We start from the raw sequence: 57,671 nt of genomic DNA, 5'->3' as shown, positions 1-57,671 counted from the left end.
TCATAGCGAGTGGGACAGAAACGTCTTTCGACAACCGCTTTCGCGCCGAGGTGAGAGAGGTGATCTATCTCGGCGACCACCTGCGCACGCGGGTCAGTGTATGCGGTAACGAAGAGTTCATTCTCAAGACGCCCAATGCAAAGAGCTATGCCTCGCTGAGGCCGGGGCAGTCGGTCGATATCGGCTGGTCCAGCGGCGACTGTCGGGCGCTGGATGCCTGACCTACGTCGAACCCATGGCAGTTCAACAAGAAGAAAGAGGAAGGTGGACGATGAAACGTAACACTCAACAAGCAGGGAAACCGGTACTCAAGCTGATGGTATGTGCCGTGGCCGGCGCCTCGGTCATGGGGCTGGCGAGCGTTGCCCAGGCTCAGCAGACGCTCAACATCGTCTCCTGGGGCGGGGCCTACAGCATGAGCCAGGAGCGGGCCTATCACGAGCCCTGGATGGAGAAGACCGGCGACAATATCGTCAACATCGACCGCAGCGCCAACGCCCTGGCCGGCCTGCGCGCCCAGTCCCAGGCGGGCAACGTCACCTGGGATCTGGTCGACATGCTGCCGGCGGATGCCATGATCGCCTGTGCCGAGGGTTTGATCGAGCCGCTCGATCACGATGAACTGCTGGCGCCGGCACCCGACGGGACGCCTGCCAGTGAAGACTTCGTCGATGGCGCGCTGGGCGAATGCTTCGTGGCATCGATCGTCTACTCCAACATCGTTGCCTTCAATAGCTCGATGTTCCCCGAGGACCAGCAACCGAGCACCATCGAGGACGTGTTCGACCTGGAGAACTATCCCGGCCAGCGTGCTCTGATGCGGCGGCCGATCAACAACATGGAGTGGGCCCTGATCGCCGACGGCGTCGACCGCGATGACGTCTACGACATGCTCGAGACGGAAGAGGGCATTCAGCGTGCCTTCGCCAAGCTCGACACCATCAAGGACCACGTCATCTGGTGGGAGGAGGGCTCGCAGCCACCGCAGCTTCTGGCAGACCGTGAGGTCGCCTTCGCCTCGGCCTACAACGGTCGTATCTTCGATGCCATGGTGAGCGAGAACCAGCCCTTCGAGATCATCTGGGACGCCCAGGTCTTCGAGCTGGATGGCTGGGTGGTACCGACCGGCAAGCTCGACAAGGTGCGCGACTATCTCCACTTCGCCACCGACACCCAGCGGCTGGCCGACCAGGCTCAGTACATCTCCTATGGCCCGGCCCGCTACTCCTCTTCGGATAAGGTCTCCGTGCATGCGGAAACGGGTATCGACATGATGCCGCACATGCCGACATTCCCGCCCAACTTCGCCACCGCGCTCCAGAAGGACGATGAGTTCTGGGCCGACTACAGCGACGAGCTGAATCAGCGTTTCGACGCCTGGCTGGCTCAGTAAGGTGTGATCGCCGCCCGGCTGCTGGCCGGGCGGCGCTATCCGCCGCCTTCGTTGTCATGTTGCCTTCCGGAGGGCCAGAGTGTCCGATTCTCCTGCATCCCCATTGACCACTGCCGATGGCGTGCCGCTCAAGGTCAGCCTGCGCCGCGCCGTGAGGCGCTCGAAGATCAAGGCTTTCCTGCTGGTATCGCCGCTGCTGCTGTTTCTCGTCGTTGCCTTCGTCATGCCCATCTTCGAAATGCTGTGGCGCAGCGTCGACAATCCCGAAGTGTCGACCCACCTGTCGCGCACCGTCGAGGCCCTGGAGGGCTGGGACAGAGAGTCATTGCCCGCGGAGGAGGTATTCGCGGCGCTGGCCGAGGATCTGCGCGAAGGACAGCAGGCACGCAACCTGGGGCTGCTGTCGAGCCGCCTGAACTACGAGAAGTCGGGCATGCGCTCGGCCATTACCCGTACCGCCCGCGGCCTTGGCACGATCGAACCGCCCTACCGTGAAGGGCTGATCGAGCTCAATGCCAACTGGGGCGAGATCGATACCTGGAAGCTGATACAGCGTGAGGCCTCACCGCTGACGATCAGCTACTACCTGGCGGCGGTGGACCGTCAGCTCACTCCCGATGGCGAAATCGTCCGCGCACCCGAATCCCAGCGCCTGCACGTCACGCTGTTCTGGCGCACGCTGTGGATGAGCCTGGTCATCACCGGCATGACGCTGCTGCTCGGCTATCCGGTGGCCTTCCTGCTGGCCAGCCTGCCGCTGCGCTATTCCAATCTGCTGATGATCCTGGTGCTGCTGCCGTTCTGGACGTCGCTGCTGGTACGCACGACGACCTGGATCGCCATTCTGCAGTCGCAGGGGGTATTCAACGACTTGATGGTGGCCATCGGGGTGATCGCCGACGATGCACGCTGGCAGATGATCCACAACAAGACCGGCACCATCATTGCCATGACCCACATCCTGCTGCCGTTCATGATCCTGCCGCTGTACTCGGTGATGAAGACCATCCCACCGAGCTACATGCGTGCGGCGCGTTCCCTGGGCGGCCGACCATTCCTGTGCTTCCGGCGCGTCTACTTCCCGCTCACCATTCCGGGCATTGCTGCCGGGGGGATCCTGGTGTTCATCCTTTCGATCGGCTACTACATCACCCCGGCACTGGTCGGTGGCCAGTCGGGACGCTTCATCACCAACTATATCGCCTACCACATGCAGACCTCTCTCAACTGGGGTCTGGCTGCAGCAATCGCTTCGATCCTGCTGTTCGTGGTGGTGGTGTTCTACCTGGTATTCAATCGCCTGATCGGCGTCGACAAGGTCAAGCTGGGGTAAACGATGGCCATACCTTCCTATGCCACCCGCGGCGAGCGCATCTGGCACTACGTATTCCTCGGAATCTGCGCGCTCATTTTCCTGTTCCTGGTGGGGCCGCTGCTGATCATCATCCCGCTGTCCTTCAATGCGCAACCTTACTTCACCTTCTCCCAGGAGATGCTCTCCCTCGACCCAGCGGGCTATTCGCTGCGCTGGTACCAGGATTTCTTCACCTCACGAGCCTGGCTGCACGCGATCAAGAACAGCTTCATCATCGGCATCGCCTCGACGATCCTGGCCACCATTCTGGGCACCGTCGCGGCACTGGGGCTTTCGAGCCGCCACATGCCGGCTCGCAGTGTCATCATGGCGCTGCTGATCTCGCCGATGATCGTACCGCTGATCATCTCCGCTGCCGCCATGTTCTTCTTCTTCTCCAAGGTCAATTTGGCCCAGACCTATCTCGGCGTGATTCTGGCGCATACCGCGCTCGGGATACCCTTCGTCGTGATCACCGTGACGGCAACGCTGTCGAGCTTCGATACGACCTTGATCAAGGCAGCCCATAGCCTGGGTGCCAACCCGACGCGAACCTTCTTCAAGGTCGTGCTGCCGCTGGTCACCCCCGGGGTCGTATCCGGCGCTCTATTCGCCTTCATCACCTCCTTCGATGAGGTGGTGGTGGTGCTGTTCATTTCCGGTCCCGAGCAGCGCACCATGCCGATACAGATGTGGTCCGGCATCCGCGAGCAGATCAGCCCGACCATTCTTGCCGTCGCCACGCTGCTGGTACTGCTCTCCATGCTGCTGCTGACGACGCTGGAGCTGCTGCGTCGGCGTAGTGAGCGACTGCGGGGTGTCACACCGGAATAAATCCCACCCTCTCGCTTCGGCAAGAAAAAGGGTATACGGATTTAATGGTTGATGGGGCACCTTCACCCTCCAACTCGTGACGCCTCCGCCACGGCCAAAAACTTACTGATTAATGAGGCTTCTGCCCGGTCCTTGAGACAGATGACGTGCGCGTGTGTATAGAGCTCCAACCCTGCCACGGGTAAGGCCACCAATCGCTTACTGGGCGTAAAAGCCGTTTGCGCGACGACGCCCAACCCCAAGCCCTGAGCCACAGCTTCGCGAACGGCTTCCCGGCTGCCCATCTCCACGGATGTGCGCACTCTCACCCCCGCGGCGGCCAGGCCGAGCTCGAACACGGTGCGCGTGCGTGAACCATCTTCGCGCATCACAAATTCCTGATCCTGCAGGTCATGCAGAGTCAATGAACTTTTACGGGCCAGCGGATGGCCCACGGCGGCGAACACGACCAACAGTTGCCGCTTGAACGGCATACACCACACATTGGGGTCATCCACGTGATGCAACACCACACCCACATCATCTTCCTGATCCAGGACGCGTCGGGTGATCAGGCGCGAATCGCCCATGCAGACAGACACTCGCACCTGCGGGTACTGCTCGCGGAATCGTTTGATCATCGGCGTCACGTTGTAGGGCCCTATGGCCCCGACTTTCAAATGGCCCTGATACTGGCAACGGGCACTGAGCAGTAGCAACATGGCTTGCTGTTCGGTCTGATAAAGGCGGCTGGTGGTTTCGTGCAGCAGTTTGCCAAAGTCCGTCAGCTCGGCACCGCGCGGCGTGCGGTGCAATAACTCCACACCGTAGCGGGTTTCCAGGCGGCTCAAGTGGGCGGAAACCGTAGGCTGGCGCAATCCCAAAAAGCGGGCGGCGGCGGACAGGCTGCCACAGCGGGCAACCGCTTCGAAGGCTCGAAGTTCGGCGCTGGATGAATTTGTCATTACTCACTCCGCGAGACTATAGACTCCACCTATACCCTAAGCGGTAAATATGTCGATTTAATTAATAGGCACGTCATCAAGGCTCGGCATACTGTCGGCTCCAACCCCTGGAGAGGAGCCAAGATTATGTCGAGCACCAACACCGAGGCCGCCGCCCGGGATACTGCATCCCCGAGCCAACCGGCACAACTTCAAACCGAACAATTGAGTGTGACCTACAGCAACGGTCATCAAGCGTTACAGCCCAACTCCCTGGCCTTTGCGCAAGGCGAGTTTGTGGTTCTATTGGGCGCTTCCGGTGCCGGTAAGTCCACGTTGCTGCGTTGTTTGAACGGGCTCGTAAAGCCTTCACAAGGCAAAGTCCTGTCTTCGGCTTGTGGGGATATCGCTACGGCCGAAGCACGGCGAGCCCACCGCCGCCAAACGGGCATGATTTTTCAGCAACATCACCTGATTGGGCGGCTGTCCGTTTTGGACAATGTGTTGCTTGGGCGTATTGGCTACCACAACAGCTGGCGCACCCTGTTGCCCTGGTCCAAAGATGAGAAGCGCATGGCGCTGGCGGCCATTGATCGTGTGGGTCTGTTGGACTATGCCCTGCAGCGGGCCGACCAATTGTCCGGCGGGCAACAGCAGCGTGTTGGTGTGGCCCGGGCGCTGATTCAGCAGCCTTCCATTTTGCTGGCCGACGAACCTGTGGCCAGTCTCGACCCCGCCACGGCGGAGCAACTGCTGACCCTGATTCACAGCATCTGTAAGAGCGATGGACTGACCGCTATCGTCAGTTTGCACCAAGTGAATTTCGCCCGGCGTTTTGCCGACCGCATTGTCGGTCTGCGTAGCGGTGCCGTGGTATTCGACGGCCTGCCCGGCGCGCTCACCGAGGCCGCCGCCCATGGACTTTATCAACGACCGGACAAAGCCAAATCCACGCAAGAACAACCTCAACAGGCCTTGCGGAATGAGCCATTCCGCGATGCTCCACTTCCTTCAGCCCTGTAAATTACTCTCGGAGATTATTATGAAACTGCATTGGCTATTTGTTGCCTGCTTAAGCTTATTGACCCTGGTTTGCACACCGGCATTTGCCGAAGGGAAAGACCCTTCTCGCCTGCGTGTCGCCCTGCTTCCCGATGAAAACGCCTCCACTCTGATTCAAAACGCTCAGCCACTAAAACAATATTTGGAAAAAACCCTGGGCAAACGCATCGAAATTGTGGTCACCACGGATTACTCCTCCATGATTGAAGCCATGCGTTTCGGCCGTATTGAAGTGGCTTACTTTGGCCCCTTGTCCTATGTGTTAGCCAAGTCCCTCGCGCCCGGTCTGGAGCCGTTCGCTGTAGGCGTTGAAGACGGTACTCCCACCTACCACTCCGTCATCATCGCCAACGCCGCCGGCCCGGTGAAATCTTTGGCGGATGTACGCGGTCAGTCTTTTGGTTATGGTGACCAAGCGTCCACTTCCAGTCATTTGGTTCCGAGAGCACACCTGTTCAACCAAGTCGGACTGGATGGCGATAAAGACTATCGACCGGTACACCTGGGGACTCACGATGCGGTAGCCCGGGCGGTTCAGGCGGGGCAGATTCCGGCCGGCGCTCTGTCCAAACCCATCTACGATATGTTGGTGGCTCGCGGTACGGTGGACGCCAGCAAATTGGTAGAGCTGGAGCTAACTGCACCGATTCCCAACTATCCCATTGTCATGCAGGGCGACTTGGCTCCGGCGCTGAAGCAGTCCATTCGCGATGCGTTTTTGAACATGTCGAGCCCCGAAGTACTGGCGGCGTTTCGGGTTGAAGGCTTTGCCGCCACCGACGATTCGGCCTATGACGTGCTGCGTGATACCGCCCGCATTCTGAACATAAACCTGGGAGAAATGTAATGAGCTCGGTGGCAACACCATCCTACGACCACCTCCTGGGCCAAGCCCGGACCCAAGCGGTGCGCAAGGCACGTTTGGTGGCCGTGATTTTGGCGGTATGTCTGGCGGCTCTCGCAATCACCGGCTTTTTTGACCCGGCGCGCTTCATTGAGGGCGGCCCGGCCATCGCACAGCTGGCTTCGGAAATGGTGCCACCCAACTTTAGCCGTTGGCAGCACTGGCTTAAACCGCTATTGGATACTTTAGCCATGTCCATTGCGGGCACGGTGCTGGCGGTGCTGTTGTCACTGCCACTGGCATTGCTGGCGGCGGCGAACACCTCGCCCAACCCCTGGGTGTACCACAGTGCACGAACGCTGTTGGCGGCGCTGCGCTCCGTACCCGAAATCATATTGGGCATACTGTTCGTGGCTGCGGTGGGTTTTGGCGCATTGCCCGGTGTGCTGGCTCTGGCGCTGCACTCGGTGGGCATGGTGGGCAAGTTCTACGCCGAAGCCATAGAGCATGTAGACCCCAAACCCCTGGAGGCGGCCAGTGCCGCCGGGGCTAGCCGCATGCAGGTGATTACCCACTCGGTAATGCCCCAAGTGCTACCGCAATTGGCGGACATCACCATCTACCGCTGGGAATATCACTTCCGTGCCTCGGCGGTGTTGGGCATCGTCGGTGCCGGTGGTATCGGTTTTGAATTAATGGCCGCTCTGCGCCTGATTAACTACGCCGAAGTATCGGCCATATTGCTGGCAATTCTGGCCTGCGTTGTTGTGGTAGACGGCATAGGTGCCGCTTTGCGAAAAAGGCTTCGATAACTATGACAGACAAGATTTTGATCACCCACCCGGTACACGAGGATGTATACCACCGATTGGCTGCCGTAGCCGAGGTGGACATGAACCCCGATCTGGAACCCTGGCCCTACGCTGAAGTGTGCCGCCGCGCCGCCGACGCTACCGCCATCATGGGTTTTATGACGGACCGAGTGGACACCGAATTACTGACCAACGCACCGCGGTTAAAAATCATCGCCTGCGCGCTGAAAGGCTACGACAACTACGATGCCGAGGCCTGCGCCCAAGCCGGGGTGTGGCTCAGCATTGTGCCGGACCTGCTCACCGCCCCCACGGCTGAACTGGCCGTGGCGCTGGCGCTGGGTCTCGCCCGTCATGTGCGCGCAGGTGATGCCTTTGTCCGGCAAGGCAATTACCGTGGTTGGCGTCCGCACTTTTACGGCTACGGATTGCACAATTCCACCGTCGCCGTACTGGGGCTTGGCCGTTTGGGCAGCGCCCTGGTGGAGCGCTTGCAGGGGTTTGGGTGCGCCCGAATACTGGGTGTGGACACTCACGCCAGCTTACCGGGGGTGGTGAATTGCTCGCTTCAGGACGCGCTGGCGCAAGCGGACTTTGTGTTTTCTTTGTTGCCGTTGTCCGAAGAAACCTGGCACCTTCTGGATGCCGCGCACTTGCGTGCCTGTAAGCCGGGCCAACTGCTGATCAATGTGGGACGCGGCTCTGTGGTGGATGAATTGGCGGTAGCCGACGTGCTAGCGGAAGGCCGCCTGGGGGGCTACGCCGCCGACGTGTTCAGTTGCGAAGATTGGGCTTATCTGGAGCGTTTGCGAAAAATTCCGGACGCTTTGTTGCTGGCCGAAAACACCCTGTTCACTCCCCATTTGGGTTCGGCTGTACACAGTGCCCGACGCGCCATAGAACACCGGGCTGCGGACAACATTCTGGCCGTGCTCGCCGGACGCGCGCCCGAAGACGCGGTCGCCGAGGCTGAGATACGCCTAGCCGTCTGCCCATAACACCATCGTCAGCCGGGGAGGCGGGGCCAGGCCCAGTCTCCCAGCTTACCTCTCGCCCCAACCTGCTGATTTGGGGAGATCAACCAGCTATTCCGGATACCCAAGAAAAACAGGGAGACGTCGCGACGTCTCCCTGTTTGTCGTGGTCAGCCGGGTTTGGGCTGTGGCAAAGCTGCCCATGTGTCAGTTTGAGCCACCTTTCTTGCCGATTTTAGATCACCTCATTTCGCCGAATCTCTCTATAAGTAATTGTTTTTTATATATTATAAGAAATATCAGGAAGAGTGGCACGACCTGTGCTGCTATCAGGAAGAGAATGAATCAATCAGGGAGAGGAACCCAGATGAGCCATAGAACGCGTGCAAGCAAACCTGCCAGGCAGATGACCGCCTTGGCCTCGGCAGTGGCTCTGGCGCTAGGAACGCTGTCTCTTGCTGGTTGCGGCAATGACGATGACGTGCCGCCTGTCGAGGAAGAGCGTCCGGTCACGGAAGAGCAGACTTCCCCGATGCAGGACACCACGGCCGATCCGGGCATCGATCAGACCGATACGGCTGCTGGCGACGGTTCGGCAGAGCCGATCACAGGGGCCGAGGACAGCCCTGAAGGTATGGGTGACGCAGCTCCCGAGCAGGAGCCGCTGCCTGAAGCCGAGCAAGAGCCGGTCCCCGATGAGGACGAGCTCGATGGTCAGCAGGACGCTATGGACCAAGGACAGGCCGACGATCCCTTGGTTGAAGAGGAAGAAGAGCAAGGTGGTAACTGATCTCTCGATCTGACCCCTTTCGCTTCGTGCCGCCATCCGGACGATGGCGGCTCAGGGCAGGACGCCCATCACATTTCGCGCAAGGCGATACCGCAGGAGGTGGAATCATGATGTCCAAGGAATTTCTGAAGAAGCTAGGCATCGTTGGTGTGACCATGGGGCTGACTGCCAGCCCGTTCGCACTGGCCCAGCAGACCCAGACTCAGCAGGACGAGTTCCAGACTCAAGAACAAGCCCAGGATCCGGCTGAAGCCGTGCAAGGCGCTCCGGGTGCAGAGCCCACGCCGGGCACTGACGCCGCGCCGGGCATTGGCGCCGACCCTGCTCCGATGGAGGATGGCGTGGCCCCGGGTGAAGCCGACCCGGCCTTCCCGGATACCGGTACCGACACCGCACCGGGCACCACTGCTCCGGGCACCACTGCTCCGGGCGCCGACCCGGGCATGCAGACCGATCCGGGGGCTGAGACCATGCCTGGTGCCGCTGACGGCGCACCTGGCGCCGAGCCCACTCCGGGCACTGATGCAGCGCCCGGCGGCCCTGGTGCCGACCCCGCTCCGATGGAGGATGGCGTAGCACCGGGTGCTGATCCGGCCGCTCCGGGTATGCAGCAGGAAGGTGAGGCTGGCTTCGGTGAAGGCACCGAGCCGATGCCGGGCAACGACGGTTACGATGCGACCTCTCCGGAAGAGGAGATCGGCCCGGGTGCCGCTGGCACCACCGGCAACCAGTAACCGAGCAGACCATGGCAGCGAACGAACAGGGAAGTAACCGGGTTCGCTGCCGAGGATGGAGGAGGCAACGCAGGGATGCCGAGCCTCTTCCCCTCAGAGCATGACGCGCCGCAATTGGCTGACGGCCCGCCACCCTCCCCCCTTGCACCGTCAGCGAGTTGCATGGCGTACTTCGCCCCCGCGCTCCCACGGGGGCTTTTTTACGTTTCCTGTCCCTATGTCCTGTCGCTATGTCAGTTGCGTTCGGGTCGTAACGTCTGAATAGTCGTCAATCCTCCTCCAGCCGCCGGTAGAGCGTGCGTCTGGCGATGCCGAGAATGTCCGCCGTGCGCCGCTTGTTGCCTCCGGTGGCCTCCAGCACCTTCTGGATATAGCGCTTCTCGACTTCCTCGAGACTCGGCCAGCTCTGCTGGCTGCGAGCGACGAGGGCACTGCCGGCTTCGATCTGACGTACCACGCCACGCTGCTCCTGGCCATGCTGACGAATGCGTTCCGGCAGGTCGGCGTGGCTGAGCAGCCCTTCCTCGGCCAGGGTCACCGCCCGCATGATGGCGTTCTCGAGCTCCCGCACATTGCCGGGGTAGGGGTAGTCGAGCAGGGTCTGGAGCGCCATGGGTTCTACACTTTCGATGCGCTTGCCCTGGGCCGTGGCGTGCTTCTCGATCAGTGCCGACACTAGGCGTTCGATGTCGCCCTGGCGTTCGCGCAGCGGCGGAATGCGCAGGGAGAAGGTTTCCAGCCTATAGAACAGGTCGCTGCGGAAATTGCCGCTCTCGATCTCCTGCTCGAGGTCGCGGTGAGTGGCGGCGATGATTCGCACGTCCACCGACTCTTCCTTCTCGGCACCCACGGCCTTGACCATCTTCTCCTGCAGGGCGCGCAGCAGTTTGGCCTGCAGCCCGGGCGACATCTCGCCGATCTCATCAAGGAACAGGCTGCCGCCGTTGGCGGCCTGAAACAGGCCCTGGCGTGAATCGCTGGCTCCGGTGAAGGCCCCCTTCACGTGGCCGAAGAACTCGCTCTCCATCAACTCTGAAGGGATGCTGGCGCAATTGACGGCAATAAAGGGTTCGGTGGCGCGGGGGCTTTCGGCATGAATGGCACGCGCCAACAACTCCTTGCCGGTGCCGCTCTCGCCGAGGATCAGAATCGGCGCGTCGCTCTTGGCCAAGCGTGCCGCATCGTGGAACAGCGCCTGCATCGTTTCGCTCTCCCCAACGATGCCATGGAAATGACCGGGCGACTCTCCCTGCTGGAAGCGTTCGGCCAGACGCCGGTTCTCCAGCACGCGGTAGACCGCTTCGCCCACGCTTTCCAGATCGAGCGGTTTGGTCAGAAAGTCGTCGGCTCCGATCTTCAGCGCCTCGACGGCCTGATCGATGGTGCCGAAGGCGGTGATCACGATGAAACCTACCCGGCTACCCTCCTGGCGAAGCTGTTCGAGCAGCTGCATGCCGCTCATGCCGGGCAAACGCACGTCACTGATGATCATGGCCACTTCGCTGTGGCTCAAGGTGAGCATGGCTTCCTCGGCGCTGCTGACACCGAGCGTCTTGTAGCCGGCTTCCTGGAGCTCTTCCTCGAGCAGCTCCAGGATGGCGGCGTCATCCTCGACGACCAGTATCGGCAGATCGGATTGGGTGTGGCTTCCTGTCACGTGGCAGTCCCTCCTTCATCGCTATCGTTCAGTGGCAGCCCGATCTCGAAGCCGGCTCCCCCCAGCTCGCTGTCGTAAACACCGACAGTGCCGCCATGATCGTTAATGATTCGATGTACCATGGATAATCCCAGACCGCTGCCCTGACCCACGGGCTTGGTGGTGAAGAACGGGTCGAAGACTTTCGGTTTGTCCTGGTCGGAGATTCCCGGGCCATCGTCCTCTATCCACAGAGTCAACCAGCCCTCCTTGTCCTGTGCGCGGATGCGCACGCGTTCGACGCCCTTGGCCTGTGCCGCGTTGCGTAGCAGGTTGGTCAGTACCTGTATCAGCTGTTGGCCGTTGGCCAGCAGCGGCGGTGTCGTCGCGGGCAGGTCGAGTTCGAGCCGGATGTCGCTTTGTTCGAAATCCTCCTCGACCAGTTCGCGGGTGGTCTCGAGCAGTTCGGCGAGCTGCAGCGGTTCCTTCTCGACGTTGTGGCGCCGGCCCAGTTCCATCAGCTGGCGCACGATCTCGACGATACGCTCCACCTCTCCGCGTATGCGACCAAGCCTGGTGCGGTCCGCGTCGGTGAGCGTCTCGCGGCGTGAGAGGCGCTGCGCCTGGCCGTTGATCACCGTCAACGGGGCGCCGATTTCATGGGCGACACCCGCAGCCAGCACGCCGAGCTCGGCGAGCTTCTTCGATTTGCGCAGTCGCTTCTCGAGTTCGATCTCCTTGCGCCGACGTGTCTCGATATCGGCGTCCTTCTCGGCCATGGCATCGAGCATGCCATTCAGGGCCACCGCCAGGCGTTCGTACTCCTGCGGACCCTCGGCTTCGGCGCGCTGCTCCCGGTCGCCGGCCTCCACTCGCTGCATGACGGCCAGCAGCCGCTCCAGCGGGCGCTCGATATGGCGGCGAAAGCCCCACCAGATACCCAGCACGATCCCGGCCGCGCCGACGACGAATGCCAGCAGCGCCAGTTGGCTGAGAAAACCGGTGTAGTTCTCGATCCCGGTGTTGAGCCGGTTGACCTGCAGTACGCCCTGCACCTCGCCGGTGTTGGACATCAGCGGCTTCAGAGCGGAGTAGTAATGCCAGCCGTCGTGTTCGCGATAGGCCGCGCGCATTTCGCCGCGCTCGGCGACCTCGCGGATGGTTTCCGGGCTGAACAGGGCTTGCCCCAGGCCGAGCCCGTAGATCTCGCGTCCGTTGGCGTCGAAGACATAGGCGCCGTAGATACGATGGAAGGAGAACGCGGAGTAGAGCGACTCCTCGAGCGGCTCGGTGGCGTTGCGGCTGAGGGCGTGGCTCAGGGTCGTGCCGATGACGTTGGTGATGACCTGGACTTCCCGCTCGAGGCGAGTGCGCACGTTATCCTCGAGCGACTTGATGGCCACCAGGCTGAATATCAGCAGCACGAGGAACAGCGGTGCTATGACGGTGATGAGGATGAGATTGCGTAGGCGCATGGCATCTCGCAGGCAGCATTAGACGAATGCGGCACCAGCCCACACGGACCGGTGCCGCGCTTGAGTCACTCCACCGGCCGTAGCCGGTAGAGGCTGCCTTGCGCCTCGTCATTGACCAGGTAGATGGCACCATCGTGCCCCTGGTGCACGCCGCGGATGCGTCCTATCTGCCCATCCAGCACCACTTCGCTGTCGACCACCTGCTCACCGTCGACTCTCAAGCGGTATAGCCGCTCGCCACGCAGCCCGCCGGCCAGCAGGTCGCCCTGCCATTCGCCGAAGGTGGCCGAGGTCACCTGAGCCAGGCCGGAGGGGGCGAAGGGCGCTTCGAAGACATGGATCGGGTCCTGCATTCCCGGCAGGGAGTCCTCGCCGATGGGCTCGCGGGTGCCATAGTCGCGCCCCTGGCTGACCTCGGGCCAGCCGTAGTTTTCTCCCGCGACGATGAGATTGAGCTCGTCGCCGCCGAAGGGGCCGTGTTCGGTGGCCCAGACCTCACCCTGCTCGGTCACCACCATGCCCTGGATGTTGCGGTTGCCGAGGGTGTAGATCTCGGCCCGGGTGGCATCTTCGTCGGTGAAGGGGTTGTCGTCGGGAGCGCTGCCGTCGGCGGCTAGCCGCAGCACGCTGCCGGCATGATCGTCTGCCGCCTGGGCGCGTTCAGGTGTGCCTCGGTCGCCGATGGACATCAGCAGGGTCTCGTCGGGCAGCCAGGCGAGCCGTGAGCCATAGTGCCGCCCGGGGCCGGAGAAGCGGTCCTGTTCGAACAGCGTCTCGACGTCGCTCAGGGCATCGTCGCTCAGTCTGGCGCGGTTCAAGGCCGTTGCCGTGCCGCCGTCGCCGGGCTTGCTCCAAGTGAAGTAGAGCCAGTCGTGCTCACCGTCACCGTAGCGGGGGTGCAGCGTGACGTCGAGCAGGCCGCCCTGGCCTTGAGCGCTGACCTCGGGCACGCCCTCGAGATGCGTGATGCTGCCGTCCTCATCGATCAGCGCCAGGCGTCCCGGCCGCTCGGTGACCAGAAAGCGCCCGTCGGGCAGCATGGTTACCGCCCAGGGGTTCTCGAGACCCTCGGCAATGCGCTCCAGGCGTAGCTCCAAGTGTTCGGTGGAGAGACTCTCTTCGATGACTTCGGCGCCGACCGCTGCGGTGGCCAGGACAGTACCGCTTGCCGCGATACCTGCCAGCACAACGACGGACAATGGCTTGTTTGCTTCGTGCATGACTTCCTCCCTTGCATTTCTTTGCCGCCCCAGAAGATAGAGACTGTGGTGCAGCCGGGGTGTTCCCTTCACCCCTCGGTCTCGCTTGCCGGCTACATCAGGATAGCCAGCAGAATGGGCAAGTAGAACAGCGCCAGCAACGTCGAGCAGAACACCAGGCTGGCAACGTATTCCGGTTCCCGCTTGGCGCGCTGAGCGAACAGGTAGTTGAACACCGCCACCGGCATGCACATCTGCAATATCAGGATGCTGAGTGCCAGCGGCGGCAGGTTCAGCAGCGTGCCGATACCCCAGGCCAACAGTGCGGCGATGGGGATGCGCAGCAGGCTGAAACCGATGCCCGTTTTCAGGTTCTTCACCTTGATGCTCGCCAGCGACACCCCCAGCGTGATCAGCATCAGCGGCACCGTGAAACCCGAGATCAGGTCGACGCTGTTGGCCAGCCACAGCGGCAGCCCGGTATCCGTCAGCAGCAGGAGCAGTGCTATCAGGATAGCGTAAACCGTAGGCGTCCTGAGCAGAGTCTTCAAAGGATTGCCGGTACTGGCAAAGATGGCGCCGATGGTGAACTGGAACAGCGAGACCGTCACCATTACCGTGATACCGAAAGCGAAGCCCGCGCTGCCGAAGGCGTAGAGCACCACCGGCAGGCCCATGTTGCCGGTGTTGGGGTACATCATCGGGGCCAGCAACACTCGCCAATCCTGCTTCAGCAGCCGCGCCATGGCGAAGGTGGCGCCGCCCATCAGTATTATCACCAGGGCGGTGGCCAGCATGGTGCGCCCGAAGCTGCCGGCATCGATGTCGGCACCCGTGAGCGAGGCGATGACCAGGGCCGGCGTGCCGATGTTGAAGACCAGGCGGGTGACGAAGTCGACGGGAAAGGGATGTCCCAGGCGGATCCACGTGAAGCCCAGTCCGGCACCGGCCAGAATGGGGGCCATGACGGCGAAGAGATCGGGGATCATCGAGCATCCTTGGCGGTGGAAAGCCCAGTATTGTCGTGAAGAGTGATGAGGTGATGCAAGTTCACCACGTGTTGCTCGACGCTGAACGTAACGTTGCCGCCCCGGCTGGTGTGTCTTTGTTTACTAATGATTACCATTACTTCTCATGCCGTGGCGGTTTTCGCCCGGTCCAGGTCACTACCGGAAGCCACCACCGATGCCGACTTCGCTTCACCGCACCCTCGTGCCGCTGACGTTTACCTTGTTGGCCACCCCCATCGCCATGGCCAACGAGCCGTTGAGGATTACGGGCTCACGCCTGAACGATTCTCAGGCACCGATATTTACCACCTTCACCGAGGCCACGGGCATCCCCGTCGAGCTGGTGACGCTGACCATGGATGAGCTTGCCGAGGCCATGGCAAGCGAGGCCGAGCCACCGGTAGACGTGATCATGGTTGTCGACAGTAGCAACATTCACGCCCAGGTGGAGGCCGGCTGGTTTCAGCCGTTCGAGTCGGAGTGGATCGAAACACGGGTGCCGGAGGCGCTGCGCAACCTCGAGGCAGGTTGGAGCGGTTATGCCACGCGGGCCCGCGTCATTTACGTCAATCCCGATAAGCTCGATTGGACGCCGCAGAGCTACGAGGCGCTGGCGGACCAGCGTCTAACCGGCCAGCTGTGTCTGGGCAGTGGCCGCTCGCCCTACAACGTTTCGCTGATGAGTTCGATGGTCCTGCATCACGGCGAAGCCGAGGCCGAGCGCTGGGCGAGAGCACTGGTGGCCAATCTGGCCCAGCCCACCGGCGGCCGCGACGGCGAGCTGCTTCGTGCGGTGGCCGAGCCGGGCGATTGCGCCGTGACCGTGGCCAACCATTATTACTACCTGCGCATGCTCGAGTCCGCTGATGAAGCGGAGAGGGCCCTGGCCGAGCAGCTCGAGCTTGTCTGGCCCAACCAGGAGGGAGAAGGCCTTGACGGTCGCGGTGCCTACCGTAACGTGGCTGGGTTTGGTATGGCCCGCGGTACGCCCCGCGCCGAAGCAGCCTTGCGCTTCCTCGAGCACACGGCGGCAGACGAGGTACAGCAAGACGTCGCCGCAGGCATTTTCTACCCTGTCGTTGCTGAGGTGGGTGAAGCAAATGCACAGCGACGACTGGGCGCAGCGCGCATGGATCCTGCATCCATGAGCGAGTTGGGCGAGCACGCCGAGGCGGCTCGTGCGCTGCTCGAGAAAGTGAACTGGCAGTAACCCGCTTCCGCAGTAGCGCTTTCCCTCAGCCTGATGCCGAGCCCGACACGACCGGGCTCGGCTTCGCCTTGGTGCAAGTGGCGCGAAACCGTTAAGCTGCGAATCTTGTTCGCCAGGAATCTCTCATGTCAGCCAACGCTTCCGCCAACAGTTTCCATGCGCTGGTGCGTCTGCTGCGCTACGCGCGCGGCTACCGGCGCCGCATCGTTGCCGCCACCACCTGCTCGGTGATCAACAAGATCTTCGACATCGCCCCCGAGATCCTCATCGGCGTGGCCATCGACGTGGTGGTCAACCAGGAGCGCAGTTTCGTCGCCCGGCTCGGCTTCACCACGCCCCAGGAGCAGATCCTGGTGCTCGCCGTGCTCACCTTCTTCATCTGGGCCGGCGAGTCGATCTTCGAATACCTCTACAAGATCCTGTGGCGCAACCTGGCCCAGCGCCTGCAGGCCGACATGCGCCTGGATACCTACGAGCACGCTCAGCGTCTCGACATGGCCTACTTCGAGTCGAAGAGCTCGGGTCAGCTGGTGGCGACCATGAACGACGACGTCAACCAGCTCGAGCGCTTCCTCGACGGCGGCGCCAACTCGTTGATCCAGGTCGGCGTCACCGTGGTGGCGGTGGGCGCAGTGTTCTTCGTCATCTCGCCGTTGATCGCGCTGCTCGCCTTCACGCCGATCCCGCTGATCATCTGGGGCGCCTTCTTCTTCCAGCGCAAGGCCGGCCCGCTCTACGCCGACGTGCGCGAAAAGGTGGGCGATCTCGCCAGCCGGCTCTCCAACAACCTCTCCGGCATCGCCACCATCAAGAGCTTCACCAGCGAGGCGCGGGAGGCCGAGCGGCTGCGCACGGTCAGCGAGGCCTACGTGGAGGCCAACCGCCGCGCCATCCGGGTCAGCTCCGCCTTCATTCCGGTGATCCGCATGGCGATCCTGGCCGGCTTCCTGGCCACCTTCACCGTGGGTGGCATGCTGGCGCTGCGCGGCGACCTCAACGTGGGCGCCTACGGGGTGCTGGTATTCCTCACCCAGCGCCTGCTGTGGCCGCTTACCGGCCTTGCCGAGGTGATCGACCTGTTCGAACGCGCCATGGCCAGCACGCGGCGTATCCTCGACCTGCTGGCGGTGCCGATCACGGTGAAGGACAACGAAGGCAAGCCGCTAGCCGAGCCGGTGCGCGGCGAGGTGAGCTTCGCAGCGGTGGGCTTCCGCTATGCGGCCAGCGGGGTCGGCGTCGACGGCATCAGCCTGCACGTGCCCGCTGGCAACACCCTGGCGCTGGTGGGCGCCACCGGCTCCGGCAAGTCGACCCTGATGAAGCTGCTGCTGCGCTTCTACGACCCCTCGGCCGGTGAGGTGAGTATCGACGGCCAGCCGATTGCCGAGGTCAGCCTCGAATCGCTGCGCCAGGCCATCGGCCTGGTGAGTCAGGACGTCTATCTGTTCGAGGGCTCGATCCGCGACAACATCGCCTACGGCAAGCCCGATGCCAGCGAAGAGGCAGTGATCGAGGCGGCACGCACCGCCGAGGCATGGGAGTTCATTCAGGCGCTGCCCCAGGGGCTCGATACCGCCGTGGGCGAGCGCGGCGTGCGCCTGTCCGGCGGCCAGCGTCAGCGCCTCTCCCTGGCCCGGGCGCTGCTCAAGGACCCGCCGATCCTGGTACTGGATGAAGCCACCAGCGCGGTGGACAACGAAACCGAGGCGGCCATCCAGCGCTCGCTGGCCAAGATCGGCCACGGCCGCACCGTGATCATGATCGCCCACCGGCTCTCCACCATCGTTCATGCCGACGAGATCGTGGTAGTCGACGGCGGCAAAGTGGTAGAGCAGGGCAGCCACGCCGAGCTGCTCCAGCGCGGCGGTCGTTACGCCGCCCAATGGCGGGTACAGACCGGAGCGCTGGAGGAGAGCGAGGTGCTGGGCTCTGCCTAGGCTGAGCGGCGGTGACAGTGCGACAGCAGCCGTTTACCTCACCAGTAGGGCGTCGAGCCTGACCGGCACCTCATCGCCGATCTGTTCGTAGCCGAGCAGCAGCATCACCGAGCGCAGGGTGGGGTCCGCCATCAGCGCCTGGCCATCCAGCGCCACCCGCTCGGCGTTGGTCACCTGCACCTCGGCGCTGCTTGTCTTGGTGAAGCGCACCGGCAGCGACTCCTGGCGTACGTTGTTTCCTGAACGCACCGTCATCGTCAGAGTTTCCACCAGCGACTCGCCCACCTCGAGCCGCTCCAGCCGCTCGGGCGGAAACTGGGTGGTCAGGGTGGCCATGGGCCGCTCGGTCAGGCCGGAGAGCCACGGCGGCAGCGGCCCCAGCCGCTCCACCACGTCGCTCTGGTTGAGCCGCAGCGGCAGCTCCAGGGTGCCGTTCGTACTGGCACTGCCGCTCAGCCGGCGCACCTCGTGCTGGCGGGGGATGGGGCCGTCGGGGGCGATCTGCATCACGGTGGCCGACACCCGCGAACGCTCCGGGTCGAGCTCCCAGGCGGAAAGCGGCAGGGCAAACAGCAGGGCGGTGGCGCCCAGCGGCAACAGCGAGAAAGAAGCGAAAAGGCGTTTCATGAGCGGTGCGTCTCCAGGAGCGAAAGGCTCACCCCAGAAGACACGCCAAACGCCGGGAAGTGCCCGACGCAGCGGCGCGAATTTGCCGCCGCCCAGGCTCTGGCCACGCCCATCAGCTTTCGCTATCATACGGCGGCGCAATGCAGGGCCTATAGCTCAGTTGGTTAGAGCAGGGGACTCATAATCCCTTGGTCGCTGGTTCGAGTCCAGCTGGGCCCACCATTAAAATCAATCGCTTGCGATTCTTGCTTGGCGATTCCCATAGTCCGAGGGTACACTGCCGATCCTTCAGCCCCCCTGGAGATTTTCAGTCCACTCTAGTGCCACGCTCGACCAGACCCACCGACGAATGATCACTGGCATCGAGCCATACACCGAATTTTTAGCGGCTACAGTCGCGACTTGGCCTTGTCGTTTCACTTTCTGGCTTTGAATATCACCGACGCGAGATATGGAACTCATCAATTTTGTATGGTTTCCCGCAGGGGAGGGAAAATGATTTCATGCATAACTATTTGCCCTCTGCCTTGGCCAAGATTTGCAAAAGCATCTCCGGCACCTCTCCCTCGGCCTTGAGTGTTGCCGTGCGGTACGCAAGCTGATTCTTTGAAAGCTTTATGCCTGTATCAGTCTCTACGCTTTCGCAGGCCGTAAACCATTCCTTCCAGTTCTCGGAAAGAAACGTTTCAAGGTGATCTTCAAAGATTGCTACTTTGTCAGCAGCAACGGCAGATGGAAAATCTTCTTCAGGCATACCGAAATACCGCAGTAGCTTGCAGTTCTCCGTTGCATGGTTGTTTCGCTCTCTATCGATATCTTCTTGCTTTTTGTTTTTCGCTTTGGCGCGCGCCTCAAACCCGCCATCCGCATCAAAGAGTGCGTAAACAGGCACGCCAATTGAGGTCAGGATCGCATGCGCGAGCGGTATTGATGTTTTTGATCCTACGGGAACAATCGAGACATCTGCCGCCTCAAGAGAGCCGAGAGAAAACCTATCGCCGATACCGTAGAACACGGATGACTCTGTCGGGCCTTCCACGAGGAAAGCACGGTTCGCGAAAAGTGCTATGGCGAGCTGGTCGGCAACGTTATGGTCAAGCCGACGATCTACTACATCACCGTCCACTACTCCCTGAAGCGTAGTTTTCACATCAGCAACCGTTGCGTAGTGAACAGAAACTACCGGAGTCGCGTCAGCCGATCTCGTCAGCCGTCTAACCTGGTCGAAATGGCGAGCCTCAAGGAAGTAGGGGCTATGAGTTGCATAAGTCACTTGGATGCGTTTACCAGTATCTTCAGCGAGCGACCTGAGTACCTTTGCAAAGGCTTGAGCCTGGATCGGGTGCTGAAAGAGCTCCGGCTCCTCGATAGCTAAGCAGATGACCCCCTCAGCTGAAGCTGCGCCCGACTGTGCCAAGAGCTGGAGCGCCGAGATCAGAATCGTGCGCTGAAAGCCATGCCCCTGTCGTTCCACAGCTGTCTCGGTTGTGCCATCGAGAACTGCCACCTCGAATGTGGTCCGGGGTGCCTTGAGCTCTACCTCCGCTGGGGAAACCGTGACAGCCCGACCAGGTGAATAAGACGTGACGATCTGATTGAGCTGAGTGGTAATGGAATCAAGCTGTTCCTTGAACTTTTCCTCGTAGACTTGTTGCTGCTTCGTACGCGACTCCTCGACAATTTTCGCGATTTCCTCATCAGCGGCGGTACGATCAACTGAACGCTCAAGAATTCTGCCAATGATGCTCGACTTTCCATCGACCGACTCTTCGCTTGCGCGAAGGTCGGCAGTGACCAGGACGAAGTCGAAGAGACCGCTCATCTTGCCGCCGCTGTTGAAGCCAAAAAAATTTGTCTGGAGTGCTTCGGGAGCGTCGACAAGTTGATCGGTGTGATCAGCCTCCCATGCCGTCATCGCTTGTTCAACGGCTGCGCCTGTGTTGGCTGACGGGAGATTCAACTCTGAGCGGTTACGTCGAAGTTCGGCGTACAGTTCCTTCTTCGTGGTCGCACTACCTGCCGCCTTGATTGCGTTGAAATCCGGGAAGCTCTTTGCATTGGCGGAGAGCACATCGGATCCATCAGATGATCGGCGCTTCCATGCGGTGAACGAGGAGGCTCCTTCCGGCGCGTACTTGCCAAGCGCCTCACGGTCCTTTTCGGTGAGGTCAGAGAATGTGACCTGAACCTCGATGTCCTCGTCAATCGCCCCAAAGGAGCAGTCTTGCTCTGTCAGCGCCCCGGGCTTGCCGTTGAAGAACCAATCGAGTGCACGGAGCACGGTTGATTTTCCAGCACCGTTCGGCCCGATGAAGGTCGTAACGGAATCAAAGGGAATCGTCACGTTTTTCAACGTGCGAAAGTTCTTGATGCGAACGGATTGGATCTTCATGACAACTTTTATCCTTTAGCCGCTTCTGACAGCACGTCATCCACCGACCGTGCCACGATGTACCTTGTCGGATTCTCGCCCACGGCCAGCGCTTGGAAGTGCGCCTTGCCGCAGGCGATCTTCGCGCCCTCCTTGTGGCGCAGATCGTCTGCGAAGAGACTGCCCTTGGTCTCGACCACAAAGTACAGCCGCTGCGTTCCGTCTTCCTCAATCAGGACGGCCCAGTCCGGGTTGTAGGTCCCCAGTGGCGTGGGCACCTTGAACCAGCCCGGCAGCTTGGCGTAGAGCTTGACGGCGTCGTTCTTCTCCAGCGCGTCGGCGAAGTCGCGCTCGGTGGTGGAGTCGTAGACCACGTGCTCGTAGATGGACTTAGCCGTGTCCATCAGCATGTTCTTCAGGTAGCCAATCAGTTCTTCCTGCTCGAACAGTTCCTGTGCATAGACGTGCTGATCGCCAAGGCGTTGGTATTTGATACCGTCGACCAAGGCCAGGCGCTTACAGCGGTTGATGGTCTCTGCGGTCAGTTCGATGAACTGCTGCGGGTTGCGCTTGAAATCGTCCAGCCGCCCGCTGCCGCTCAGGATGGTGGCGATGCTTCGGCGGGTGAGCTGGGTGCGATCCTGGAGGTCGGTGAGCAGGTCCGGCAGTTCGATGTCTGTCTCGTCCAGGACGACGGTTGCCGCGCCCGCTTTCTCCGTCGCCTCCACTCCAGCCTTGCCGATGGCGATGTCGGCCTTGCGCCATTGCAGGCGGGCCTTGGGGATGGCCGGGGCTTTCTGGAGCGAATCGATGCAGTTCTGGATCAGCTTGTCGTTGTCGAACTGCACCCGATAGGTCGTTTTGTGCTTGATGTGATCCCAAAGCTCCTTGAACTGGGGGCTGAGATAGACCCCCTTGCGCACGGCAACCTGCTTGCGCTCGTCGGCGTTCTTGATCTCCAGGCGGCCCGATACCTTGCGCAGCACCTCGGCGATTTGACTGCGCTGCGCGTCAAACTCTGCAGGTAGCGCCAAGGTTCCATCCTTCAGTGCTGTCTTCAGCGAGTCCTGGACCTTGCCCTTGGCATCGATGTGGCCGGTGGCTTTCAGGTGTTCCCACAACACCTTCGATTGATCGACGCCCAGAGGAACGGTGTGGCCATCGGTCCCGGTAACGGCGATGGTGGCGAACTGGTGCGGCTCGACGATGCCAAAGCGGATGCCGGTGTCGTCCTCGATTTCCTTCTGCAGGTTCTCGGCGAACTGCTCGTAGTTCTCTGTGGCGATCACAGTGAGGGTATTGACTTCGAAGCCACGCACCCGCTCACCGTGCTGATTCACGCACAGACGCAATCCGCGACCGATGGTCTGCCGACGTTCGCGCTCGGTCTGAATATCGCGCAAAGTGCAGATCTGGAACACGTTGGGGTTGTCCCAGCCTTCCTTGAGTGCCGAGTGGGAGAAGATGAACTTTAGCGGAGTATCGAAGGACAGCAGCTTTTCCTTTTCCTTCATGATCAGGTTGTAAGAGCTCGTTTCAACATCCTCTTTCTTTGACGACTTCTTGAGCTCCATATCTTCAAAGGGCGTAACTATTCGTTTGTCAATGGAGAAGTAGCCGTTGTGAACGTCCTCGGCGGCACTGTCCAAGTCAATTTCCTCAAACAGGCTTTGGAATGCAGGTAGTTTGGCCGCCCGGCGATACTCCTCCTCGAAGATACGGGCGTAATCGCCTTTGGCAGGGTTGCCGTCCGCGTCATAGGACCGGTACTTAGCCACTTCGTCGATGAAGAACAGCGATAGCACCTTGATCCCGAGCGGGCGTAGCCGCTTCTCCTTATCGAGGTGCTCCCTAATGGTGCGGCGGATCATCTCTCGCTGCACGGTCAGGGAATCCACATCACCATGGGCCTGGCCCGGTCTGAGATAGGTCTCGCCACCGGGGTAGCGCAGCTCCAAGAACTCTTCACCCTTGGCGGTATTGATCTCGCCGACGCGAAAGTCGGCGTAGATGGCGCGCTTGGTGACCTGTTCCAGGTCGTCACCGTCGGAGACCGTCACCTCCTGACGTCTCACCCCTATTGCATTCTGAACGTCCAGTTCGACTTTGGCGCTGATGGTTCCTCGTTTGTTCGATACCGACACCAGCCGAACGAACGGCTTGTTGTGGGCATCCTCTACGGTTGCGGATGCTACTTCGATCTGCTTGACCAACTTGCGCTCGTAGGCGTCTACCGCGTCAAGGCGGAACACCATATGGTGCTTGTCCACATGGGTTGCCGAATAGCGTAAGGTGCACAGCGGATTCATAGCATCGAGGGCTTCTTTTCCCGCGCCTTTCAAGCCGCCATCCACGCTTTGTGGTTCATCCACAATCAGCACCGGTCTGGTGGCCTTGATCAGGTCAATCGGACGCTCGCCGCCAGTCTTTTCACTGTCCTTGTAGAGGTTGTTAACGTCCTTCTTGTTGATGGCACCAACGGTGACTACCATGATCTGAATGTTCGAGCTGGTGGCAAAATTTCTGACCGGGCCGGGCTTGCTGGAATCGTAGAGGAAGTAGTCGAAGGGTACGCCGGCGTAGAGTCCCTTGAAGTGCTCCTCGGTGATCTGCAGTGTTTTGTAGACACCTTCCTTGATCGCCACCGACGGCACCACGATGACAAATTTGGTGAAGCCATAGCGCTTGTTCAGCTCAAATATGCTGCGCAGGTAGACGTAGGTTTTGCCGGTACCGGTTTCCATCTCGACAGTGAAATCGCCCGAGACAAGCGAGCCGGACGGCGGCAATCCGCCGCGCAACTGGATGTCGGCCAGATTCTGGTGCAGCTCGTCGTCCAGCAAGGTAAGGCGGTTACCGACGCCCAGGTCCGATTCAGCCACACCGAGGGTCAACTGCTCCGGCTTGGTTCCCGGAAACATGTCACCTGCAGCCGGTGGTGGCACTTTCATGGTCACCGTGAACTCGGTACGGCACACCTCTTGGCCGCGAAATAGATCGCAGACCGCTTCTATGGCCTGCAGCTGGTAGTCGAGGTTGGGCTCGAAGTGCAGTTTCATGGCGTACCACCCTGTACGCCACCCTTCGGGCGCACTGTCGTGCGTGCAAATTCACTGCCGTGATAATTTGTCATGACCAGACCCTCACAGACTACGCACGTTTTGGATGCCGTGTTGCTCCAGGATGGCGGCCATGTTGGTTTTGGCCACGTCGTTGGCAAAGGCGCTGTCGCGGAAGACACAGGTGGTGTCACCGGCCGGGGCGAGTGCTTCGTGCCAGGTGACGATGCCTTGGGCTAGGGTTTCGACATCGTCCACGGTGATGTTCTCTGCGAGGCAGGCCATGAGCACGCCGGCGCCGACGGAATGCACTGTCTTGCCGGCGATTTTGCGCTGCTCAATGGGCACGCACAGGTCCAGGCCCAGCTTGAGCAGCAGCTCGTAGAGCAAGTCATCCTCGCTGCGACCTGGGAGGATGTGTTCCTGATGGTCAAGAAGCGAAGCTTCCAAGTCCTCAGGCTGCGGGTTCCAGGCGCGGATGTTGGAGGTGTCGAGCTTGAAGACGCGAAAGCCGGTGTCACCGGCGAACATTGGGCTGTCGGCTTTGATCTTGGCAGACGCGCGGCGCAGGCGTTCTTTCGTCAGCTCAGCGATTGTTCGAGGCTTTCCAAGTCGGTCGCAGAATTCAGCAGCGATCTTCTGCTCCTTATTCGTGGGGTCGAGCGGCTCGGGTAATTGGACGAGAACAAACCTTCGAGATGGTTCGGCTTCTGCACTCGTAAGCATTGTCCCGTGACCCGTTGTCCCAGATCCAGCGAAAAAGTCCAAGATCAGATCCCCGGGCTCAGTCAGGTAGGAGATCAGACGGTGTAGATCTCGATAGCTCTTCGGATTTTGAAAGACCATCTGCCCGTCGAACAAAGCTGCAAAGTCCTGACTTGCTTTCTGTGCATAGCTGAAAATCACACTTCGGAGGACCTGGTCATCCTTTTCAAATAGGTTCCGGCGGATGGACGGAATTTTTTTCTCATCCTCTCCAAACACGATGTTGCCTGCATCGATCTCTTGCTTCATTCTCTCGTAGGTAGGCCATACCCAGCCTCGGCTTGGCACGGTGCAGGCCTTGCCCGTCTTGGGGTGCGGCACGTCATAGCGGGGACCGCCACCCCCAGGCCAGCTGGGATCGCCATCGTCACGGTAAGGGCCCCTCTTGTCGACTTTCGTAAAGCGCGCTAGAGGAAGACGAGGGTCATCCTCGACAAACGTCGCGTAGTGCTCCTTTAACCCGGCGAGTACTGCCACCCAGTTGTCGTTGTGTTTCTTACGTAACTCCGCGAAGAGCTCCCTCACCTCGTCAACGCCTTCCTTGGGCGCACGCAGGCGCATATCAAGCTCCGTCAAAAGCTGCTTGTTGCGAGCGTACAAGACCATGTATTCATGACCGGATGAAACCAACTTGGCATCGTTCTTACGGTTTCTGTCAAAGACTAGTGTCGCGATGAAGTTCTCTTCACCGCAAAGCTCATTGAGCACTGTTCGGAGATGGCCAAACTCTTTATCGTCAATACTCACCAACAGAAAACCATCCGCTCGGAGCAAGTCCCAAGCCAGCTTGACTCGCGGGTAGATCATATTCAGCCAATTTGTGTGAAAGCGCCCGCTAGCTTCCGTATTGCTGCTGACTGGCTGCCCACCCTCAAGCTGACCAGTGAACGCCAAGTAGTTCTTTACGTTGTCTTGAAAGTTGTCCGAGTAGACAAAGTCGCTACCGGTGTTGTACGGCGGATCGATGTAGATCAGTTTGACCTTGCCGGCATAGCTCTTCTGCAGCAGTTTGAGCACTTCGAGGTTGTCGCCCTCTATCATCAGGTTCTGGGTGCTGTCCCAATCCACGCTCTCCACGGGACAGGGCCGCAGCGTGCCGGTGGAGGGCGTGAGCGCCAATTGCCGCGCGCGGCGCTTGCCATGCCAGTTCAGGCCGTACTTCTCGTCAGCGTCGGTGATGGCCCGTTCGCCGACCAGCGTCTTGAGGACATCCACGTTCACTGCAACGCCATTCGGCCCCTCGGTGATGAGTTCCGGGAATAGCGCCTTGAGCTGCTCAATGTTGCCAGCAACCAGATTCGCGGACTGGGCCAGTGGGCTCTCGGCGTCGATTATCTTCATCTTTTTCTCCGTCATTCGTTCGATCTTCAAAGCTGTTCGCGTGCTGCAGCCAATTGGGCCAGCACGCGCTTAAGCGCGAGGTTGAGCTCAACCTGTCGCGCCAGTTGTTTTTCCTTGCCGGCCTGCGTGCGCAAGCGGGCCGCCTCGGCCTCCAGCCGATCGCATTCCCGAAGGGCATGGCGGCGGGCCGAGGCCTGCTCCGGGCTGTCGGCCGCCTTGAACGTTCCAGTCAACTTCGCCGCCAACAGGGCCTGCACACTGTCCATCCACCCCTGATAAAGGCCGAAGAGCGTGGATCGCGGTTGACGGGTCAAGGCGACGTCCTGCAGGAACGCGTACGTCGCATCAGGCGAGGGCGTATCCTCGGGGAGTGACGCAGACACGAGATTTCCGTCCAGTACCATCTTGCCCGCTTCATTCTGTGCCCAGCGTTTATGCGCCAGGGATAGCGTAAGGCGCTGCTCAGAGCGCAGCAGCAACAGAACCGGATATGGGACCGCACGGTGCACCAGTTCGGCGAGGCGGACCGCATTCACTGGCTTCGCTTTCCCATGCCCGGACTGGCTACGCAAGGTCACAACAAGCACAGCGATCTCCAGGTACTCGCGCAACTCGTCGTGGTAGTCGGGTATGCCAATGGTGTTCGGCTTGAGTGCCGCGACCCACTGAATTTCTTCGATGGCCTCGGTGATCAGACGCTTGTCAGTGGCGGTGGGCGCGCCGTTCTCAAGGAGCAGCTTCTTTGGCACGCGCTGATCGACCCGGCAGCTCGCAGGTAGGCCGAGCGCTAAGATGAGCTCTGGTGTTCCCAGCGTCGGCATCAGGTGTCGTCCTCGGGAAGGACAACGAGGAAAGCCAACACCTCGAAGTCATTGCTGCCTGCGAACTCGCCCTTGAGGGCGTGCGTGCCACCGGGCGAGAACAGGCTGGCGACGGCGCGTTCTTCGTGCTTGCCGGCCACCGAGGCCACGGCGGCGCTGAGCAGCTTCTGGGCGTGACGCATGTCCTCGCCGTGCTTGGTAGCCCTGTCGAATCGGACGCAGGCACCAACGTCAGGTAGCTCCCGCCCCAACGCCAGGCGCTTGAGGCGGTCGAGAATGCGTTTGGCTTGGGTATAGGGCAGCAACACAGCTCCGTCATCGCCCACGTGAATAAGGTAATACGGTGCCAAGGGGTAATCTGATTCCTTGGCTTTGTGTGCCGCTGAGCCCTCGGCGCGCAGGCAGAAGACCAGACCCGGCGGAATGTCAGCATCGATACTGGTGGTGACTGCATAGGCGCCCAGTGGCTGATTGTCCAGTTTGCCCGGGTGCGCCTTGAGGTACTGGGCCAGATCGATGCGGAAGTCGGTGAGCGTTAGATCGGTGATCGAGACGCCTGTGGACAGGTCCTCCAGGTCGATGACTGTGTCCTGCAGCTTGAGCAGCTGCTTGCGGCGGTACTCCAGATCGTTCATCGGATCGCCGGACTGCTGCTCGATCAGGTTTTCCTCGCCGGTGGCGGAGACGTCGAGCAGCACCATGCGGCCGCTGACGCGTTGCTCTAGGTTAATGTATTCCTCCAGCTCCATGTTGGGCCAGAAGTTGACGAGCTGGATGCGCGCATTGGGCGAACCGATGCGGTCAATGCGGCCGAAGCGCTGGATGATGCGCACCGGGTTCCAGTGGATGTCGTAGTTGATGAGCCAGTCGCAGTCCTGCAGGTTCTGACCCTCAGAGATGCAATCGGTGGCGAAGATTAGGTCCAGCTCGCCTTCGGCGGCCAGTTCTTCCGGTCGCTCCTTGGAACGCGGCGAGAAGGCGGTGAGCAGGGACGCCAGGTCCTTGCGCAGGTTCGGCAAGGTGCTCTGATTGCGGCCGGTGCCGGTGATCAGCGCGGACTCGATGCCGAGCTTGTCCTTGGCCCAGGGTGCGAGCTGTGAGTACAGATACTGGGCGGTGTCCGCGAAGGCGGTGAAAACGATGATCTTGCGGTTGCCGGGGTTGATCGGATCGCAGCACTTGGCTTCGATCATGTCGCGCAGCGCGATCAGCTTGGCGTCGCGCGCCGCGTCCACCTGCTTGGCGGCCGCGTGCAGCGTGGCCAGGCGGTTGCGGTCTTCGATGAGGTCCTGCTTCCAGCGGATCAGGTCCACATCGCTAAGCAGCACCTTGACCTTGCGACCGACGAGCAGGGTTTCGAAGGCCGGATCGTCAATATCCACGTCCGCAATGTCGAGTTCCTCGATCTCTTCGGCCGCGTCTTCGATGCGGGCCAGGGTGGTCACTACGTCCCGGAGCTGCCGTTCGACCGTCAGCGTGAACGATGACACTGCGCTTTCCATGCGCTTGAGCACATTGACGCGCAGCAGGTGAATCAGGCTTTCCTCGCGGTCCAACTGGCGGAAGAAGCTTTCGCCGCCACGAATCTGGGTGCTGTACTTTGCGTCATAGGCGGCCTGTTTGTGCGGCAGGACGTAGCGCAAGGGCGCGTAGCTGGCGAGGTTGAGCCTGCGGATTTCTAGGTTGATGTCGCGGATGCTGCGAAATTCGCCGGCTCGGTCCACGTCGGCCTTGATGTTGATCGGCGGCAGTCGGTCCGGGAAACGCCCAGTCTCGGCAGTGCCGTAGTACTTTTCGATGTGCTTGCGCGAGCGGGCGATAGTGAGGTGATCCAGCAGGGTGAAGTAGTCGAAGCCCAGCATTTCAACCAGCTTGTTGGGGCTCTTCTCAGATTCATCGAGATTAAGCCAGCGGTTGAACTGGGTCTGCGCCTTGCGTGTGGTCGCCTCGATGCTGGAAATACCATGCTCCAACAGTGCGGTATCGTCGCCCTCTGTAACGAAAGCAATCTGGTTACGCAGATCGGCTAGGCGGTTATTGACTGGTGTGGCCGAGAGCATCAGCACCCGCGTCTTGACGCCTTCCTGGATGATTCGACGCATCAAGCGGTCGTAGCGAGACTCCTTGCCCTTGTGCGTGGCCTTGTTGCGGAAGTTGTGGGACTCATCGATGACCACCAGGTCGTAGTTGCCCCAATTGACGTGCGACAGGTCAATGTCGCCGGACATGCCGCCGTCACGCGACAGGTCGGTGTGATTCAACACATCGTAATTGAAGCGGTCGGCCGCCAGGATGTTGCGCTTGTCGTTGGTGGTGTAGAGCGTCCAGTTGTCGCGTAGGCGTTTGGGCGCCAGTACCAGTACTCGGTCGTTGCGCAGCTCGTGATACTTTATGATCGCCAGCGCCTCGAAGGTTTTGCCAAGGCCCACGCTGTCGGCGATGATGCAGCCGCCGAAGCGGTTGAGCTTGTCGATGGCGCCCACCACGCCGTCGCGCTGGAACTTGAAGAGCTTCTTCCAGACCACCGTGCTGCGGATGCCGGTGGCCGACTTGACGATGCGCTCCTCGTCCATTTCGTCGCCGCTGTCACGAAACAGGTGATGCAGGATCAGGGCGTAAATCGAGTAGGGATCACGGTGCTCACCCATGGCACGCAAAACTTCAACTAGGGCTTCGCGAGCCTCGGGTTGGGTAGGTAACGCGTGCCACTGCTGATCGAACCAGGCGGCGAACTGCGCGGCTTCGGCGGCGGATTCCGACGCCTGGACCAGACTCATGGGATTGCCGGGAGTCAGCCCAAGTCCATCGGTGGTGAAAGCGAATGAGCCCAACACGACTTGCGCGGGCGTCGCGCCCGAATTGCTCATTACCGCTGCCCCTTGGGGCACCGACCCCAATGCCCGGCGCAACTCAACCTTGCTGTTGATCCACTTCGCGCATTGGTTTGCCAACCAACGAACCTGCAAGCGATTGCGCGCAGCCCGGTCGCCTTCCCCGCCAAGGAATTCAAGCCTATCGTCATCAGGGGACAGAATCAGTTGGACACGATCCAGCTCAGACAGCGCATCCCGCAGTTCGGCGAAGGCAAAGAGAGAAAACGATGGTGTTACACAGCTGAGCTGGTTGCCACGCTTGAGGTGCGGACGCATCAAGTCGATGACCCGGTCTGCGCCAGTGTTATGAATTAGCTTCATGGTCAGCGGCCTTCCTTCGGTGGGTCAGGGTTGTTGACGCCTTGATCCACAAACGACTGCTGCTTGATCCAGTTGTCGATGTCCGCACGCGCGAATCTCCATGTTCCACCCACCTTGAAGGCTGGAATTTTCCGGGCAGCCGCCAAGCGATAGACCGTGCGTTTGCCTACCTTGAGGTAAGCGGCAACCTCCTCGAGAGTGAAAATTTCGCCGGTATCGTCTTTCATCGCGTCCATCCAGACTTGGGAGCCGTGTCACTGGTGATGGTATTTTTGGCAAGAATACGGCAAACCTGTCCATATCTGAACAGCTTAAGGCAGACAGGCGGGGGCATGATCGACCCGGCAAATCAGGCCCAACTTAGTCGCTGGGCCGAGTCCGGTTGAGCCCACCATTCTTTGTTACCTTCCTTTATCCTCTGCTACCGAGCAAGCTCACGGCTCCTGCCCAGTCAGCATCCGCAACGTGGCTTCGCTGGAGATTGCCTGACCGGGTTCCTCACCCCACAGCATGCCGATGGGTACGGCGTAGCAGCCTGGCACCTTCAGCCTCAGGCAGTGGTGGCCGGTATAGATCAGCATGCCACCCTGGAAGTGCTCGCCAGCTTGATCGGCGAGTCGGGCGAGGCCGGCTGCGTCCTTGGCCTGTATGCTGGCGGCCCGCTTAACCTCTACTCCCCAGAGTTCCTGGCCGCGCTCGATGACTAGGTCGACCTCAACCTGGTCCTTGTCCCGGTAGTGGGAGAAGCGCAGCTCGGGATCGACCCAGGAGGCTTGGGCCATCAGCTGCGCCACCACATGGCTCTCCAGTAGGGCACCGAAACGCTCGGCCTGGGTCAGCCACTGGCTTGGCGCTAGTCGAGTCAGGGCGGCGGCCAGCCCAGTATCGACAAGGTGCAGCTTAGGGCTCTTGATCAACCGTTTAGCATGGTTTCGGTGCCAGGCGGGCAGCTGCTGTATAAGGAACAGCCGCTCCAGGATGCTCAGGTACTTGGTTACCGTGCTGCGTTCCATGCCCAATTCCTTGCCAAGCGTACTCACGTTGAGCAGGTTGGCGGTCCGGTAGGCCAGCAGTTCCACCAGGCGCAGCATCCCATCCTCGTCCTGAATGGAAGCAATGTCCCTCACGTCACGCTGGATGATGGCGTTGAGATACTGGCGGTACCACTGCCGTGCTCGGTGGGGAGGGCGACGGTTCGGCTCGGGGTAGCCGCCCTGACAGATGACCTCTGCCGTAGGGGGGAGCGGTATGGTGTCGGCGGCCATCTTGGGAGAGAGGTTCCCTTCTATGAGATTGGCCAACAGGGAGAATTGGCTGATACGTTTTTCCTGCTCGGCCATAGGGTGCAGGTAGATCACCTCCATACGGCCGGCCAGGGAGTCCTGCGCCTTGGGTAGTAATAGGAGGTTGGCGGAGCCGGTGAGCAGGAAACGGCCTGGCGAGCGGTCCCGGTCCACTACCGATTTGATAGCCAGAAGCAGCTCTGGGGCCCGCTGGACCTCGTCCAGGGTAACGCGCTCCGGCAGGCCTTCGATGAAACCGAGCGGATCCTGCTGGGCCGCCTCCAGCAGGGTGGGGTCATCCAGAGTGAAGTACGCCCGCTCGGGCTCTATGCGCTTGGCAAGGGTTGTCTTGCCGACTTGTCGTGGGCCCAGCAGGCAGACCACCGGAGTATCGGCGAGCGATTCCACTACACGGTCACGAATCAGGCGAGGTAGGTAAGACGTGGCCATGTCCAATCTCCAGCATCGTCCAGTTGTTGGTTATTGTAGCGTCCAATTGCTGGTTAGGTAAGCGTCCAGTTGCTGGTTAGGTAAGCGTCCAATTGTTGGTTAGGTAAGCGTCCAATTGCTGGTTAGGTAAGCGTCCAGTTGCTGGTTAGGTAAGCGTCCAGTTGCTGGTTAGGTAAGCGTCCAGTTGCTGGTTAGGTAAGCGTTCAATTGCTGGTTTCGGTTCGCCCAAGCCGCTTCGCCCACCTCAAAGCTCGCCATCGGATGCGATCAGCTGTCGTCATTTTGATACTCGAGTGCCTGAAATTCTCAAAGAGTGTGGATCGTTATCCGATCCATGAACCGTCTTCCCCGCGGGGCTGTATAAGGGATACAGCGCATCGGCAACCAGTGGCCCCATGACATGCGATTTGATGCTGCGCTGCGCGGTTTCGACGACTTGCGCTCCGGCCAAGGCGTCGAGTGTATACCGAGGCCGGGGCGGTTGCTTGGTTGCCAAAAAAATCAAACTGGATGATTGGTCGTAATTGACCCTGTTGAGAGGGAAATGCCATGAGAATGCTATCTATCGGACTGTTGACCGGTGTGCTGGCCCTGGGGCTTGCTGGCTGCGGTACCACCACTGGCGAGCGAGCGCTGAGTGGCGCTGGCCTGGGGGCAGCCGCCGGCGCCGGCACCGCCGCCATGACAGGCGGCAACGTGACCAGGGGGGCGGTGATCGGTGGTGGCTTGGGCGCTGCCGCCGGGGCGGCCACCACCAGTGATGACATCGACCTGGGGCGCCGGCGTCGCTAACGCCACTCCAGGTCCACCGCGATTGGATCATGGTCCGAGGAGCGGAAGGGGTCGGGGCGGAAGTGGGGCGCTGCGTTGTCCGGCCCATCGTAGCCGAGGTAGGGCGGCTCATCGGCATTGATGGGCCACGGCCTCACTTCTGCCACTGCTGCGGCCAGTTCTGGGCTTGCCAGGGCATGGTCCAGGTAGCCCGACTCACCGCGGAACACGTAGCTGTAGCGGCGCTCCGGCGGTAGCTCGCGGGCCATCAGGTCCACGAGCCCTTCGCGGGTCAGGGTGAGGATCGGGTCCTCGGCGCCGTAGGCGTTGAGATCGCCGGTCAGCAACAGGCGCTGGTGCCCCTCGGCGGCAGCCAGGCGCTCGAGAAAGCCATTCATCGCCTGCGACTGCTCCACCCGGCGCTGATTCCAGCAGCCCTGACCGCGGTCGATATCGCCCCGTGGTGGGCAGCCGGTCTTGGACTTGTAGTGGGCGGTAACGACGCCGAAGGCCGGGCCGCCGTCCACGCTGCGGAAGAAGGCCGCCAGAGGCGGGCGATGATGAGTGGAGGCGTTGTCGGCATAGAGCTCGCTCACGGCCTCTACCCGGTCTGGCCGGTAGATCAGCGCGAGCTTGATGGCATCGCTGCCCCGGTCGGCATCCCCGCCCACCGCACGATAGCGGATGCCGGTCCGCTCGCTGAGCTGCTCGACCAGGTCGGCCAAGGCGCGCGGATCGTTCTCCACTTCCACCAGGGCCAGGATATCGGCCTGCAATCCCTCGACCGCAGCGGCGAGCTTGGCCCGCTGGCGCTCCAGCTCCTCGGCATTGGCGGCGCCGCGCTGGCCCAGGCTGATGAAATAGTTCTCGACGTTGAAGGTGGCCACCCTTAGCCGCTCACTCGGTGCCGGCAGCGGTTCCGGGCGCGGGTTGGCGTCCTCGAAGCGTGGCTCGATGATCGGGTGCAGGCGGTAGGCATCGAAGGCGTAGGTCAGAATGCCGGTCAGGCCCTGAACGGTGCTGCCGACACGGCGAGTGCCATTCGCATCCAGGTAGGGAATGGGGCTCGGGAAGGCGCGGTAGCTGCCGTCGTCCAGCTCGAGGATGTTCCGCTGATGTGGCTCGCCGGGCGTGTTCGTTGGCCGGAACAGGCGGTTGGCGGCCAGACTCAGTGAGCCGTAGCGGGCGAGCTCGTAGTTGCCGGTGACGGTCAGCGTCTGCGGAAGCGTCAGCAGCAGCCCTTCCTTGCGTGACAGCTGCTCCTCGCTGAGCGGCCAGTCGACTGCAAGCGGCTCGGGCAGTCGATCGCTGGCACAGGTCTCGATCCGCTCGACCCGCTGCAGCTGGATCTGGCCACGGTACTCGCCGGTGCGGGCGTGGAGCTGCAGGTGTGTACCGGGGGCGATGAGCGCCCCATCGCTCGGCGTGGCGCCAGGCATATAGACGAACAGGCCGACGGGGCCATGCTCCGTCGCTTGCTGCAAGTAGAACCCATTCAGCCGCTCACGGCCGAGAAACTCACCGGTCACCACGCCGTCGACGATCACGTCACGGTTGGCGGGCAGGGCCGAGCCTTCACCGATACCCTTGATGGCGGCAAGGTTGGCGCTGGATGGCTCGGGGCAACTGGCAGCTGCCGGGGCGGCTACCAGCACCAGAGCCAGCAGCAGCCCGATTGATCCGGCATGGCGGGTCACGGCAGGGTGTCGGCGCTTGCCAGTAGTGTGCGGCGGGGCGGTGAGAGTCATGGGTTCTCCAGGGTAGAAACCGGCACCGTCTTGGCTACATTAGAGAGTAACAGTGTCTGCCAGCATCATCACCACGCCGTATGCCGCCACGCCCGCGGCCACCGGCCAGCCCAGGGTGCGCTTGTACCACCACACGGCCAGGGTCGCCAGAACGCCGATGGCGGTGGCCAACCAGGAGACGGCATCGGGGCTCACCGGCATCAGCGACACGCCGAACAGGGCGGCGATCATCAGCGGGCCGAGCAGGCTCAGCCACTGGGGCATGGCCTCGAGGCTGTCGTCGCTGGCTTGCCGCGCTAGACGTCGCTGCATCCACAACAGCGGCAGCAGGCGTATCAGCAGGGTGCCCGCCGCCGAGGCGAGTACGGCGATCCACAGGGCGTTACTCATTGCGCTCTCCTTGCGCGTCTTTTCTCTCTGGTGTGTGGCCGAACTTGACGAGCTGGAAGCACAGCGCGCCGCAAACGGCGGCGAGGGGAATCGCCACGTTGGTTAGGCCCAGCAGCGTCAGCAGCAGGGCGCTGAGAATGGTCAGGCCCAGGGCCAGGCTCCAGCGGCGGGAGGTGAAGCGGGGCGCCACCAGCACCAGGAAGAGCGCGGGCAGGGCGAAGGGCAGAATCTCGCCCATCAGGGCCCAGCGCGCGACCAGTTCACCGCCGACCAGGGCGCCCAGCGCCGTGCCGCCGATCCAGCTCAACCAGGCCAGCAGGGCGGCGCCGGTGTACCAGCCGAGGCGCTGGGAGGCGGGCAGTTGCGGCAGGCGGGCGTGGGCCAGGGCGAAGATCTGGTCGGTGAGGCCGTGCATCAGCCAGGGCCACAGGCGGCTGGGTGTCAGCCAGGGGGCCAGGTTGGGGGCGTAGACCACATGGCGCAGGTTGATCAGCAGCGTCATGGCCACCACCAGCCATAGCGGCGCGCCGGCGGCCACCATGCCGACGAACAGGAACTGCGAGGCGCCGGCATAGATCAGCGTCGAGATCGCCACGGCTTCCCAGGCGCTGAAGCCGGCCTGGGTGGCGATCAGCCCGAAGGAGATGGCCACCGGCACATAGCCGCCGAGCAGCGGGACGGCCTCGCTCATGCCGGTCAACCAGGCACGGGTGGGCGAGGAGGTGGCTTGCAGGTTCATGAGCTCTGTTCCTCGTGATAGACGACGCTGAGCAGCAGCGTGGCCCAGCTGTCCCCGGTGCGGTAAAGGTGGGGGCCATCCGCAGCGAAGGTAAGGGACTCACCGGCCGAGAGCGTGCGGGTGTCGCCTTCCGGCCCGGTCTCCAGCGTACCGCTGATCAAGGTGAGCGTTTCACGGGCGCCGGGGGTATGGGGCTCGGCGCGTCGCAGGGTATGCGGCGCGCAGCGCATCCAGTAGGCGTCGACCTGAGGGTGGTCCTTGCCCTGGTCGAGCAGGCGAACCTCAACGCCGTCCTCGCCTAGTGGCACGGCGATAGGCGCCACCAGCGTGCCGAAGGGCACCTTCAGCTGCACCGCCAGACGCCAGATGGTGTCCAGGGTAGGATTGCCGTTGCCCTGCTCGAGACGAGACAGGTTCGACTTGGCAATGCCGGCGGCGGCGGCCAGCTGCGACAGCGACAAGCCCTGCGCCTGACGCAGGGTCTGCAGATGCTGGCCCAGGGTGCCGAGGGAAAGCTTGTCCAAGCGGATGGCCTCAGATTGTTCCTTTTAACGAACGTTCTATAAAAGGAACATGTGTCTGTCAACCTCATTGCGCAGCCAAGCCACAAAAAGTTGGCGCGGCTCATCCGAGCCGCGCCAAGTGTCACGTACTTCTCTTCGTACCTCTATTCGAACTTCTCGTACCTCTATTAGAACTTCAGGCCGTTGCCCATCCGGTCTGGTCCGTCAGCCTCGGCGCATCGCTCGTACTGCCGGGTGGCAGGGCCGCTGCGGTAACCTCCGGCTCATGCGTCATGTCAGCCAGCTTGAACCTGGCGACGGCCTCGTCGAGCCGCTGCGCTTCGGCCTGCAGCTGGCTGGCGGCCAGACTGGCCTGCTGGACCAGAGCGGCATTCTGCTGGGTGGTGTGGTCCATGTCGCCGACCGCGGTGTTGACCTCGCCGATGCCGGTGCGCTGCTCGTTGGAGGCCACGGCGATCTCGTTCATCAGTTCGTTCACGCGCTGCACCGAGGCCATGATCGAGGCCATGGTGCTGCTGGCGCTGTCGGCCTGCTGGGTGCCGGCTTCGACCTGGCGCACGGAGGTCTCGATCAGCTGACGAATCTCGGTGGCGGCGTCGGCACTGCGGGTGGCGAGCTGGCGTACTTCGCTGGCCACCACGGCAAAGCCGCGGCCGTGCTCGCCGGCCCGGGCCGCTTCCACTGAGGCGTTGAGGGCCAGGATGTTGGTCTGGAAGGCGATGGAGTCAATCAGGCCGATGATCTCGGTGACCTGCTGGGAGCTGTCGCGGATCTCCTGCATCCGTGTGACCACGTTGGCCACCACTTCACCGCCCTGTTGAGCCCGCTCGGCCGCCTCTCGGGCCATGTCGCTGGCCAGCGAGGCGTTTTCGCTGTTGCGCTCCATGGTCGAGGTCATCTCCTCCATGCTCGAGGCGGTTTCGGTCAGCGAGGCGGACTGGCGCTCGGTGCGTGCCGCCAGGTCGCGATTGCCGCTGGCGATCTCACGTGAATTGGCGAGGATCTCCGCGCTGCTGTCGCGTACCGTGGCGACGGTGGACGAGAGGCCCTGCTGCATGGTGGCAAGCGCCGTGAAGAGCTTGCCGATCTCGTTCTTGCCGTGGGATTCGACCGGCGAAGAGAGATCGCCGCTGGCCATGCGCTGGAAGTGCTGGACGATTCGCTCCAGTGGACGGATCAGGTTGGCGCTCACCCCGCGGTAGACGATGCCGATCACCACCAGGGCGACGAGTAAGACGAAGACGATCACCCGCTGGGCGATCGTGACCACCGAGCCGAAGTTCTCCGCCCGCGCAGCCCCTTCGGCCTCCACACGATGGAAGAAGCCGACGGCGGCCTGATAGAAGCTGGCGTTCTCCGCGGCGGCCCGCTCGCGCAGCGCCTGGTAAGTGGCCAGATCGCCCCCGGCGAGCGCTTCGGCTTGCGGCCTCAGGCTGTTCTCCAGCAGGGCGTTGAAGCTGGCTTCGATGGGGCCCATCAGCTCCGCATGCTCGGCTCGTACCGGCAGTTCGAGAAAGAGCTCGAAGATGTCGGCCATCTCGTCGAGCTGTGCGTTGAGATGCTGGGCTTGGGCCTGGATATCGGCGTCATGGGCGGTATCGAAAGCGCCGCTGGAGCGCTCGAGCAGCCCTTCGTAAACCTCAGCCATGTCGATGCGGGTGCTCAGCAGCACCGAGTTGGCCCGGTTGAGCGCGGCCTGCTGGGTGACGTTCACCGCGCTGAAGGTATCGAAGCTGCGCTGGCTGTGGTTGACCGCATAGAGTCCCATGGCACTCAAGGCGATCAGCAGGGAGAGAAAGGCGAGCAGGACCAGCGTCCAGCTCATTTTGACGGAAAGGTGGCTCAGGCTTTTCACTTGTGGCTCCTGGCGGCCCCGGGGCAGGGCTCGAATTGCATCGCGATGAAACGAGACGCTCGGCCCGGGGCGGGCCGAGCCGGCCTCAGCTGCTGCTGGCGTTGCCAGCCGAGCCTTCCTGGCGATGGGAGCGAAGTGGGGCCTCCCGGTCCTGAGGGGTGCTGCAGTCGGTGTCCTCATCGGCGCGGGCCATGCGTTCGCGCTCGCGCTCCTCGTCGGCCAGGGTGACCCTGGGTAGCACGAGGTTGAGGGTGAAGGCGGTAATGGCCGCGACCACGATGGGGGCGCCGCCGATGGCGTTCTGTATCCAGTCGGGGAGCAGTGCGATCGCTTCGGGCACCTGGGCGATACCCAGGCTCAGGGCGAGCGCCAGGCCGACGATGGTCATGTTGCGGGCGGAGAGCTCGTCCTTGATCAGCAGCTTGATGCCGGTCATGGTGATCATGCCGAACACGATCACGGTGGCGCCGCCGAGTACCGGATAGGGAATGGTCGTCACCAGGGCGCCGAACTTGGGGCTGAACCCGGCCAGCAGCATGAAGCCGCCGGCAAGCGCCAGCACGAAGCGGCTGATCACGCGGGTCATCGCCACGATGCCGACGTTCTGGCTGAAGGTGGCGGTGGGCAGGGCGCCGAAGAAGGCGCTCAGGGTGGTGGTCAGGCCGTTGCCCAGCAGTCCGCCGGTGAGCTCGCGGGTTCTCAGCTCGCGGTTCATGCCGCCCACCGTGGTGGCCGAGAGGTCGCCGATGGTCTGCACGGAGTTGATCACGCAGATGATCACCATGGCGATGATCGCCGAGGTGTGGAACTCCAGCTCGAAGGGCATGAACTGCGGCACGGCCACCCAGCCGGCCTCGGCCACCGCCTCGAAGCTGACCATGCCCAGCAACAACGCCAGCGCGTAGCCCACCAGCATGCCGACGATGATGGCCGAGAGTTTCACCACGCCCCTGCCGAACTGCGAGGCGACCAGCACCGTGGTCAGGGTAACGAGCGCCACGAACCAGTTGAGCGGCTCGCCGAAGCCGGGGGCTTCCACGTTGCCGCTGCCGGCCATGTAGCGCACCGCAATGTCGTAGAGCGACAGCCCGATCACCAGCACCACGGTACCTGCCACCACCGGCGGGAACAGATGGCGGATGTACTGAATGAAGTAGCCCACCACCATCATGCTGATGCCGCCGATGAGCTGCGCGCCGAGAATGCCGGCGATGCCGAACTGGCCGCCCACGGCGACCAGTGTAGGCACGTAGGCGAAGCCGACGCCGAAGATGGCGGGCAGGCGGGCGCCGAACTTCCATACGCCGTAGAGCTGGAACAGCGTGCTGACGCCCGATGCCAGCACCGCGATCTGGATCAGCAGCAGGCGGTCTTCCACGCTGGCGCCCACCACCCCCGCCACGATGATGGGCGGGGTGATCACGCCGGCGATCATCGCCAGCACATGCTGAAGCGAGAGGGGCAGGGCCTTGCCTACGCTCGGCCTGCCATGAAAGTCAAAGATGGATGCGTTGACTTGCTTGGGCATGAGGACTTCCGATCGGTTCTTGGATTTGTATTACTTCATCTTCCTTGAGTGTCTACAGTAGCTCATTAAATTGTATACAGGAAATATTTTCCAGGTCTGGATAGGCCTCTTTCCCCTGCGACTCGATCCTGCCCTCGACCGGCAACGCTGGTAGTATGTTGGCGGCGTGCCGATGAGGGCCGCCGCTTCCTCGAGGTTGCTGGCGAATGGGCTGCAAGGCCGCTGACGACGAAGCAGCGCGGGGTCTGGGCGGTGGCGGGGCAGGGGCTGATGGCGTATCTGGACTGGGCATGAAATGAGCATCGAAAAACTCAAGACGAAGACCGACGACCTGTCGCTCGAGCTGGCGCGCGCGATCGCGGAGCTGATGCCGGACGTGCTCACGGAAACGCGAGATCGGGATGGCCGCCTTCAGCAGACGATCGACTTCGCTCTGCTGCGCCAGGCGCTGGGTGACGCGGCAGCCGACGAGCAGCAGGAGCGCTATCAGCTCGACTGGCCGGGCAAGCGGGCCGCGCTGCGCGAAGCGAATGCCCCAATCCGCATGGCGCTGCGCCCCGCGGAGCGCGAAAGCGTCGACTTCGCCCACTCCCGCAATCTGTTCATCGAGGGCGACAACCTCGACGCCCTGAAGCTGATCCGCGAGAGCTATCTGGGCAAGGTCGACGTCATCTACATCGACCCGCCCTACAACACCGGCAGCGACCTGATCTACAACGACCGCTTCATCACGGCTAAGGACGAGTACCTGGTGAGAAGCGGTCAGGTGGACGAGGCGGGCGGCAAGCTGGTCGCTAACCTGCAGAGCAACGGTCGCTTTCACTCCGACTGGCTGTCGATGATGTACCCGCGGCTGCGCCTGGCGCGCCAGCTGCTCGCCGAGAGCGGCATCCTCTTCATTTCCATTGACGACAACGAGCGGGCCAACCTCGAGAAGCTGTGCGAGGAGATCTTCGGCGGCGGCAACTTCCTCGGCTGCTTCGTCTGGAAGCGCCGCAGCGGTGCCATGGACGCCGTCACCAATCTGAGTGAAGACCACGAATACGTGCTGGTGTACGCCAAGGCGAAGGCGACGTTGAAGGGTGTGGAGCGCACCTTCGAGAAATACGCCAACCCCGACGACGACCCGCGGGGGCCGTGGATCTCGGACAACCTGAGCGCCGGCAAGCCGGGCGGCGACACCCATTACGCTATTCGCGACCCCGCCACCGGCAATGAGTTCTGGCCGCCCAAGGGGCGCTACTGGCCCTATAGCCGCACGACCATGGCCCAGAAGATCGCCGAAGGCCGCGTGATTTTCCCCAAGCAGGCCACCGGCACCCCCATGCTGAAGCGGTTCGCCGCTGAGGCCATGAAACCGACCATTCCGGTCTCCTCGTGGATCGAGCGGCCCGGTGCCGGCAACGGCCAGAGCACCCTGGTCTCGCCCATGAACAGTGCCGCCACCCGGGCGCTCAAGGAGCTGCTGGGCGAGAAGCTGTTCTCGTTCCCCAAGCCGGTGGATCTGGTCAAGGCCCTGATCGAGCAGGGCGGCCCCCGCGATGCCCTGGTGCTGGACTTCTTCGCCGGCTCCGCCACCACCGCCCAGGCGGTGATGGAGTGCAACGCCAGCGACGGCGGCAATCGCCGTTACATCCTGGTGCAGCTGCCGGAGGCGCTCGATGAGCGCTCCGAGGCGGCCAAGCGCGGCTTTCACTCCATCGCCGAGCTGTCCCGGGAGCGCATACGGCGAGCGGCGGCCAAGGTGCTGGAAGGGCAGTGCCATGACGAGTGGCGCCGCGACGTGGGCTTTCGCGTGCTGAAGGTGGACAGCACCAACTTGAAGGAGCTGCGGCAACGCCCGGAGGCGCTCGCTCAGGGCGACCTGCTCGACGCCGTGGACAGCGTCAAACCCGGCCGCAGCGCCGAGGACCTGCTGTTCCAGGTGCTGGTGGACTGGGGGCTGGACCTGACGCTGCCCATCGCCACAGCGCAGGTACAGGGCAAGACGCTGTACCGCGTCGCGGACGATGCGCTGCTGGCCTGCTTCGACCTGGAGATAACGGAAGCCCTGATCGAGGAGCTGGCGGGCTACAAGCCGCGCCGGCTGGTACTGCGCGACAGCGCCTTCGACTCCGACGCCACGCGCATCAACGTGGAGCAGCAGCTGCGCCAGCTCTCGCCCGTCACGGAGCTGAGGGTGCTCTGATGCCCGTCGTGACCGACATCCGCTACGACGCCGAGGTCGAGCGATACCGCATCTTCGTCGACGGTGCCTACTGCACCAGCGTCAGGCAGCGCACCTTTCCCGCGCTGGGCATCGAGCTGGGCCAGCGGATCGACTGCGACGAGATCAAGCGCCGGGAGACGTTTCACTGGAAGCACGCCTACGGCGAAGCGGCCTGGAAGAAAGAGAAGGTACGCATCGCGCGGGTGAAGGCGATCATCGAGGCGCGCTTCTCGGGCCTCGAGGTGCTGGTGGAAGGCTTCGGCGCCGACTCCAACGACTTCATTCCCGAGCACCCGAAGGAGCCAGGCAAACCCGACCTGAGCATTCGCGGCAAGCAGTCGGGGCAGATCTACTGCGCCCTGGAAGTGTCGGGCACCGAGGTGAGAAGAGGGACGGAATACTGGGTCAGGCCCGACAAGCTGAGCTATGCCCAGAACCACCCCGAACAGCACGTCTGGATCTGCCTGCACTACGCCCGCCCCAGCGAAAAGCTGGTGTTCATCCGGCCCGATCCGAGTCAGTGCTACCAGCCCGTACCGGTGCAAGTGGGCAAGGCCATCGAACATTACGTGCTGTTCGACGACGACTCCCGCGAGACCGGAAGCCTGGAAGATTTCTACGCTTTCCTTCTCTCACAGCGACCCGAGCACCTCCTGGCGAGCCGACATGAAGATCCGATTTAAAGTTCAGCCCTATCAGACCAGCGCCGTCGAGTCCGTGGTCGACTGCTTCGCCGGTCAGCCCAGGGTCGATGAGCGGTCGCCCGGCTTCGAGCTGGGGCGCGAAGCTCGGTCACCGGCCTTCGACGAGGTCGTCGCCAATGCCGACTTCGCCATCGACGAGGCGAGCATTCTGGCGAACGTGCAAGCGGTGGCGCAGCGCCAGAACCTGCCCGCGCCGTCGTCGCTCACCGATTTCACCACCCTGGATGCCAAGGGCGAGCTCGTCCCCGTCAAGCCGGCCTACCGGCGCGATGCCCTGGCAGCCACCGGCGTACACCTCGATGTCGAGATGGAAACCGGCACCGGCAAGACCTACTGCTACATCAAGACCATATTCGAGCTGAACAAGCACTACGGCTGGTCCAAGTTCATCGTCATGGTCCCCACCATCGCCATCCGTGAAGGGGTGGCCAAGTCGCTGGAAATGACCGCCGAGCATTTCGCCGAAAGCTACGGCAAGAAGGCGCGCTGCTTCGTCTACAACTCGAAGCTGCTGCACGAGCTGGAGAGCTTCTCGTCGGATGCCGGCATCAACGTCATGGTCATGAACATCCAGGCGTTCAATGCTCGGGGCAAGGACAACCGCCGCATCTACGACGAGCTGGACGACTTCCAGTCGCGCAAGCCCATCGACGTGATCGCCGCCAACCGGCCAATCCTGATTCTCGACGAGCCGCAGAAGATGGAAGGGGCGGCTACCCTGGAGGCGCTGCCGCAGTTCAAGCCGCTGATGATTTTGCGCTATTCGGCCACTCACCGAACCCGCCACAACCGGGTTTTCCGTCTCGATGCGCTCGATGCCTACCAGCAGAAGCTGGTCAAGAAGATAGCCGTGCGCGGCATTCAGACCCGTGGCTTGGCGGGCACCCACGCCTATCTCTATCTCGAGGGCATCGAGATCTCCAAATCGGCCCCGGTGGCACGTATCGAGCTGGAGGTGCTCCAGGAATCGGGCGCCATCGTGCGCAAGCTACGGCGACTGGCGCTGGGTGACGATCTGTTCGAGGCCTCCGGGCAGCTAGAACAGTATCGCGACGGCTTCACCATCAGCGAGATCGACTGTCATCGCGACACGGTCGAGCTCACCAACGGCCTGGTGGTAAAGGCCGGTGAGGCGCGGGGAGACGTCGCCGAGAGCGACATCCGCCGCATCCAGATTCGCGAGACCATCAAGACGCACCTGGACAAGGAGAAGCAGCTCTTCGCCCAGGGTATCAAGGTGCTCTCGCTGTTCTTCATCGACGAGGTGGCGAAGTACCGCGACTACGCCCGGGCCGACGAAAAGGGCGAGTACGCGCGCATCTTCGAAGAGGAGTACGCGCAGCTCAAGGACGAGTATCTCGCCGAGCTGGCCTTGGACGACACGGCCTATCGCAACACGGCCTATCGCCACTACCTGGCAGGCGTCGAGGTCGCCGCCACCCACAGCGGCTACTTCGCCATCGACAGGAAAACCCGCCGGCTGAAGGATCCCGCCGTCGGGGCGCGCAGCGTCGAATCCGACGACGTGGAGGCCTACGACCTGATCCTCAAGGACAAGGAGCGCCTGCTGTCGCTGGCCGAGCCCACGCGGTTCATCTTCTCTCATTCGGCGCTGCGGGAGGGGTGGGACAACCCCAACGTCTTCGTCATGTGCATGCTCAAGCACAGCGACAACAGCATCTCACGCCGCCAGGAAGTCGGCCGCGGGCTGCGCCTCTGCGTCGACCAGCAGGGCGAGCGGATCGACGCGCCGTCGGTTGTGCACGACATCAACGTGCTCACCGTAGTCGCCAGCGAGAGCTACCAGGATTTCGTCGCGGGGCTGCAGCAGGAGATCGTCGATACCCTCACGGGGCGCCCCGGCAAGTTCGACGAGGCGCAGCTGCCCAGGGTGGAGGATGGGCGCAAGCCTAAGACCAATCCGCTCAACGCCAACTTCGACACGGCGGAATTCCAGGCGCTGTGGCAACGCATCGGTCGCCAGGCGGTTTATCGCGTCGAGTTCGATTCCGACGCCCTGGTTCGACAGTGCGCCGAGGCCCTCGACCGCCAGCTGCGGGTGACTTCCTTGCAGTACGGTGTGCGGCGGGGCGTTCAGCGGGACGACCTCAGCGAAGAGACGCTGCGCCAGGGGGAAGGCTTCTCGCTGATGGAGAGTGTGACGGAGTGGGCGCAGGCCGCGCCCGCCCAGGTCAGCTACGACCTGCTCGGCAGGCTGGCCGAGCGTGCTCGGCTCACCCGCCGAACCGTGGCCACCATCCTGCAACGAATTGCTCCCGCCGTCTTCGAGCAGTATCGACTCAATCCCGAGCACTTCATCGCCGAGGCGGCGCGCCTGATTTACGAGCGGAAGGCGGCGATGGCGGTGCGGCACCTCACCTATGCCGCCGTGGATGAGCGCTATGAGACGGGGCTCTTCACCGCCGCCCAGAGCGGACAGGATTTCTCCCGCGCCACGCCCCGGCTTAACAAGCACGTTTACGACTACGCCATCGTCGAGTCCGAGGTGGAGCGCAGATTCGTCCAGGCGCTGGAGGCCAGCGCGGACGTGGCGGTCTATGCCAAGCTTCCGCGGGGCTATCGCATTCCCACCCCGATGGGTGATTACAACCCCGATTGGGCGATCTGTTTCCGAGAAGGCAGCGGTACCCATCGCCATGTCGTGGTCGAAACCAAGGGCAGCTCGTCGCTGACGGCGCTGCGTGACATCGAGCGGGCAAAGGTCGAGTGCGCACGGAAGTTCTTCGATGCCATCGGCAACGACAGCGGCGATGGCGAGCTCAGGTATCTGGTGGTGTCGGACTTCGATGAATTGATGGATGCGGTGAAACAGGTGGAGCGGGCGTGACGCCATCCAGCGGGGGCGCCAGACAAAAAAACCGGCCGGTATCTCCGCCGGCCGGTTCCCTTTCGTCTAGCGGCGTGCTCAGCCAGCCTTTCTGTTGACGTTCTGCTTGGCCAGCTTGCTCAACTTGTCGTCAGTCGATTTCTCTTCCTTGAGCGTCTCGGCCAGGATCTCCTTGGCCTTGGTATGGCCCAGTTGCTCGGCCAGCTCGCACAGGGTGCCGTAGGCAGCGATCTCGAAGTGCTCCACCTTCTGGGCCGCGGCGATCAGGCCGGCATCGCGCAGGGGGCCTTTCTCGGTGGAGTCGATCAGCTCTTCTCCCTCCTGAATCAGGCTCTCCATGGCGTGGCTCTTGAGGCGCTTGATGCGGATATCGGGAATGGAGTCGGCGGCCTGCTCGATGCGCTCCAGTTGGCCTTGCGTCTCTTCGAGATGGTGCTGAAAGGCCTCGACCAGCTTCTGGTCGTCGGCGGCGCGGGCCATTTTCGGTAGCGCGCGGGTCATCTGCTTTTCGGCGCTGTTGGTTTCCGAAAGCAGGCGCATGAACAGTTCCTGTGCATCCTTGATCATCATGAGGCTCCTCCTCTGGATCGTTTCCGTGGCCGTCTTCCTTCGCGGCCTTTCTAACGTAGCAGGTACGCAGACAAGGCTTTATTTCCATTCGGCGACGATATGTGAGGGTGTGCAAACCGGCCGATGGCCAGGCACGTCCTCGCCTCGGGCAGGTAGAACCCTTAGCGCTATCACGCTGGGGCTTCTATAACTGAGGGCAGAGTGCGAGTTGTCCACGAAAGGAGTCGTTATGGATGCGATATGGACGCTGGGAAGCCGCAACGTGGCCGAACACCCGCCGCTCGCCGGAGAGGTCGAGGTGGATGTCGTCATCGTCGGGGCCGGCATCACCGGGCTGACGACGGCGCAGGCGCTGGTCGAAGTCGGCCAGCGCGTCATGGTGCTGGAAGCGGGCAGGGTGGGAGCCGGTGTGACCGGCGGTTCCACCGGTAACCTCTACGCCACGCTGGCCTCCGGGCAGGCCGCGCTGCGGCGCAAGTGGGGCGATCAGGTCTCGGCCGACGTGGTACGGGCCCGCGCGGTGGCCCTCGATCACATTGAGGCGCTGGTCGAGCGCTACGCCATCGACTGCCAGTTCCAGCGTCAGCCGGCCTACCGGCTGCTGACCGAGGATCGTCAGCATGCTCAGCACAACCTGAACGACGAGCTCGACGCACTGGTGAGCGCCGGGCTGGATGCCGAAATGAGCGACGGCCCCGGGCTGCCGTTCGACAGCTGGGGGCTGCGCATCGCCAACCAGGCCCAGTTCAATCCGCTGCACTATCTCCAGGGGCTGGCCAATCGCCTGATCGGCGAAGGGGTGTTGATCCATCAGCACAGCCCGGTGCGCGAGATCGATGCCGCCAAGGGCATGGTCAAGACCGATACCGCCACCGTCGTGGCCAAGCAGATCGTCCAGGCCACCCACACCCCCAAGGGTATCAGCCTGGTTCAGGCCGGCATGCTGGTATCCCGCGAATATGCGGTATGCGCCAAGCTGAGAAGCGGTGACTATCCCGAAGGCATCGTCTGGGTGCTCGACCCGTTTCACTCGCTGCGCAGCTATCGCCATGGCGACGACCACTACCTAGTGGTGATCGGCGAGAAGCACAAGACCGGCGAGCATCATGGCGATCACTACCAGCTGCTGCGCGAATATCTCGAAAGCCGGTTCGATATCGAGGCGTTCACCCACCAGTGGTCGGCCCAGCAGTACGGCTCGCCCGATGGGTTGCCCTACATCGGCCGCATGCACGGCAGCGACAATCTCTACATGGCCACCGGCTTCGGCGCCGACGGTCTGATCTGGGGCACGCTGGCGGGCAGGATCATCGCCGATCGGATCCAGGGCAACGACAACCCCTGGCAGGCCCGCTTCGGCGCGCGTCGCATCACGCCGGGCAAATCGGTGCTGCAGTACGCCAAGGAGAACGTCACCGTCACCAAGCACATGCTCAAGGATTACCTGGGCACCGAGAAGCTGGCCGATTTCAGCGAGGTCAAGGCGGGAGAAGGGCGGGTAGCGACCGTCGATGGAGAGAAGCTCGCCATCCACCGCAGTACGACCGGCGAGCTCAAGGTGCTCTCGGCGATCTGTCCGCACATGAAGTGCATCGTGCACTGGAATGCCGCCGAGGCCACCTGGGACTGCCCCTGTCACGGCAGCCGCTTCGATACCGACGGTGAAGTGATCGAAGGGCCGGCCTTCAGGCCGCTGGAGACAGTACAAGAGCGGCGCTGAGCTTTCGACAAGTCTCCGCTCAATGCAGCGTCCCGCTCATCGCAGTGAAGCAGGCAGCAGGGCTTCACGTCGCTCGACCGGGGTGCGCAGCCACATGGTCAGCAGGGCCACGGCCAGCAGCACCTCGGCCAGGTCGCCGCCGTAATACATCATCTGGGCGGCGGCTTGGATCTCAGCCACGCTGTGGTCGGTGCCGCGTGGCCAGTGATAGCCGTACATCAGCTTGCCGAGCAGCGCATGGGTGGCCATGGAGAGAAACAGCACCCCCAGGCGAAAGCGCAGGCTCAGTCGGTGGGGTGAGGCGTCCGGCCCCGCCAGGATGGCCCAGCAGAACAGGTAGCCTGCCACCAGGAAGTGTAGATGAACCCAATGATGCAGCAGCTCGCTTTGCAGCGAGAGGGCATACAGCGGGGTCAGGTAGAGCAGGTACATGCCGCCGATGTTGAGCAGCAGGGCGCTCAGCGGATGCGATACGACACGTACCGGCAAGCTCCTGAGCAACGCGGCGACACGGCGCGACGCTGCCTGAGGCAGTGAGCGCAGCAGCAGTGTCACGGGAGCAGCCAGGACCCAGGCCAGCGGTGCCAGCATGCCCATCACCAGATGCAGTGCCATGTGGCCGTTCAGGTCGTGGTGCGCCCAGGCCATCACGGGAGGCGCCACCGCCTGGGCGAGCAGTACGCTGCCCATCAGGAAGAAGGCGCTGCGCCAGCGGCTCCAGTCGTTGCCTCGACGGCGCTGCCGCCTGGCGGCCAGCAGGTAGGCCAGGGTGATCAGGCCAACCAGGGCGAGAGGCAGCCATGCCAGCAGCGAGATCTCGTCGGTGTGCGCATGCATGGCTCAGCGGTCCAGCCGTCTGGCGCGTCGATAGAGCCACACGCCCACCAGCAGCAGCGCCAGGGCGGAGAGATTCCAGATCAGGTCGTAATAGAACAGATCGACCCCGTAGCGGATCTGATGGATGCGCAGCAGCTTGTGGCTGACGATACCGTCGAAGAGCTGAAAGCCGCCCATGCCGAGGAAAAAGCCGGTCCAGGCCCAGTGCGTCGCCAGTCTGCGCCGCTGTGCCAGGTCGATCAGCAGAAACGCCCCGATCACGATGGCGAGCAGTTCCGCTGCATGCAGCAGGCCATCGGAGACGATGCCGACGGTCGGCGTGGCGTGGTCGAAGAAGTGGTGCCACTGCAGCAACTGGTGAAAGACGATTTCATCGATGCCGGCCATGACGCCGGCGCCGACCAGTACGGCAGACCACAGCGAGCGGCGAGCGCCCCTCTCCTTGGGCGAATGGAAAGACGGAGTCGTCATGGGCATCCTTGCGCGTGATGGCTCCTCTCAAGGTAGGTCAGCCCGGTCGCGGTGCAAGCCGGCAGTAGTGTTCACGGCAGACTTCGCTGCTGGGAAAGTTGGTGTAACCCATCAGTATGGTTAAGCTGCATCATGTTTCATTGTCGGCAGCCGTGAGGCTCGCCGCCCCAATACGCTTTGCACAGGAAGCCACCCATGCTCGTGATGATCCTTGGCCTCGTGATTTTTCTCGGTGCCCACTCCGTTCGCATCTTCGCCGAGGACTGGCGCAGCGAGCAGATACGCCGCCTGGGGGAGATGCGCTGGAAAGCGCTGTTTTCGGTGGTTTCCATCGTCGGTCTGGCGCTGGCAATCTGGGGCTTCGGGCGCATGCGGCTCGACCCCATCTGGGTATGGTTTCCGCCGGTGGGACTGCGCCATGCCGTAGCGCTGCTGATGATCCCAGCCTTCATTCTGCTGGTGGCGGCCTATGTGCCCAACAACCACATCAAGGCCAAGTTGGGTCACTCCATGGTGCTGGCGGTGAAGGTGTGGGCCTTTTCTCACCTGCTGGCGAACGGTCGCCTGGGCGACATCATCTTCTTCGGCGCCTTCCTGCTGTGGGCGGTGCTCGACTTCCGTGCCGCCAGGCGCCGGCAGCCGGCACCCGCGGTGACGCCGCGTCCGGTCGGCACGGCCATTACCGTCGTCGGTGGGTTGATCGCGTATTACCTGTTCGCCTTCCACCTGCACGTTTGGGTGACCGGCGTGCCGGTGATGTAGCGAATCGCCCATTGGGGCCGACCTCAGGGAGCGAGGTCGAGCAATGCCTTGTCGCCTTCCATGTCGAAAGGGGCGGAAAAATGTTCGTGCACCACCTTCCACTCGCCCTCGATGCGCCGGTAGCCGCTGGTCAAGCGTAGCCATCCCGCCTGGGTTTCGCCCTTGGCATCGGTGCCGCCGCAGCGTTGCAGGGCGTGGCAGAAGGCCACCTGGTGATCGGCATGGATCGTCACCTCGTGCAGTTCGAGAACCATCGGCCCCGGGAACATTTCCACGCACGTTTGCCAGTGGTCGCGGTAGGCCGCCACCCCCTTGAATTGCAGCTTCATCGCCGCATCGAAGGCGACGATGTCCGGGGCATAGTGAGCGACGATGGCGTCGACGTCCTGGGCGCGCACTGCGGCCGCCCAGCTTTCCAGCTGTTCCAGTACCGCAGCCTCGGCGGATAGGCTGGCATGAGTCGTCATGGGATCTCTCCTCGGTTCGTCTGGGTCCGTTCTCAGTCTGGCACTTTCCTGTCGTTCGAGTGGCGCTGAAATCGACTCACGGCTGAGCGGAGGTGACCCCTTTTCCGGCGATCTTGGCTACCTTGATCTGTATCAAGAGGTGCAGGCCGCCCGTGACGGATAGTTCTCCTACGGAATCGCTCTTCGTCAACGACCAGATGACATGAGGAAGCCACGCCATGCCTGCCATGATGAAAGCCGCCATCTTCGTCGAGCCCGGCCGCATCGAGATCGACGACAAGCCGATACCCGACATCGGCCCCAACGACGCCCTGATCCGCGTCACCACCACCACGATCTGCGGTACCGACGTGCACATCCTCAAGGGCGAGTACCCGGTCGAGCGCGGGCTCACCATCGGGCATGAGCCGGTTGGCGTGATCGAGAAGCTGGGCGCCAACGTGCGCGGTTACCAGGAGGGGCAGCGGGTCATCGCCGGCGCCATCTGCCCCAGTTTCACCTCCTATGCCTGCCAGGACGGCTGCTGCGCCCAGGATGGCGGCCACCATGCCCACGGCTACAAGCCGATGGGCGGCTGGCGCTTCGGTAACACCATCGACGGCGCCCAGGCGGAGTACCTGCTGGTGCCGGATGCCCAGGCCAACCTCGCCCCGGTACCCGATGGACTGACCGACGAGCAAGTGCTGATGTGTCCCGACATCATGTCGACCGGCTTTGCCGGTGCCGAATCCGCGGGCATCAAGATCGGCGACAGCGTCGCGGTGTTCGCCCAGGGGCCCATCGGTCTGTGCGCCACGGCCGGTGCCAGGCTGCGCGGTGCCGGGCTGATCATCGTCGTGGATGGGGTCGATGAGCGCCTGGCCATGGCGCGGCAGATGGGCGCGGACGTGACCCTGGATTTTCGCAAGGTCGACGTGGTCGAGGAGATTCTGCGCATCACCGGCGGACGTGGCGTGGACGCTTCCATCGAGGCGCTGGGGCTGCAATCCACCTTCGAAGCTGCGCTCCGGGTGGTCAAGCCGGGCGGTACCCTGTCGAGCCTGGGTGTCTATTCGAGCGATCTCACCATACCGTTGGGCGCCTTCTGTGCCGGCCTGGGAGATCACAAGATAGTCACCTCGCTCTGCCCCGGCGGCAAGGAGCGCATGCGGCGGCTGATGCAGGTGATCGAAACCGGGCGCATCGACCTCGGCCCCATGGTCACCCACCGCTATGCGCTGGAGGACATCGTCGAGGCCTACGACCTCTTCTCCCATCAGCGCGATGGCGTCTTGAAGGTGGCGATACAAGCAAGCTGAATAACGTTGAAACGGCATACGCTCTTTTCTGCACAGGCTGCTACCCTTCGTTACATGGGATTGAACGGTCATTCAATGTTCATCCTCTCGTCATGAAGTCACGCGATAAGGGGCGGGGGCAGAACCCCGCCTTTGTCACCTGTGCAAGTTCCTCATGGAGAGCTCGTCATGTCGTTCACTCGCCGCCGTTTCCTCAAAGGCACCCTGGCTGCCGGCGCGGTCGCCACCGTTCCTTCGTTCTACATCAACAAGGTGCTGGCCCAGGAGCAGACCCTGCGCATCTATGCCTGGGCGGGCTACTTCACCGACGAGATGCTGGCCGACTTCACCGAGAAGACCGGTATCCGCGCCACCTTCACCCCATACGGCACCAACGACGAGCTGATGAACTCGCTGCGCGCCTCCGACGGCTCGGGCTTCGACGTGATCATGCCCACCGTGGATCGGGTGCCGGGCTACCTGGATTACGATCTGGTGCAGCCGCTGGACGAGTCGCGCATCAATTGGTCGGGGGCGCTCGACAGCGCCATCGAGGGTTCCAGAGTCGGCGGTGTGGTCAACGGCCAGCGCTACTTCGCCCCCAGCGACTGGGGCACCGAGGCCATCACCTGGCATCGCCGCTTCGTCGATATCGACCGCGCCAACCTCAGCTATGCCGACCTGTGGAACCCCGAGCACGGCCAGGGGGTGACGGTGCGTGGCCACTCGGCGCTAGTGGGTATCGGCCTGTGGCTGGAGCGCGAGGGCAGGCTGCCTTACCCGCTGCTCGACTCCTACAAGAGCGAGGAGGCCATGCGCGCCAACTTCGACGTCATCCTCGAGGAGGCGGTCAAGCACAAGCAGATGCTGGTGCAGTTCTGGAACACCGAGAACGAGGCTCAGGCCGCTTTCCGCACCAACGGCGCCGTCATCGGCCAGACCTGGGACTCCACCGCCTTCCGCCTGCGCCAGGAGGGCGAGGACATCGCCTACGGTGCGCCGAAGGAAGGCGCGATGGCGTGGATGGAGGGCTTCGTGATTCCCAAGAATGCCCAGAACCCCGATGCCGTGTACGAGCTGATCAACTGGTACTACACCCCCGAGGCGGGCGCCATGTTCGCCGAGGCCACCGGCTACAACTCCACCTCCAAGGGCGCCACCGAGCTGCTGCCCGACGAGACCCGCCAGTTCTTCACCGACTCCTACACCGATGAGGACCTGGCCAACCTGTGGTGGTGGCCGATCCAGGAGCCGTGGTACGTGGCCCTGCGCAATGAGTACCAGGATCGCTATCTCAGCGCTTAGGGATGAAAGTGGCTGCGCTCGGCCATACGTCGTTAAAAATCAGCTCAAGATGCTCATTTACTACAGTAAACTCCGCTCTTTCGCTGATTTTTGCCTAGTCTGGCCATCGCCGCCGACTTTCCGCAAGTAGCTCTAAAAGGCGGCTTCGATGAGATATCGAAGCCGCTTTACCCCCTGACGCTACGGTGTCAAAAGAATCAGCAATACAGAACATAGGCAGTCATTGAATGGACGGTAGCGTCAGACTGGACGAGGTGGTGATGCGCTTCGGCGATTTCACCGCCATCGAGAAGACCTCGCTTGCGATAGGCTCAGGCGAATTTTTCAGCTTTCTCGGCCCCTCGGGCTGCGGCAAGACCACCCTGCTCAACATCGTCAGCGGGTTTCTCGTACCCAGCGAAGGGCAGGTGTACATCGGGGACGAACCCATGGCCGGGGTGCCGGTGAATCGCCGGCCCACGGCGATGATCTTCCAGAACCTGGCGCTCTTCCCCCTGATGACCGTATTCGAGAACATCGAGTTCGGTCTCGAGGTGCGCGGGGTCGACAAGCGCAAGCGGCGTGAGGTGTCCGAGCGTCTGCTGGCGCTGGTGGCGCTGGAGGGCAGCGGCCCGAAGATGGTGACCGAGCTCTCCGGCGGGCAGAAGCAGCGCGTGGCCATCGCCCGTGCCCTGGCGGTGGAGCCCCGGGTGCTGCTGCTCGACGAGCCGCTCTCGGCGCTCGACCTCAAGCTGCGCCAGCACATGCGCACCGAACTCAAGGCGATCCAGCGCAAGACCGGCATCACCTTCATCTACATCACCCACGACCAGGGCGAGGCGCTGAACATGTCCGACCGGGTGGCAGTGATGTCGGCCGGGCGCATTCAGCAGGTCGCCGACCCCATGACGCTCTATCGCCAGCCGGCCACCGGCTTCGTCGCCGCCTTCGTCGGGGAGAACAACCGTCTCCAGGCGCGCGTGATCGACTGTGAAGGCGAGCGGGTGCGCCTCGACGGTGGTGCCCTGGGCGAACTGGCGGGGCGGGTGAGCGGTGCCGCGCGTCTGAGCAACGGCGAGGCGGCGGTGCTGTTTGTGCGGCCCGAGCATCTGCGTCCGGTGGAGCCCCAGGCCTCGGGCCCGAAGCTCGAAGCCGAGATCGAGGCGGTGCACTTCGAGGGCGCCTGGGTGATGCTCGAGACGCGCCTGATCGCCTCGGGCGAGAAGCTGCGCGTTCAACTCGGCCATGAGCTTTCGCGCAGTCAGGCCGGCGCTTTCAGCGTGGGTCAGCGGCTCGCCTTCGGCTTCGATCCGGCCGACGCCGTGGTGCTGCCCGACGACGGCAGTCCGGTGGTGGACGAGGAGACCGGCGAGGTCGTGGAAGGGCGCCCGGCGTCGGCAGGGGGTACCCATGTTTAGGCAACTGCGGGCCCGCTTCGGCGGGCCGCTGGCGATGGCCATCGTCACCCTGCTGGGTATCTGGCTGATCGTGATGGTGACCCTGCCGCAACTGCAGATGATCGAGTACTCGCTGCGGCCCAACCTGCTGCCGGCGCAGATCGGCGGGCCCGACGATCGGCTCACGCTGGCCAACTACGCCACCCTGTTCAACAACGACATCCACCGCACCATCTTCTTCAAGACCATCTGGTCGAGCGTGCTGGTCACGCTGCTGACGCTGGCGGTGAGCTATCCGCTGGCCTGGTACCTGGCCAAGGTGGCCACCCCGCGGCAGGCGGCGCTGTGCATCCTGCTGCTGATCATCCCGTTCTGGATCAACGAGATCCTGCGCACCTACTCCTGGTTCATCATCCTGGCCTTTCGCGGCCCGCTCAACGAGGTGCTGATGATGCTGGGGCTGATCGACCGGCCCATCCGCTTCCTTAGCGGCAACGGCGGGGTGATGGTGGGCATGGTCTACGCCTACATCCTGTTCATGGTGTTTCCGGTCTACAACGCTATCGAGAGCCTCGACGACAACCAGGTGCGCGCCGCCCGGGATCTCGGTGCCGGCACCGTGCGCACCCATCGGCGTATCGTCATTCCCCACGCCAAGCCGGGCATCGCCACCGGCTGCATCATGACCTTCATGCTGGCGGCGGGCAGCTACGCGGTGCCGGCGCTGCTCGGCTCGCCGGGCAGCCGCTGGTTCACTCAGATCATCTACAACTGGTTCTTCGAGGGCGGCAACTGGAACCAGGGCGCGGCCTACGCCTTCCTGCTGCTGGTGCTGTGTATCGGCTTCATGTCGTTGATCATGAAAATATTCAAAGTGGGGCTGGGGGATATCGGAAAATGAGGGAACCACCGCATAAATGCCTGCACGAACGAATCGCTGCGTTGCGCGGTGCGCGTAATCCTCACATATACCCCATATGCTCCGGTTACTGTGCTCCGTGCGCCTTGCGCTTCATTTCGCTCGCCGATTTCTGCGGCGCTTCCGGTAAAAAGATATGAGCTCTCAACGCTTCCTCGCCTTCGGCCTGCGCTTCTACGTGGTGATCTTCTTTATCTATCTGTTCCTGCCGCTGATCATTATGGCGGCGGCCACCTTCAATGACAGCCGCTTCCCCACCGTGACGCCCTGGGACGGCACCACGCTGCGCTGGTTCGGCGAGCTCGCTGCCGACCGCGGCATGTGGCAGGCGCTCGCCAACAGCCTGATCGTGGCCGCCGGGGTGCTGGTGGTGGCGGTGCCCATCGGTATCGCCACGGCGCTGTTCCTCAATACCGTGACCAGTCGTGCCAAGCCGTTCCTGTATGCCCTAATCCTCTCGCCGCTGCTCACGCCCGGGGTGATCATCGGCATCTCCACGCTGATCTTCTGGCGTCAGTTCGGCGTCAGTGGTGGCATCTTCCTCACCGTGCTGGGTCAGGCCACCTTCATCGCCGCCTACGTGATGTTGATGGTCACCGCGCGTCTGCAGCGCTTCGACCGCACCATGGAACGCGCGGCGCTGGACCTCGGTGCCAGCCAGTGGCAGATGTTCCGGCGCATCCTGCTGCCGTACCTCAAGCCGGCGCTCTACTCGGCGGCGGTGATCGCCTTCCTGCAATCCTTCGAGAACTACAACACCACCCTGTTCGTAGTGGGCTACGACACTACTCTGACGGTCTACATCGCCTCCAAGGTGCGCACCGGTTTGACGCCGGCGGTGAACGCCCTGGGGCTGATCCTGATCCTGGTGACGGTGATGTTTGCCGCCATCTACGAGCTCAAGCGGCGGCGCGAGGCCGCACGTGCAGTGCAAGGGGTGTAACTGGTGTAGCTGCTGTAACTAACGGACAGGGGCGGCCGCGAGGCCGCCCCTGTCCTCGTGTAACGCTTCCTCGTTTTCTCATCGAACGTCGAACTCCGGACTCGACCAAAGTCTAGTCGAGCGAGCCTTTCTGTTTTCTAGTCTAACTACCATACTAGTTGTGTCAGTTGGCGGCAGCGCCTTTTCGCACGCGATTCGGAATAGATCCATGAACAAGACCCTACAAACGCTATGGCAGGAGACCCGCGAGAGCGACTCGGTGCGCCAGCGGCTCTATCAGGTATTGCGCCAGTCGATCATCCGCATGGTGCTGGAGCCCGGCCAGGCGCTGTCCGAGAAGGAGCTCGCCGATGCCTTTGCCGTCAGCCGCCAGCCGGTGCGGGAAGCCTTCATTCGGCTCTCCGAGGCGGGGCTGGTGGAAGTGCGCCCCCAGAGAGGCACCTACGTGGTGCGGATCTCGCGTCAGGCCGTGCTGGAAGCACGCTTCCTTCGCGAGGCGGTGGAGGTGGCGATCGCCCGGGAGGCCGCCGAGAAGGGCCTGGCTCCTGCGGTGCTGAGGGAGCTGAACGAGCTGATCGAGCGCCAGCGCGGCTGCATCGATCCCGTCGATCACGACCGTTTCTACCTGCTCGATGAAGCTTTTCACCGTACTTTGGCGCTCGAGGTGGGCAACACCATGGCGTGGCGCGTGATCGAGGACGTCAAGGCGCAGCTGGACCGGGTCCGCTACTTGAGCGTCCCGGATTCGACGCCGATCGCCAAGCTCACCGACCAGCACCAGACCGTGGTAACGGCCATTGCCGCACGCCAACCGGAGCAGGCCGCCCAGGCCATGGCTGCGCATCAGCGCGAAATCCTGCTCTCCCTGCCGGAGCTGGAGCGGCGTTTCCCGACGATGTTCGAGGCGACCGCCGCCGCGGCCCCCTTGGCAGAAATATGAACTGGCAGAAGCAGGAATGAACAGGCAGCGCCCTGGCCGGCGCTGCGACAGGTAAATACGACCAACGAAGCGGCCAATCCAGTAATAACAAGACACAGGAGCCCGTCATGAAAGTCCAGACCCTCGTTCCCGCGCTGGCGCTGCTGCTGGCCGGCAACGCCGCCCAGGCGGCCTACCAGCTCAATCTCTCGTCCGCCCTCAGCTCCCAAGACCCCATCGTGCAGGCGATGGAGAGCGCCAGTGAGGCGATTGCACAGCGCTCGGAAGGCGAACTGACCGTGCGCGTCTTTCCCAACAGCCAGCTCGGCTCCGACGAGGACGTGGTCGAGCAGATCCGCAGTGGCGCCAACATCGCCATTCTGATCGATGCCGGGCGGCTCTCCGAGTACCAGCCGGAGTTGGGCATTCTCAGCGCGCCTTACCTGGTCGAGGATCACACCGACTACGACCAGATCACCTCGTCCGAGCTCTATCAGGAGTGGGTCGAGGGGCTGGCCGACAGCAGTGGCCTGCGCCTGCTCAACTACAACTGGTTCCAGGGCTCGCGTCCCTAGATTCATAGAATAACCGCAGCACTTTGGACCACCCGGTAGAAGCAGGAGGGCCAGCGCCGGTACCCTCCCTGCTTTACCGACCAAAGTGAAGCAGAGCATGGGATACCGACAGCTGA

At 62.5% G+C, this 57,671-nt stretch carries 48 protein-coding genes and 1 tRNA gene (1 of these 49 running past the window's edge); 26 read left to right on the top strand and 23 right to left on the bottom strand.

Features of this window, described 5'->3' with window-relative positions:
- From HOP58_RS19035 to HOP58_RS19020, 4 genes are all read left to right on the top strand, one after another.
- Window positions 1-221, top strand: partial view of an ABC transporter ATP-binding protein gene (locus HOP58_RS19035; protein ID WP_234261209.1) — the 3' end only. The gene continues 925 nt to the left of window position 1, outside the view; 221 of the gene's 1,146 nt are visible here — the last part of the coding sequence; its start codon lies beyond the left edge, outside the window; it ends in the stop codon at window positions 219-221.
- Between the two features lie 50 nt (window positions 222-271).
- On the top strand, window positions 272-1,393 hold the full coding sequence (locus HOP58_RS19030) for an extracellular solute-binding protein (protein ID WP_234261208.1): 1,122 nt from the start codon (window positions 272-274) through the stop codon (window positions 1,391-1,393).
- 79 nt (window positions 1,394-1,472) lie between these two features.
- Window positions 1,473-2,726 carry an ABC transporter permease gene (locus tag HOP58_RS19025; protein ID WP_234261207.1) on the top strand — a complete coding sequence of 418 codons (1,254 nt, stop codon included), beginning with the start codon at window positions 1,473-1,475 and terminating at the stop codon, window positions 2,724-2,726.
- Between the two features lie 3 nt (window positions 2,727-2,729).
- The gene (locus HOP58_RS19020; protein WP_234261206.1) at window positions 2,730-3,581 is read left to right on the top strand and encodes an ABC transporter permease; all 852 of its coding nucleotides are present in this window, start codon (window positions 2,730-2,732) and stop codon (window positions 3,579-3,581) included.
- Window positions 3,582-3,643: 62 nt separating this feature from the next.
- Here HOP58_RS19020 and HOP58_RS19015 read toward each other — a convergent pair whose 3' ends face one another.
- Entirely contained in the window at window positions 3,644-4,525 is an 882-nt protein-coding gene (locus HOP58_RS19015) for a LysR substrate-binding domain-containing protein (protein ID WP_086511885.1), read from the bottom strand.
- 126 nt (window positions 4,526-4,651) lie between these two features.
- Between HOP58_RS19015 and phnC the strand changes: the two genes are divergently transcribed.
- From phnC to HOP58_RS18985, 6 genes are all read left to right on the top strand, one after another.
- Window positions 4,652-5,527, top strand: a complete 876-nt coding sequence (gene phnC / locus HOP58_RS19010; RefSeq protein ID WP_086511884.1) for a phosphonate ABC transporter ATP-binding protein — start codon at window positions 4,652-4,654, stop codon at window positions 5,525-5,527.
- A gap of 19 nt (window positions 5,528-5,546) precedes the next feature.
- Entirely contained in the window at window positions 5,547-6,413 is an 867-nt protein-coding gene (phnD, locus tag HOP58_RS19005) for a phosphate/phosphite/phosphonate ABC transporter substrate-binding protein (RefSeq protein ID WP_086511898.1), read from the top strand.
- Between the two features lie 8 nt (window positions 6,414-6,421).
- Window positions 6,422-7,222, top strand: a complete 801-nt coding sequence (phnE, locus tag HOP58_RS19000; RefSeq protein WP_227408134.1) for a phosphonate ABC transporter, permease protein PhnE — start codon at window positions 6,422-6,424, stop codon at window positions 7,220-7,222.
- 2 nt (window positions 7,223-7,224) lie between these two features.
- Window positions 7,225-8,220 (top strand): NAD(P)-dependent oxidoreductase, encoded by a 996-nt coding sequence (locus tag HOP58_RS18995; protein ID WP_086511882.1) that lies wholly within the window; start codon window positions 7,225-7,227, stop codon window positions 8,218-8,220.
- Between the two features lie 343 nt (window positions 8,221-8,563).
- Entirely contained in the window at window positions 8,564-8,986 is a 423-nt protein-coding gene (locus HOP58_RS18990) for a hypothetical protein (RefSeq protein ID WP_234261205.1), read from the top strand.
- Window positions 8,987-9,093: 107 nt separating this feature from the next.
- Window positions 9,094-9,720: a hypothetical protein gene (locus HOP58_RS18985; RefSeq protein ID WP_234261204.1), complete on the top strand. Its 627-nt coding sequence runs from the start codon at window positions 9,094-9,096 to the stop codon at window positions 9,718-9,720.
- A gap of 268 nt (window positions 9,721-9,988) precedes the next feature.
- On the opposite strand, the gene HOP58_RS18980 is transcribed toward HOP58_RS18985, so the two are convergent.
- From HOP58_RS18980 to HOP58_RS18965, 4 genes are all read right to left on the bottom strand, one after another.
- Complete coding sequence (locus HOP58_RS18980) at window positions 9,989-11,377, bottom strand: sigma-54 dependent transcriptional regulator (protein WP_010629582.1); 1,389 nt, start codon at window positions 11,375-11,377, stop codon at window positions 9,989-9,991.
- Window positions 11,374-12,831: an ATP-binding protein gene (locus HOP58_RS18975; protein WP_010629581.1), complete on the bottom strand. Its 1,458-nt coding sequence runs from the start codon at window positions 12,829-12,831 to the stop codon at window positions 11,374-11,376. Before HOP58_RS18975 ends, HOP58_RS18980 begins: the two co-directional genes overlap by 4 nt.
- A gap of 65 nt (window positions 12,832-12,896) precedes the next feature.
- Window positions 12,897-14,051, bottom strand: a complete 1,155-nt coding sequence (locus HOP58_RS18970) for a PQQ-dependent sugar dehydrogenase (protein ID WP_234261203.1) — start codon at window positions 14,049-14,051, stop codon at window positions 12,897-12,899.
- 92 nt (window positions 14,052-14,143) lie between these two features.
- On the bottom strand, window positions 14,144-15,019 hold the full coding sequence (locus tag HOP58_RS18965; protein ID WP_234252766.1) for an AEC family transporter: 876 nt from the start codon (window positions 15,017-15,019) through the stop codon (window positions 14,144-14,146).
- Window positions 15,020-15,215: 196 nt separating this feature from the next.
- Between HOP58_RS18965 and HOP58_RS18960 the strand changes: the two genes are divergently transcribed.
- Window positions 15,216-16,250: an extracellular solute-binding protein gene (locus HOP58_RS18960; RefSeq protein WP_234261202.1), complete on the top strand. Its 1,035-nt coding sequence runs from the start codon at window positions 15,216-15,218 to the stop codon at window positions 16,248-16,250.
- A gap of 125 nt (window positions 16,251-16,375) precedes the next feature.
- Window positions 16,376-18,187, top strand: coding sequence for an ABC transporter ATP-binding protein (locus HOP58_RS18955; protein WP_234261201.1), 1,812 nt, complete (start codon window positions 16,376-16,378; stop codon window positions 18,185-18,187).
- A gap of 33 nt (window positions 18,188-18,220) precedes the next feature.
- On the opposite strand, the gene HOP58_RS18950 is transcribed toward HOP58_RS18955, so the two are convergent.
- Entirely contained in the window at window positions 18,221-18,814 is a 594-nt protein-coding gene (locus HOP58_RS18950) for a hypothetical protein (protein ID WP_234261200.1), read from the bottom strand.
- A gap of 145 nt (window positions 18,815-18,959) precedes the next feature.
- Here HOP58_RS18950 and HOP58_RS18945 point away from each other — a divergent pair.
- A tRNA-Ile gene (locus HOP58_RS18945) sits at window positions 18,960-19,036 on the top strand.
- 289 nt (window positions 19,037-19,325) lie between these two features.
- Here HOP58_RS18945 and HOP58_RS18940 read toward each other — a convergent pair.
- The 7 genes from HOP58_RS18940 to HOP58_RS18910 form a co-directional block, all read right to left on the bottom strand.
- A complete protein-coding gene (locus tag HOP58_RS18940) occupies window positions 19,326-21,206 on the bottom strand; it encodes an ATP-dependent endonuclease (protein ID WP_234261199.1) in 1,881 nt (626 codons plus the stop codon).
- An 8-nt stretch (window positions 21,207-21,214) separates the two neighbouring features.
- Window positions 21,215-24,244 (bottom strand): DEAD/DEAH box helicase family protein, encoded by a 3,030-nt coding sequence (locus HOP58_RS18935; RefSeq protein WP_234261198.1) that lies wholly within the window; start codon window positions 24,242-24,244, stop codon window positions 21,215-21,217.
- 84 nt (window positions 24,245-24,328) lie between these two features.
- A complete protein-coding gene (locus HOP58_RS18930; RefSeq protein WP_234261197.1) occupies window positions 24,329-26,350 on the bottom strand; it encodes a site-specific DNA-methyltransferase in 2,022 nt (673 codons plus the stop codon).
- Between the two features lie 26 nt (window positions 26,351-26,376).
- Window positions 26,377-27,171 (bottom strand): DUF4391 domain-containing protein, encoded by a 795-nt coding sequence (locus tag HOP58_RS18925; protein WP_234261196.1) that lies wholly within the window; start codon window positions 27,169-27,171, stop codon window positions 26,377-26,379.
- A complete protein-coding gene (locus HOP58_RS18920) occupies window positions 27,171-30,365 on the bottom strand; it encodes a helicase-related protein (protein ID WP_234261195.1) in 3,195 nt (1,064 codons plus the stop codon). Before HOP58_RS18920 ends, HOP58_RS18925 begins: the two co-directional genes overlap by 1 nt.
- 2 nt (window positions 30,366-30,367) lie before the next feature.
- Complete coding sequence (locus tag HOP58_RS18915; RefSeq protein ID WP_234261194.1) at window positions 30,368-30,592, bottom strand: helix-turn-helix domain-containing protein; 225 nt, start codon at window positions 30,590-30,592, stop codon at window positions 30,368-30,370.
- A 207-nt stretch (window positions 30,593-30,799) separates the two neighbouring features.
- Complete coding sequence (locus tag HOP58_RS18910) at window positions 30,800-32,098, bottom strand: ATP-binding protein (protein ID WP_234261193.1); 1,299 nt, start codon at window positions 32,096-32,098, stop codon at window positions 30,800-30,802.
- A gap of 549 nt (window positions 32,099-32,647) precedes the next feature.
- Between HOP58_RS18910 and HOP58_RS18905 the strand changes: the two genes are divergently transcribed.
- Window positions 32,648-32,890 (top strand): hypothetical protein, encoded by a 243-nt coding sequence (locus HOP58_RS18905; RefSeq protein WP_234261192.1) that lies wholly within the window; start codon window positions 32,648-32,650, stop codon window positions 32,888-32,890.
- On the opposite strand, the gene HOP58_RS18900 is transcribed toward HOP58_RS18905, so the two are convergent.
- The 6 genes from HOP58_RS18900 to HOP58_RS18875 all read right to left on the bottom strand — a co-directional run bounded on the left by HOP58_RS18900 (window position 32,887) and on the right by HOP58_RS18875 (window position 39,653).
- Window positions 32,887-34,617, bottom strand: a complete 1,731-nt coding sequence (locus HOP58_RS18900) for an ExeM/NucH family extracellular endonuclease (RefSeq protein WP_234261191.1) — start codon at window positions 34,615-34,617, stop codon at window positions 32,887-32,889. The genes HOP58_RS18905 and HOP58_RS18900 overlap by 4 nt on opposite strands.
- 39 nt (window positions 34,618-34,656) lie before the next feature.
- Window positions 34,657-35,007, bottom strand: a complete 351-nt coding sequence (locus tag HOP58_RS18895; protein ID WP_234261190.1) for an AzlD domain-containing protein — start codon at window positions 35,005-35,007, stop codon at window positions 34,657-34,659.
- On the bottom strand, window positions 35,000-35,746 hold the full coding sequence (locus HOP58_RS18890; protein WP_234261189.1) for an AzlC family ABC transporter permease: 747 nt from the start codon (window positions 35,744-35,746) through the stop codon (window positions 35,000-35,002). Before HOP58_RS18890 ends, HOP58_RS18895 begins: the two co-directional genes overlap by 8 nt.
- Window positions 35,743-36,270, bottom strand: coding sequence for an XRE family transcriptional regulator (locus tag HOP58_RS18885; RefSeq protein WP_234253194.1), 528 nt, complete (start codon window positions 36,268-36,270; stop codon window positions 35,743-35,745). Before HOP58_RS18885 ends, HOP58_RS18890 begins: the two co-directional genes overlap by 4 nt.
- A 175-nt stretch (window positions 36,271-36,445) precedes the next feature.
- Window positions 36,446-38,125: a methyl-accepting chemotaxis protein gene (locus HOP58_RS18880; protein ID WP_234261188.1), complete on the bottom strand. Its 1,680-nt coding sequence runs from the start codon at window positions 38,123-38,125 to the stop codon at window positions 36,446-36,448.
- 85 nt (window positions 38,126-38,210) lie between these two features.
- Window positions 38,211-39,653, bottom strand: a complete 1,443-nt coding sequence (locus tag HOP58_RS18875) for a nucleobase:cation symporter-2 family protein (RefSeq protein WP_234261187.1) — start codon at window positions 39,651-39,653, stop codon at window positions 38,211-38,213.
- Between the two features lie 295 nt (window positions 39,654-39,948).
- On the opposite strand from HOP58_RS18875, the gene HOP58_RS18870 reads away from it, so the two are divergent.
- From HOP58_RS18870 to HOP58_RS18860, 3 genes are read left to right on the top strand one after another with little or no spacing between them, the layout of a single operon-like run.
- Window positions 39,949-41,841 carry a site-specific DNA-methyltransferase gene (locus HOP58_RS18870; protein WP_234261186.1) on the top strand — a complete coding sequence of 631 codons (1,893 nt, stop codon included), beginning with the start codon at window positions 39,949-39,951 and terminating at the stop codon, window positions 41,839-41,841.
- Window positions 41,841-42,545 (top strand): hypothetical protein, encoded by a 705-nt coding sequence (locus HOP58_RS18865; protein ID WP_234261185.1) that lies wholly within the window; start codon window positions 41,841-41,843, stop codon window positions 42,543-42,545. Before HOP58_RS18870 ends, HOP58_RS18865 begins: the two co-directional genes overlap by 1 nt.
- Window positions 42,529-45,414, top strand: a complete 2,886-nt coding sequence (locus tag HOP58_RS18860) for a DEAD/DEAH box helicase family protein (protein ID WP_234261184.1) — start codon at window positions 42,529-42,531, stop codon at window positions 45,412-45,414. Before HOP58_RS18865 ends, HOP58_RS18860 begins: the two co-directional genes overlap by 17 nt.
- 78 nt (window positions 45,415-45,492) lie before the next feature.
- On the opposite strand, the gene HOP58_RS18855 is transcribed toward HOP58_RS18860, so the two are convergent.
- Window positions 45,493-45,984, bottom strand: coding sequence for a DUF892 family protein (locus tag HOP58_RS18855; protein WP_234261183.1), 492 nt, complete (start codon window positions 45,982-45,984; stop codon window positions 45,493-45,495).
- A gap of 229 nt (window positions 45,985-46,213) precedes the next feature.
- On the opposite strand from HOP58_RS18855, the gene HOP58_RS18850 reads away from it, so the two are divergent.
- On the top strand, window positions 46,214-47,704 hold the full coding sequence (locus HOP58_RS18850; RefSeq protein ID WP_234261182.1) for an FAD-dependent oxidoreductase: 1,491 nt from the start codon (window positions 46,214-46,216) through the stop codon (window positions 47,702-47,704).
- 36 nt (window positions 47,705-47,740) lie between these two features.
- On the opposite strand, the gene HOP58_RS18845 is transcribed toward HOP58_RS18850, so the two are convergent.
- A complete protein-coding gene (locus HOP58_RS18845) occupies window positions 47,741-48,541 on the bottom strand; it encodes a cytochrome c oxidase assembly protein (RefSeq protein WP_010629527.1) in 801 nt (266 codons plus the stop codon).
- A 3-nt stretch (window positions 48,542-48,544) separates the two neighbouring features.
- Entirely contained in the window at window positions 48,545-49,012 is a 468-nt protein-coding gene (locus HOP58_RS18840; protein WP_010629526.1) for a DUF2243 domain-containing protein, read from the bottom strand.
- 195 nt (window positions 49,013-49,207) lie between these two features.
- Here HOP58_RS18840 and HOP58_RS18835 point away from each other — a divergent pair, with 195 nt between their 5' ends.
- Complete coding sequence (locus HOP58_RS18835; protein WP_234261181.1) at window positions 49,208-49,774, top strand: NnrU family protein; 567 nt, start codon at window positions 49,208-49,210, stop codon at window positions 49,772-49,774.
- Window positions 49,775-49,797: 23 nt separating this feature from the next.
- Here the strand turns inward: HOP58_RS18835 and HOP58_RS18830 are convergent, their stop codons facing one another.
- Window positions 49,798-50,241: a nuclear transport factor 2 family protein gene (locus tag HOP58_RS18830; RefSeq protein ID WP_010629524.1), complete on the bottom strand. Its 444-nt coding sequence runs from the start codon at window positions 50,239-50,241 to the stop codon at window positions 49,798-49,800.
- Between the two features lie 218 nt (window positions 50,242-50,459).
- Here HOP58_RS18830 and HOP58_RS18825 point away from each other — a divergent pair, with 218 nt between their 5' ends.
- The 7 genes from HOP58_RS18825 to dctP all read left to right on the top strand — a co-directional run bounded on the left by HOP58_RS18825 (window position 50,460) and on the right by dctP (window position 57,555).
- Window positions 50,460-51,539, top strand: a complete 1,080-nt coding sequence (locus tag HOP58_RS18825) for an NAD(P)-dependent alcohol dehydrogenase (RefSeq protein WP_010629523.1) — start codon at window positions 50,460-50,462, stop codon at window positions 51,537-51,539.
- Window positions 51,540-51,707: 168 nt separating this feature from the next.
- Entirely contained in the window at window positions 51,708-52,823 is a 1,116-nt protein-coding gene (locus tag HOP58_RS18820; RefSeq protein ID WP_234261180.1) for a substrate-binding domain-containing protein, read from the top strand.
- Window positions 52,824-53,050: 227 nt separating this feature from the next.
- Entirely contained in the window at window positions 53,051-54,220 is a 1,170-nt protein-coding gene (locus tag HOP58_RS18815; protein WP_234261179.1) for an ABC transporter ATP-binding protein, read from the top strand.
- Complete coding sequence (locus HOP58_RS18810) at window positions 54,213-55,100, top strand: ABC transporter permease (RefSeq protein WP_010629520.1); 888 nt, start codon at window positions 54,213-54,215, stop codon at window positions 55,098-55,100. Before HOP58_RS18815 ends, HOP58_RS18810 begins: the two co-directional genes overlap by 8 nt.
- Before the next feature lie 154 nt (window positions 55,101-55,254).
- Entirely contained in the window at window positions 55,255-56,061 is an 807-nt protein-coding gene (locus tag HOP58_RS18805) for an ABC transporter permease (RefSeq protein ID WP_234261178.1), read from the top strand.
- Between the two features lie 208 nt (window positions 56,062-56,269).
- The gene (locus HOP58_RS18800; protein ID WP_234261177.1) at window positions 56,270-57,001 is read left to right on the top strand and encodes a GntR family transcriptional regulator; all 732 of its coding nucleotides are present in this window, start codon (window positions 56,270-56,272) and stop codon (window positions 56,999-57,001) included.
- 107 nt (window positions 57,002-57,108) lie between these two features.
- Entirely contained in the window at window positions 57,109-57,555 is a 447-nt protein-coding gene (gene dctP / locus HOP58_RS18795; RefSeq protein WP_234261176.1) for a TRAP transporter substrate-binding protein DctP, read from the top strand.
- Window positions 57,556-57,671: the final 116 nt, after the last annotated feature.

It is taken from the genome of Halomonas sp. MCCC 1A11062, from assembly GCF_021404355.1.
GTDB classification, from domain to species: domain Bacteria; phylum Pseudomonadota; class Gammaproteobacteria; order Pseudomonadales; family Halomonadaceae; genus Halomonas; species Halomonas aerodenitrificans.
Note: the sequence above shows the minus strand (reverse complement) of the source record. Positions and strands in the feature narration are given on the sequence as shown.

Excerpts from the sequence above, each read along its gene's own strand:
- HOP58_RS19030 (WP_234261208.1), top strand. The coding sequence starts at position 272 with ATGAAACGTAACACTCAACAAGCAGGGAAACCGGTACTCAAGCTGATG.
- HOP58_RS19020 (WP_234261206.1), top strand. The coding sequence starts at position 2,730 with ATGGCCATACCTTCCTATGCCACCCGCGGCGAGCGCATCTGGCACTAC.
- HOP58_RS19015 (WP_086511885.1), bottom strand. The coding sequence starts at position 4,525 with ATGACAAATTCATCCAGCGCCGAACTTCGAGCCTTCGAAGCGGTTGCC.
- phnC (WP_086511884.1), top strand. The coding sequence starts at position 4,652 with ATGTCGAGCACCAACACCGAGGCCGCCGCCCGGGATACTGCATCCCCG.
- phnD (WP_086511898.1), top strand. The coding sequence starts at position 5,547 with ATGAAACTGCATTGGCTATTTGTTGCCTGCTTAAGCTTATTGACCCTG.
- HOP58_RS18995 (WP_086511882.1), top strand. The coding sequence starts at position 7,225 with ATGACAGACAAGATTTTGATCACCCACCCGGTACACGAGGATGTATAC.
- HOP58_RS18990 (WP_234261205.1), top strand. The coding sequence starts at position 8,564 with ATGAGCCATAGAACGCGTGCAAGCAAACCTGCCAGGCAGATGACCGCC.
- HOP58_RS18985 (WP_234261204.1), top strand. The coding sequence starts at position 9,094 with ATGATGTCCAAGGAATTTCTGAAGAAGCTAGGCATCGTTGGTGTGACC.
- HOP58_RS18975 (WP_010629581.1), bottom strand. The coding sequence starts at position 12,831 with ATGCGCCTACGCAATCTCATCCTCATCACCGTCATAGCACCGCTGTTC.
- HOP58_RS18970 (WP_234261203.1), bottom strand. The coding sequence starts at position 14,051 with ATGCACGAAGCAAACAAGCCATTGTCCGTCGTTGTGCTGGCAGGTATC.
- HOP58_RS18965 (WP_234252766.1), bottom strand. The coding sequence starts at position 15,019 with ATGATCCCCGATCTCTTCGCCGTCATGGCCCCCATTCTGGCCGGTGCC.
- HOP58_RS18960 (WP_234261202.1), top strand. The coding sequence starts at position 15,216 with ATGCCGACTTCGCTTCACCGCACCCTCGTGCCGCTGACGTTTACCTTG.
- HOP58_RS18955 (WP_234261201.1), top strand. The coding sequence starts at position 16,376 with ATGTCAGCCAACGCTTCCGCCAACAGTTTCCATGCGCTGGTGCGTCTG.
- HOP58_RS18950 (WP_234261200.1), bottom strand. The coding sequence starts at position 18,814 with ATGAAACGCCTTTTCGCTTCTTTCTCGCTGTTGCCGCTGGGCGCCACC.
- HOP58_RS18940 (WP_234261199.1), bottom strand. The coding sequence starts at position 21,206 with ATGAAGATCCAATCCGTTCGCATCAAGAACTTTCGCACGTTGAAAAAC.
- HOP58_RS18935 (WP_234261198.1), bottom strand. The coding sequence starts at position 24,244 with ATGAAACTGCACTTCGAGCCCAACCTCGACTACCAGCTGCAGGCCATA.
- HOP58_RS18930 (WP_234261197.1), bottom strand. The coding sequence starts at position 26,350 with ATGAAGATAATCGACGCCGAGAGCCCACTGGCCCAGTCCGCGAATCTG.
- HOP58_RS18925 (WP_234261196.1), bottom strand. The coding sequence starts at position 27,171 with ATGCCGACGCTGGGAACACCAGAGCTCATCTTAGCGCTCGGCCTACCT.
- HOP58_RS18920 (WP_234261195.1), bottom strand. The coding sequence starts at position 30,365 with ATGAAGCTAATTCATAACACTGGCGCAGACCGGGTCATCGACTTGATG.
- HOP58_RS18915 (WP_234261194.1), bottom strand. The coding sequence starts at position 30,592 with ATGAAAGACGATACCGGCGAAATTTTCACTCTCGAGGAGGTTGCCGCT.
- HOP58_RS18910 (WP_234261193.1), bottom strand. The coding sequence starts at position 32,098 with ATGGCCACGTCTTACCTACCTCGCCTGATTCGTGACCGTGTAGTGGAA.
- HOP58_RS18905 (WP_234261192.1), top strand. The coding sequence starts at position 32,648 with ATGAGAATGCTATCTATCGGACTGTTGACCGGTGTGCTGGCCCTGGGG.
- HOP58_RS18900 (WP_234261191.1), bottom strand. The coding sequence starts at position 34,617 with ATGACTCTCACCGCCCCGCCGCACACTACTGGCAAGCGCCGACACCCT.
- HOP58_RS18895 (WP_234261190.1), bottom strand. The coding sequence starts at position 35,007 with ATGAGTAACGCCCTGTGGATCGCCGTACTCGCCTCGGCGGCGGGCACC.
- HOP58_RS18890 (WP_234261189.1), bottom strand. The coding sequence starts at position 35,746 with ATGAACCTGCAAGCCACCTCCTCGCCCACCCGTGCCTGGTTGACCGGC.
- HOP58_RS18875 (WP_234261187.1), bottom strand. The coding sequence starts at position 39,653 with ATGCCCAAGCAAGTCAACGCATCCATCTTTGACTTTCATGGCAGGCCG.
- HOP58_RS18870 (WP_234261186.1), top strand. The coding sequence starts at position 39,949 with ATGAGCATCGAAAAACTCAAGACGAAGACCGACGACCTGTCGCTCGAG.
- HOP58_RS18865 (WP_234261185.1), top strand. The coding sequence starts at position 41,841 with ATGCCCGTCGTGACCGACATCCGCTACGACGCCGAGGTCGAGCGATAC.
- HOP58_RS18860 (WP_234261184.1), top strand. The coding sequence starts at position 42,529 with ATGAAGATCCGATTTAAAGTTCAGCCCTATCAGACCAGCGCCGTCGAG.
- HOP58_RS18855 (WP_234261183.1), bottom strand. The coding sequence starts at position 45,984 with ATGATGATCAAGGATGCACAGGAACTGTTCATGCGCCTGCTTTCGGAA.
- HOP58_RS18850 (WP_234261182.1), top strand. The coding sequence starts at position 46,214 with ATGGATGCGATATGGACGCTGGGAAGCCGCAACGTGGCCGAACACCCG.
- HOP58_RS18845 (WP_010629527.1), bottom strand. The coding sequence starts at position 48,541 with ATGCATGCGCACACCGACGAGATCTCGCTGCTGGCATGGCTGCCTCTC.
- HOP58_RS18840 (WP_010629526.1), bottom strand. The coding sequence starts at position 49,012 with ATGACGACTCCGTCTTTCCATTCGCCCAAGGAGAGGGGCGCTCGCCGC.
- HOP58_RS18835 (WP_234261181.1), top strand. The coding sequence starts at position 49,208 with ATGCTCGTGATGATCCTTGGCCTCGTGATTTTTCTCGGTGCCCACTCC.
- HOP58_RS18830 (WP_010629524.1), bottom strand. The coding sequence starts at position 50,241 with ATGACGACTCATGCCAGCCTATCCGCCGAGGCTGCGGTACTGGAACAG.
- HOP58_RS18825 (WP_010629523.1), top strand. The coding sequence starts at position 50,460 with ATGCCTGCCATGATGAAAGCCGCCATCTTCGTCGAGCCCGGCCGCATC.
- HOP58_RS18820 (WP_234261180.1), top strand. The coding sequence starts at position 51,708 with ATGTCGTTCACTCGCCGCCGTTTCCTCAAAGGCACCCTGGCTGCCGGC.
- HOP58_RS18815 (WP_234261179.1), top strand. The coding sequence starts at position 53,051 with ATGGACGGTAGCGTCAGACTGGACGAGGTGGTGATGCGCTTCGGCGAT.
- HOP58_RS18810 (WP_010629520.1), top strand. The coding sequence starts at position 54,213 with ATGTTTAGGCAACTGCGGGCCCGCTTCGGCGGGCCGCTGGCGATGGCC.
- HOP58_RS18805 (WP_234261178.1), top strand. The coding sequence starts at position 55,255 with ATGAGCTCTCAACGCTTCCTCGCCTTCGGCCTGCGCTTCTACGTGGTG.
- HOP58_RS18800 (WP_234261177.1), top strand. The coding sequence starts at position 56,270 with ATGAACAAGACCCTACAAACGCTATGGCAGGAGACCCGCGAGAGCGAC.
- dctP (WP_234261176.1), top strand. The coding sequence starts at position 57,109 with ATGAAAGTCCAGACCCTCGTTCCCGCGCTGGCGCTGCTGCTGGCCGGC.